Origin of the sequence: Pseudoalteromonas sp. HF66 (assembly GCF_011806445.1) — a bacterium.
In the GTDB taxonomy this organism is placed as follows: Bacteria; Pseudomonadota; Gammaproteobacteria; order Enterobacterales; family Alteromonadaceae; genus Pseudoalteromonas; species Pseudoalteromonas apostichopi.
Genome location: NZ_JAATOU010000011.1, coordinates 57672 through 115342, shown reverse-complemented (window position 1 = coordinate 115342; position 57671 = coordinate 57672). Strand labels below are relative to the sequence as shown.

At 38.9% G+C, this 57671-nt stretch carries 51 protein-coding genes, 3 pseudogenes and 1 riboswitch; of the genes and pseudogenes, 19 read left to right on the top strand and 35 right to left on the bottom strand.

Translation table 11 applies throughout. The annotated features are described in order from the left end of the window. Positions 1 to 71 precede the first annotated feature (71 nt). Complete coding sequence (locus HCZ11_RS12500) at positions 72 to 362, top strand: hypothetical protein (protein ID WP_167658561.1); 291 nt, start codon at positions 72 to 74, stop codon at positions 360 to 362. Between the two features lie 77 nt (positions 363 to 439). Then, positions 440 to 1333 (top strand): HNH endonuclease, encoded by an 894-nt coding sequence (locus tag HCZ11_RS12495; RefSeq protein ID WP_167658560.1) that lies wholly within the window; start codon positions 440 to 442, stop codon positions 1331 to 1333. A 310-nt stretch (positions 1334 to 1643) separates the two neighbouring features. Here HCZ11_RS12495 and HCZ11_RS12490 read toward each other — a convergent pair whose 3' ends face one another. From HCZ11_RS12490 to HCZ11_RS12450, 9 genes are all read right to left on the bottom strand, one after another. Then, positions 1644 to 4037 carry an ABC transporter permease gene (locus HCZ11_RS12490; protein WP_167658559.1) on the bottom strand — a complete coding sequence of 798 codons (2394 nt, stop codon included), beginning with the start codon at positions 4035 to 4037 and terminating at the stop codon, positions 1644 to 1646. Between the two features lie 11 nt (positions 4038 to 4048). After that, positions 4049 to 4738 carry an ABC transporter ATP-binding protein gene (locus tag HCZ11_RS12485; protein ID WP_167658558.1) on the bottom strand — a complete coding sequence of 230 codons (690 nt, stop codon included), beginning with the start codon at positions 4736 to 4738 and terminating at the stop codon, positions 4049 to 4051. Between the two features lie 8 nt (positions 4739 to 4746). Next, positions 4747 to 6015: an efflux RND transporter periplasmic adaptor subunit gene (locus HCZ11_RS12480; RefSeq protein ID WP_167658557.1), complete on the bottom strand. Its 1269-nt coding sequence runs from the start codon at positions 6013 to 6015 to the stop codon at positions 4747 to 4749. Positions 6016 to 6107: 92 nt separating this feature from the next. Further along, entirely contained in the window at positions 6108 to 6275 is a 168-nt protein-coding gene (locus tag HCZ11_RS12475; RefSeq protein WP_167658556.1) for a hypothetical protein, read from the bottom strand. Positions 6276 to 6288: 13 nt separating this feature from the next. Then, positions 6289 to 6462, bottom strand: a complete 174-nt coding sequence (locus HCZ11_RS12470; protein WP_167658555.1) for a hypothetical protein — start codon at positions 6460 to 6462, stop codon at positions 6289 to 6291. A gap of 109 nt (positions 6463 to 6571) precedes the next feature. Next, a complete protein-coding gene (locus HCZ11_RS12465; RefSeq protein ID WP_167658554.1) occupies positions 6572 to 6727 on the bottom strand; it encodes a hypothetical protein in 156 nt (51 codons plus the stop codon). A 196-nt stretch (positions 6728 to 6923) separates the two neighbouring features. Beyond that, complete coding sequence (locus HCZ11_RS19795; RefSeq protein WP_167658553.1) at positions 6924 to 9125, bottom strand: peptidase domain-containing ABC transporter; 2202 nt, start codon at positions 9123 to 9125, stop codon at positions 6924 to 6926. Continuing rightward, positions 9122 to 9538: a hypothetical protein gene (locus HCZ11_RS12455; RefSeq protein WP_167658552.1), complete on the bottom strand. Its 417-nt coding sequence runs from the start codon at positions 9536 to 9538 to the stop codon at positions 9122 to 9124. The genes HCZ11_RS19795 and HCZ11_RS12455 overlap by 4 nt, the downstream gene beginning before the upstream one ends. A gap of 1 nt (position 9539) precedes the next feature. Further along, a complete protein-coding gene (locus tag HCZ11_RS12450) occupies positions 9540 to 12626 on the bottom strand; it encodes a type 2 lanthipeptide synthetase LanM family protein (protein WP_167658551.1) in 3087 nt (1028 codons plus the stop codon). A gap of 122 nt (positions 12627 to 12748) precedes the next feature. On the opposite strand from HCZ11_RS12450, the gene HCZ11_RS12445 reads away from it, so the two are divergent. Next, positions 12749 to 13693: a hypothetical protein gene (locus HCZ11_RS12445; RefSeq protein ID WP_167658550.1), complete on the top strand. Its 945-nt coding sequence runs from the start codon at positions 12749 to 12751 to the stop codon at positions 13691 to 13693. Positions 13694 to 13756: 63 nt separating this feature from the next. Here HCZ11_RS12445 and HCZ11_RS19555 read toward each other — a convergent pair whose 3' ends face one another. The 5 genes and pseudogenes from HCZ11_RS19555 to HCZ11_RS19665 all read right to left on the bottom strand — a co-directional run. Beyond that, on the bottom strand, positions 13757 to 14041 hold the full coding sequence (locus tag HCZ11_RS19555; protein WP_217702835.1) for a hypothetical protein: 285 nt from the start codon (positions 14039 to 14041) through the stop codon (positions 13757 to 13759). A gap of 53 nt (positions 14042 to 14094) precedes the next feature. Continuing rightward, positions 14095 to 14298 (bottom strand): transposase, encoded by a 204-nt coding sequence (locus tag HCZ11_RS19790; protein WP_217702834.1) that lies wholly within the window; start codon positions 14296 to 14298, stop codon positions 14095 to 14097. A 339-nt stretch (positions 14299 to 14637) separates the two neighbouring features. After that, entirely contained in the window at positions 14638 to 14826 is a 189-nt protein-coding gene (locus HCZ11_RS19545; RefSeq protein ID WP_217702833.1) for a hypothetical protein, read from the bottom strand. Between the two features lie 48 nt (positions 14827 to 14874). After that, a complete protein-coding gene (locus HCZ11_RS19785) occupies positions 14875 to 15075 on the bottom strand; it encodes a transposase domain-containing protein (RefSeq protein WP_368484051.1) in 201 nt (66 codons plus the stop codon). Positions 15076 to 15530: 455 nt separating this feature from the next. After that, a pseudogene (locus tag HCZ11_RS19665) lies at positions 15531 to 15910 on the bottom strand (ATP-binding protein); the annotation flags it as partial. A 276-nt stretch (positions 15911 to 16186) separates the two neighbouring features. Between HCZ11_RS19665 and HCZ11_RS12435 the strand changes: the two are divergent. After that, a pseudogene (locus HCZ11_RS12435) lies at positions 16187 to 16534 on the top strand (ATP-binding protein); the annotation flags it as partial. A 1-nt stretch (position 16535) separates the two neighbouring features. Then, complete coding sequence (locus tag HCZ11_RS12430) at positions 16536 to 17723, top strand: VWA domain-containing protein (RefSeq protein WP_167658549.1); 1188 nt, start codon at positions 16536 to 16538, stop codon at positions 17721 to 17723. 36 nt (positions 17724 to 17759) lie between these two features. Here the strand turns inward: HCZ11_RS12430 and HCZ11_RS12425 are convergent, their stop codons facing one another. The 3 genes from HCZ11_RS12425 to HCZ11_RS12415 all read right to left on the bottom strand — a co-directional run bounded on the left by HCZ11_RS12425 (position 17760) and on the right by HCZ11_RS12415 (position 20323). Beyond that, entirely contained in the window at positions 17760 to 19007 is a 1248-nt protein-coding gene (locus tag HCZ11_RS12425; RefSeq protein ID WP_167658548.1) for an NRAMP family divalent metal transporter, read from the bottom strand. Positions 19008 to 19472: 465 nt separating this feature from the next. Beyond that, positions 19473 to 19829: a ribosome-associated translation inhibitor RaiA gene (raiA, locus tag HCZ11_RS12420; RefSeq protein ID WP_130050692.1), complete on the bottom strand. Its 357-nt coding sequence runs from the start codon at positions 19827 to 19829 to the stop codon at positions 19473 to 19475. Positions 19830 to 20011: 182 nt separating this feature from the next. Beyond that, positions 20012 to 20323 carry a pyrimidine/purine nucleoside phosphorylase gene (locus HCZ11_RS12415; protein ID WP_130050691.1) on the bottom strand — a complete coding sequence of 104 codons (312 nt, stop codon included), beginning with the start codon at positions 20321 to 20323 and terminating at the stop codon, positions 20012 to 20014. 282 nt (positions 20324 to 20605) lie between these two features. Between HCZ11_RS12415 and HCZ11_RS12410 the strand changes: the two genes are divergently transcribed. Next, positions 20606 to 20830, top strand: a complete 225-nt coding sequence (locus HCZ11_RS12410) for a type II toxin-antitoxin system ParD family antitoxin (protein ID WP_368484050.1) — start codon at positions 20606 to 20608, stop codon at positions 20828 to 20830. Between the two features lie 23 nt (positions 20831 to 20853). Next, positions 20854 to 21126, top strand: a pseudogene (locus tag HCZ11_RS12405) (type II toxin-antitoxin system RelE/ParE family toxin); the annotation flags it as partial. A gap of 230 nt (positions 21127 to 21356) precedes the next feature. On the opposite strand, the gene tkt reads toward HCZ11_RS12405, so the two are convergent. Continuing rightward, positions 21357 to 23348 carry a transketolase gene (gene tkt / locus HCZ11_RS12400; RefSeq protein ID WP_130050689.1) on the bottom strand — a complete coding sequence of 664 codons (1992 nt, stop codon included), beginning with the start codon at positions 23346 to 23348 and terminating at the stop codon, positions 21357 to 21359. 266 nt (positions 23349 to 23614) lie between these two features. On the opposite strand from tkt, the gene metK reads away from it, so the two are divergent. Further along, positions 23615 to 24766 carry a methionine adenosyltransferase gene (gene metK / locus HCZ11_RS12395; protein WP_130050688.1) on the top strand — a complete coding sequence of 384 codons (1152 nt, stop codon included), beginning with the start codon at positions 23615 to 23617 and terminating at the stop codon, positions 24764 to 24766. Between the two features lie 60 nt (positions 24767 to 24826). On the opposite strand, the gene HCZ11_RS12390 is transcribed toward metK, so the two are convergent. The 4 genes from HCZ11_RS12390 to HCZ11_RS12375 all read right to left on the bottom strand — a co-directional run bounded on the left by HCZ11_RS12390 (position 24827) and on the right by HCZ11_RS12375 (position 29498). Next, positions 24827 to 25231, bottom strand: a complete 405-nt coding sequence (locus HCZ11_RS12390; protein WP_130050687.1) for a diacylglycerol kinase — start codon at positions 25229 to 25231, stop codon at positions 24827 to 24829. A gap of 7 nt (positions 25232 to 25238) precedes the next feature. Continuing rightward, a complete protein-coding gene (locus HCZ11_RS12385) occupies positions 25239 to 27221 on the bottom strand; it encodes an LTA synthase family protein (protein ID WP_167658546.1) in 1983 nt (660 codons plus the stop codon). Positions 27222 to 27319: 98 nt separating this feature from the next. Then, on the bottom strand, positions 27320 to 27973 hold the full coding sequence (locus HCZ11_RS12380) for an START domain-containing protein (protein ID WP_130050685.1): 654 nt from the start codon (positions 27971 to 27973) through the stop codon (positions 27320 to 27322). A gap of 4 nt (positions 27974 to 27977) precedes the next feature. Next, complete coding sequence (locus HCZ11_RS12375) at positions 27978 to 29498, bottom strand: CYTH and CHAD domain-containing protein (protein WP_167658545.1); 1521 nt, start codon at positions 29496 to 29498, stop codon at positions 27978 to 27980. A gap of 213 nt (positions 29499 to 29711) precedes the next feature. Here HCZ11_RS12375 and HCZ11_RS12370 point away from each other — a divergent pair, with 213 nt between their 5' ends. Further along, complete coding sequence (locus HCZ11_RS12370) at positions 29712 to 30311, top strand: TIGR04211 family SH3 domain-containing protein (protein WP_130050683.1); 600 nt, start codon at positions 29712 to 29714, stop codon at positions 30309 to 30311. 44 nt (positions 30312 to 30355) lie between these two features. On the opposite strand, the gene HCZ11_RS12365 is transcribed toward HCZ11_RS12370, so the two are convergent. After that, entirely contained in the window at positions 30356 to 30838 is a 483-nt protein-coding gene (locus HCZ11_RS12365; protein WP_130050682.1) for a winged helix-turn-helix transcriptional regulator, read from the bottom strand. Positions 30839 to 31005: 167 nt separating this feature from the next. Between HCZ11_RS12365 and putA the strand changes: the two genes are divergently transcribed. Both putA and HCZ11_RS12355 read left to right on the top strand, forming a co-directional pair. After that, positions 31006 to 34809, top strand: a complete 3804-nt coding sequence (gene putA, locus HCZ11_RS12360; protein ID WP_167658544.1) for a bifunctional proline dehydrogenase/L-glutamate gamma-semialdehyde dehydrogenase PutA — start codon at positions 31006 to 31008, stop codon at positions 34807 to 34809. A 162-nt stretch (positions 34810 to 34971) separates the two neighbouring features. After that, a complete protein-coding gene (locus tag HCZ11_RS12355; protein ID WP_130050680.1) occupies positions 34972 to 36180 on the top strand; it encodes an HD-GYP domain-containing protein in 1209 nt (402 codons plus the stop codon). 16 nt (positions 36181 to 36196) lie between these two features. Here the strand turns inward: HCZ11_RS12355 and HCZ11_RS12350 are convergent, their stop codons facing one another. Together HCZ11_RS12350 and HCZ11_RS12345 are read right to left on the bottom strand one after the other, a co-directional pair. Continuing rightward, positions 36197 to 37252 carry a general secretion pathway protein GspB gene (locus tag HCZ11_RS12350; protein WP_167658543.1) on the bottom strand — a complete coding sequence of 352 codons (1056 nt, stop codon included), beginning with the start codon at positions 37250 to 37252 and terminating at the stop codon, positions 36197 to 36199. A 13-nt stretch (positions 37253 to 37265) separates the two neighbouring features. Then, a complete protein-coding gene (locus HCZ11_RS12345; protein WP_130050678.1) occupies positions 37266 to 38186 on the bottom strand; it encodes an ExeA family protein in 921 nt (306 codons plus the stop codon). A gap of 125 nt (positions 38187 to 38311) precedes the next feature. Here HCZ11_RS12345 and HCZ11_RS12340 point away from each other — a divergent pair, with 125 nt between their 5' ends. Beyond that, positions 38312 to 39421, top strand: coding sequence for a tRNA nucleotidyltransferase (locus HCZ11_RS12340; protein ID WP_167658542.1), 1110 nt, complete (start codon positions 38312 to 38314; stop codon positions 39419 to 39421). On the opposite strand, the gene HCZ11_RS12335 is transcribed toward HCZ11_RS12340, so the two are convergent. The 4 genes from HCZ11_RS12335 to HCZ11_RS12320 all read right to left on the bottom strand — a co-directional run bounded on the left by HCZ11_RS12335 (position 39409) and on the right by HCZ11_RS12320 (position 42765). Further along, positions 39409 to 39930 (bottom strand): DUF1566 domain-containing protein, encoded by a 522-nt coding sequence (locus HCZ11_RS12335; RefSeq protein ID WP_130050676.1) that lies wholly within the window; start codon positions 39928 to 39930, stop codon positions 39409 to 39411. The genes HCZ11_RS12340 and HCZ11_RS12335 overlap by 13 nt on opposite strands. Position 39931: 1 nt before the next feature. Further along, positions 39932 to 41608 carry a DUF1566 domain-containing protein gene (locus HCZ11_RS12330; RefSeq protein ID WP_167658541.1) on the bottom strand — a complete coding sequence of 559 codons (1677 nt, stop codon included), beginning with the start codon at positions 41606 to 41608 and terminating at the stop codon, positions 39932 to 39934. Between the two features lie 83 nt (positions 41609 to 41691). Beyond that, positions 41692 to 42024, bottom strand: coding sequence for a hypothetical protein (locus HCZ11_RS12325; RefSeq protein ID WP_167658540.1), 333 nt, complete (start codon positions 42022 to 42024; stop codon positions 41692 to 41694). Between the two features lie 33 nt (positions 42025 to 42057). After that, positions 42058 to 42765, bottom strand: coding sequence for a DUF2982 domain-containing protein (locus HCZ11_RS12320; RefSeq protein ID WP_130050673.1), 708 nt, complete (start codon positions 42763 to 42765; stop codon positions 42058 to 42060). Positions 42766 to 43006: 241 nt separating this feature from the next. On the opposite strand from HCZ11_RS12320, the gene HCZ11_RS12315 reads away from it, so the two are divergent. From HCZ11_RS12315 to msrA, 3 genes are all read left to right on the top strand, one after another. Next, entirely contained in the window at positions 43007 to 44059 is a 1053-nt protein-coding gene (locus HCZ11_RS12315; RefSeq protein ID WP_130052251.1) for an efflux RND transporter periplasmic adaptor subunit, read from the top strand. Between the two features lie 3 nt (positions 44060 to 44062). Continuing rightward, entirely contained in the window at positions 44063 to 47161 is a 3099-nt protein-coding gene (locus tag HCZ11_RS12310) for an efflux RND transporter permease subunit (RefSeq protein WP_130050672.1), read from the top strand. Positions 47162 to 47245: 84 nt separating this feature from the next. Then, positions 47246 to 47779: a peptide-methionine (S)-S-oxide reductase MsrA gene (gene msrA / locus HCZ11_RS12305; protein WP_130050671.1), complete on the top strand. Its 534-nt coding sequence runs from the start codon at positions 47246 to 47248 to the stop codon at positions 47777 to 47779. A 147-nt stretch (positions 47780 to 47926) separates the two neighbouring features. Here msrA and HCZ11_RS12300 read toward each other — a convergent pair whose 3' ends face one another. The 3 genes from HCZ11_RS12300 to HCZ11_RS12290 all read right to left on the bottom strand — a co-directional run bounded on the left by HCZ11_RS12300 (position 47927) and on the right by HCZ11_RS12290 (position 51009). Next, a complete protein-coding gene (locus HCZ11_RS12300) occupies positions 47927 to 49780 on the bottom strand; it encodes a TonB-dependent receptor (protein WP_167658539.1) in 1854 nt (617 codons plus the stop codon). 33 nt (positions 49781 to 49813) lie between these two features. Further along, positions 49814 to 49968, bottom strand: a riboswitch (cobalamin riboswitch). A 175-nt stretch (positions 49969 to 50143) separates the two neighbouring features. After that, the gene (locus HCZ11_RS12295; protein ID WP_130050669.1) at positions 50144 to 50383 is read right to left on the bottom strand and encodes a hypothetical protein; all 240 of its coding nucleotides are present in this window, start codon (positions 50381 to 50383) and stop codon (positions 50144 to 50146) included. Positions 50384 to 50526: 143 nt separating this feature from the next. Continuing rightward, a complete protein-coding gene (locus HCZ11_RS12290; RefSeq protein ID WP_063703177.1) occupies positions 50527 to 51009 on the bottom strand; it encodes a YajQ family cyclic di-GMP-binding protein in 483 nt (160 codons plus the stop codon). A 157-nt stretch (positions 51010 to 51166) separates the two neighbouring features. Here HCZ11_RS12290 and HCZ11_RS12285 point away from each other — a divergent pair, with 157 nt between their 5' ends. Together HCZ11_RS12285 and HCZ11_RS12280 are read left to right on the top strand one after the other, a co-directional pair. Beyond that, positions 51167 to 51517 (top strand): VanZ family protein, encoded by a 351-nt coding sequence (locus HCZ11_RS12285; protein WP_130050668.1) that lies wholly within the window; start codon positions 51167 to 51169, stop codon positions 51515 to 51517. Continuing rightward, entirely contained in the window at positions 51510 to 52403 is an 894-nt protein-coding gene (locus tag HCZ11_RS12280) for a ketopantoate reductase family protein (protein WP_167658538.1), read from the top strand. The genes HCZ11_RS12285 and HCZ11_RS12280 overlap by 8 nt, the downstream gene beginning before the upstream one ends. Before the next feature lie 93 nt (positions 52404 to 52496). Here the strand turns inward: HCZ11_RS12280 and thiI are convergent, their stop codons facing one another. Continuing rightward, entirely contained in the window at positions 52497 to 53954 is a 1458-nt protein-coding gene (thiI, locus tag HCZ11_RS12275) for a tRNA uracil 4-sulfurtransferase ThiI (protein WP_130050666.1), read from the bottom strand. 108 nt (positions 53955 to 54062) lie between these two features. Continuing rightward, entirely contained in the window at positions 54063 to 54716 is a 654-nt protein-coding gene (locus HCZ11_RS12270) for a TetR/AcrR family transcriptional regulator (RefSeq protein ID WP_130050665.1), read from the bottom strand. 217 nt (positions 54717 to 54933) lie between these two features. Here HCZ11_RS12270 and coaD point away from each other — a divergent pair, with 217 nt between their 5' ends. Both coaD and HCZ11_RS12260 read left to right on the top strand, forming a co-directional pair. Continuing rightward, positions 54934 to 55416 carry a pantetheine-phosphate adenylyltransferase gene (gene coaD, locus HCZ11_RS12265; protein ID WP_130050664.1) on the top strand — a complete coding sequence of 161 codons (483 nt, stop codon included), beginning with the start codon at positions 54934 to 54936 and terminating at the stop codon, positions 55414 to 55416. Beyond that, complete coding sequence (locus HCZ11_RS12260) at positions 55413 to 56789, top strand: capsule assembly Wzi family protein (RefSeq protein ID WP_167658537.1); 1377 nt, start codon at positions 55413 to 55415, stop codon at positions 56787 to 56789. The genes coaD and HCZ11_RS12260 overlap by 4 nt, the downstream gene beginning before the upstream one ends. Positions 56790 to 56799: 10 nt before the next feature. On the opposite strand, the gene HCZ11_RS12255 is transcribed toward HCZ11_RS12260, so the two are convergent. Continuing rightward, a complete protein-coding gene (locus HCZ11_RS12255) occupies positions 56800 to 57333 on the bottom strand; it encodes a hypothetical protein (RefSeq protein ID WP_167658536.1) in 534 nt (177 codons plus the stop codon). Positions 57334 to 57671: the final 338 nt, after the last annotated feature.

Genomic DNA, 57671 nt, shown 5'->3' with positions numbered 1-57671 from the left:
AGAATAGAGCCTGGTGAAGGTGAAAATCAATTGATGCACGCAGATGTTCTCAATGCAGGTATAAATGAAATATGCGAATTATAACTGTTCTTGCCAGTGAGTATGATGTTCTAGTGGCCATGTTTAATGATGGCGAACATATAAAAGGCTTATACCATGCAAGCACTAATGGCTACGAAAAGCTCCAGTTAACCAGAATCCTATCAGACATTGATGGAATCAGAAACTCAGTAATTCGAAAGTTCATTAACGAAACTTACCATATTGAGAATGAGTTTATTTTTCAGTTAAACCCTACTCAGTTTGACTTAATTCCCGAATATGTCGTGAAAGAATGTGACAAAATAATTGCTGATGTATAGGGTAAATTATATAAGAAGTATGGATTGGCACCTATGAATACCCCACAATAGTTAACCAAATAATGAATGAGAAAACGATGTCTCGAAAAAAATTTATGGAATCTCACGGAGCCACGAATCGAAACGATCGCTATGGATGGGCTTTTGTAAATCATGCCGATAAGGTAGTTATTTTCGGTGCCTGGGATGTTCATACCGAACCTGACAGGGCGTTAATAATGTCTACTGACTGGGAGCGAAATGAATCAGGGCGAAAGCAAAAAGCTTATGGAGAAGCTATAGAGTACATTAGACTCGTTGAAAATGAGGGTTATGCGTTAAAGACATTCCCTATGATATTGGGAGAGGAATATGACAAAAAAACAGGAACAACAAGGGCAAAGATAAAAGATTACATTGCAGTTGTCTCAGATATGTCCCTTGAGGTTTTAAATGGAGATTATTACGCTGTTGGTAATCATGATGTTCAAATTTCTAGAAAAGCGCCTTCGAACGTTGCTCAAGACGTAACCAACATATTCGACACAATAGTTGAGAAGACTGAGCGGGAAAGTATGATTTTAGCTCGCATCGGTCAAGGTAAGTTTAGGCAAAATGTTATAGACGCTTGGGGTAACGGTGAAAGTTGTGCTCTGACCCTTACGAATATTCGTGAAATGCTGATCGCATCGCATATAGTTCCTTGGTCGAAATGCAACAGTAATGAACAGCGGCTTGATGGTGCAAACGGGATATTGTTATGTGCCCATATTGATAAACTTTTTGACGCGCACTTACTAACTTTTGTTAAACAAGGCTCAAAATTCATTTTGAAACTAACGTCTAAGATTGACCCATCCACATTAAAAGGCCTGGGAATAGAGGCTGACTACGAGTTATGTACCGACAGGTTAAGTAATTTACACCGGGAGCGATTTGAAAATTATATGGCTAAGCATTACAGTCAATTTTTGATTAAATCTGACTGTTAGCTCCATCATTTTCATTTTTAAGTGGTGCTTATTCTTATTAAACTATAACTAATTATTAATAGGTGAAAGCAGTTGTATAAAGGAAAGTTAAAGATCGACTGAGTATTTTTTCTATGAGTTTACACATTGATTAAAATTATAAAAAGTAAATTTCAATTCCACTGGTTAATTCTGGTCTTGTCATATATATTTGAATGATAAGCTAGCATTATTTAATGTTTGGTATGAACTGATTGCAGAGGCAGCTTTTCATGAAGAAAAGGTCAGTGAATCTAGCTGACCTATTATAGTTGAGTTTCTTATTAAAAAGTTAGTCCCTTTTAATTGAATCTAGCGGTTTTTGAGCCGAGTACTTATATGTAATTAAGCCTATAATCATAAAAAATAGTAAAACTATTGCTACGGTAGGGGTTAACATTGTGAATATACTAAATTTCACTTGAGAACTATAGTTCGATAACCAAAGGTTACCTAAGAAATAAGAAATCGGCCACGCAAGAAATAAGGCTAAAATAGTTGGTAAAATAAACTTTTTGGCCTCAAGCATCACAATTGATATAGGTTCTGCACCAAGAACTTTTCTCATGGCTACATCCGACTTTGCTCTCTCGCAAGAAAAAAATGTTAAGCCTATAAGCCCTAAAGAAGAAACGACTATCATAAAGATACTTAAAATCATCAATATTTGAAGTTGTTTATATTCTGCATCCAGAGCATTTAAGAGCATTGAGTCTAGAGTTTTGAGATTAACATTTTTAAAATAAAAACTATCTCTAAACACTTCTTGAATTGATGAGTACCCATTAGATAGAGAGTTAGCATCTTTGAATTTTAGTATCATAAACTCTTTATTCAGATCAAAAGCACCTAATGCAAGAAACATTGGTTTAGAGGATTCATTTATACCTGTAAAATTAATATCTTTGAAAACACCCACAACTTTAGCTTTCGTTTCTCCCCATTCCCAAGATTGACCGATAGCATCTGTTGGGTTCTTCCAGCCCGCTATCAGTGCGGCTGATTTACTAATTAGTACCCCACCTTCAAAGCGCTCTAATTCACTATTAAAATGATGGTAATCACCCTGGAATTTATCAGAAAAAGTCCGACCTGAAATTATTTTCAAATCAAGTACTTTTGAAAAATCATAGTGGACGCCAACCATCCCTATCTCATGAATATATTCAGAGCGATGTGAAAGGTAGACACTAGGCAACATATTAAATTCCATTGAAGGAACCTGCTCACCAAAACTTAAACTTTCTACACCGTCTACAGATAGAACTCTATTTCTGAAGGATTCATAGCTAGTATTTAAATTATTTAGTTTGAGCTCAGGAAATACAATTATGTTATTCTTATCGAAGCCTATATCTATATTTTTTAAAAATGACATTTGAGATGAGAATAGTAATGCAATAATAGAAGTCCCGATACATACTGTACTTTGAATTACAACTAGAGATTTCCTAAAATTAGCGGAAGCTTTGCTCTTGGTTAGTTCACCTTTAATAATGCTAGTTATCGAAAAATTTGATAGAGCATAAGCTGGGTATGCACCAGTAATAAGGCCGACAATTATAGTAAATGATAAAACCTTTAAAACATCAAAAAAAGTAAAGCTTTGATACAAATACTTATCAAAATAATTTGTTGAAATTGGAATTATAAAATATACAAATAATAATGAAAATATAATTGAAATAAATATATAAACAACTGACTCTGTAATTATTTCAAAAAAAATCCTTCCATTTGATGCACCAAGAACTCTTCGAATACCTATTTCTCTTAACCGATAAGTTGATAGCGCAGTATATAAATTTACGAAGTTAAAGCACGATAAGATAAGTAATGACAACCCTAATATTATTGCCAATTTTACAGCTAATATAGACCCCCCTTTCTTAATTTCTACTTGATAATCAGAATTAAGATGAATATCGGTGATTGGCTGAAGTTTTAATGAAACTTGAGTTCCTGTACTTGACTGGTATCTTTCAGTAGATTTGCTTTCTAAACTTTTTATTGAGTTGCTACTTTTAACTTTTAAGTATGTGTAAAAGAAATTGGCGTTATACCTTTCAAAAAGAGAAGGTAACAGCTCTCTTAACTTATTCATTGAAAAAATAACTTCAAAGTCTGTATGAGTGTTAGATGGGGGGGATTTAAAAACTCCAGAAATGACCATTAATTCACTATTGTTAAGAAATATTTTTTTTCCAACAGCATTGCTATGACCAAATATTCTTAATGCTATTTTATCAGATATAAAAACACTATTTGAATTATTTAGTGCCGTGAAACTTTCACCATAAAGTATCTCAAAATCAAAGAATTTGGCAATATTCTCTTCAGCAGCTACGGTATTTATATCTGACAGCTTTTCATTATCAACATAAATTGACCAATAGCTACTTGAAATAGAGAATGACGTAGCATCTGTAATTAATTTATTAAATTCATTCTTAAAAATTTCATTTAGTTTATATGGTGTAACTGCCACACCTTCTCCACCGAAGTCTCTAACTACACGATATGAATCAGAATAAGAAGGTTGATATTTATCAAAGCTATATTCATATTCAACAAAGAGCCAAATAATTAAACATGAAATTAGACTTATAATTAGCCCTAGAATGTTCAATGAGTAAGCTAACTTATGTTTTCTAGCTTTTCCCAAAATGTATAAAATATAGTTCACTAAATACCTCCTTAGATAGCTTGATCAACCATATAGTTACTACTAACTAATTTACCATCATTTATTCTAATTACACGAGAAGTAGATTTAGCATGTTTTTCTGAGTGAGTTACCATAACAATTGTTGCTCCTTCATTATTTAACTCTTTAAGAACCTCCATTACCTCTCTACTATTTACTGAATCCAAATTACCAGTAGGCTCATCAGCAAAAATAATTTTCGGATTGGTTATACAAGCCCTTGCAATCGCTACCCGTTGTTGTTGTCCACCTGATAGTTGATGAGGGTAGTGATTGGCTCTGTGGGAGATATCCATTCTTATTAGTGCGGAATTTACTAACTTTGTTCTTTCATCTTTAGGGACTGAGTTATACTTTAAAGGAAGCTCAATATTTTCAAATACAGTTAGATCATCTATTAAATTAAAGCTTTGGAAAATAAAACCTAGCTTCTCTCTTCTAAACTGAGCAAGTTTTTTGTCAGAGAATGTCGAAACGCATTCTCCATCAAAAAAATAACTTCCCGAGCTAAGTGTGTCTAACATACCTAAAACATTTAGTAAAGTAGACTTTCCACTACCTGAAGAACCTAATACTGATATAAACTCACCTTTATTTATAGTTATTGAAATATCACTAAGGGCAGATGTTTCTATTTCACCTGCAATGAATTTTTTATATGCGCCTTTAATAACTATCATAATCTAATCTACCTATTTATTGTTATAGTCTCATAATCGACTAATTGAGAATAACTAGATATAACTACTAAATCACCAGCAGAAATCCCGCTTTTTATTTCAAGAAAATCATTATTCTTGACACCTGTAATTACATCTACTTTTTTAGCTATATCTTGCTCATTTTCATTTATTACAAACAGCCACTTACCTCCAGTATATTTTTCATAAGCACCTCTTGGTATTGCTAATGAAGTTTTAGGCTGTGAGAAACTAAGTGTAACTGGCAGGGATTGCCCTTTGTAAAGGTTTTCAAATAAAGAGTTATCTTCAAAAGTAAACTCAACTTTAACCTGATTATTTTCAATTTTAGGGTAAATTTTTGATAGTATTAATTTATATTCCTTACCTAAAAACTCTGTCTTAGCATTTAAGCCAAGCTTTAGATCGCCAAAATAGTACTCATCAACATTTGACTCTAACTTATATGCAGTTAGATCATCTAAATGAGCAACTCTCTCATTAGAACTTAGTGATTCCCCAACTTTTAATTCAAATGTAGTTAAAATTCCAGTAACTGGAGCTCTAATCACTAGCTCATCTAAGCTCTGTATTGTTAAATTTAAGTTATTATTTAATCGTTCTGTACTTTTCTCTAATTGCTCTAGTTGAACTAACCTTAACTTTTTAGTTTCATCAATTCGAAGACGATTAAGATTTAACTTTTTCTTATAATATTCTAGCTCATCAGATGTTTTTAAATAGTCATCTTCAGAAATCAACTTATTGGATAGTAGCTTTTTTTTATTTTTAATATCTCTTTCAAGCATTTTTATTCTGTAAGAATATTCCACATCAAAATTTTGTAAGTTAAGAGAGTCTTGCGCCATTGCAAGTTTAGTATTTTGTAAGTTATTTAATTGCTCTGTAATTTGCGCCTCTCTGGTAATAACTCCTAATTGTAAACTACTGTTTTTTAATTCTACTATTTTATCTCCTTTATTAACTAACTGACCCTCTTCAACAAACTTCGTTTTAACAACTCCTCCAGTACTAGCATCAATATAATAACGTTTTTTGGGCGTCACTTCTGCCCTAAGTAAAATTGCACTATCAACACTTTTATTAGTTACTGTGTATAGTTCAAGATCTTCGATGTTAATTGAGTAAGTACCCGTGCTAGGTGATAATGCAAAAACAACTATTGGAAGGCCAAGGAAAACTATAAAATAAAACAAAGTCAGTTTTATTTTTTTTTTATATTTCTCTTTTGAAGTTAATTTTACGACTCGATCCATCATAACTCCTAAGTATAAAAACAATATGAAAAATGCACTACCCAATCAAGAAAACCATCAAGTAGTGCATAAACTATTTAAATTAAGTAATATTACTTAGGAAGTTTTGAATCGGTTATCTCGCAAGTAAGATAACAGCTTCTAGCACAAGTTTTTTGGCAATTATCACCATGTGCACCAATTACACTATCAAATAACTTATCGTCTAACTTAACAGGTAAATCATTTTTACTCTTAATTTTGAATTTATTTTTTTTCATTTTGAAACTCCTTTTATGGAATTAATTTACTTTCAGTTACTTCGCATGTGAGATAGCAGCTTCTAGCGCAAGTCTTTTGACAGTTGTCGCCATGGCCACCTACTACAGTTTCAAAAAGCTCAGCTTTAAGATTGACAGCTTCACTTTTTGAACTTTGTTTTAGTTTTTTAAATTTATTTGTTTTCATATTCATTATCCATATTAAGTAAAAGAATGATGAAATATAACTTCGAAATGAATTTTATATAATTAACAACATCCTTTTGTTTTAAATATATTTGCAAATATTAAATTTTTTATGGTATTTTGTTTTCACCAGTAATATTACAAGTTACTTTACAACTTACCTTACAAGACATCCCACAATGAGAACCAACAACATTCTCAAATAACGCTTCATTAAGCTTAACTGGTTTACTTGCTGATGATTGCTTCTTAAATTTGTTATTCATAACATTTCCTTTATGTTTATATTTATGATTGTCAAAATATTGACCGTAAAATTTAGCAACTTAAAACCCTAAGGTTAAATATCATATTACTAAAATCTTTCCCCTATTTTAATTTTTAACGTTTATAAACTAGATTGTAAGCGGGGCTAGTTCTAATCAAAACGATAAAAATCATATAACAGCTTTATTCACCTCCTTAATTCATTGTTAAATTTTGGTTCGAAATCATTTTCCTATAGATATTACACTTTTCTAAAAGCTCAGAATGCTTCCCAATATTTACTAGCTCACCATTGTTTAAAACCAATATTTTATCGCAATTAACAACCGTACTCATTCTATGGGCTATAATAAGCTGAGCGTTATTTAAACATTCTAAATTTTTAGAAATATTTTTTTCTGACTCGCTATCCAAGCTACTAGTTGCTTCATCTAAAAAAAGTATATCTGGATTATTAACTAGAGCTCTTGCAATACATAAACGCTGTTTTTGCCCTCCAGAAAGCAAATCACCTCCCTCTCCAACTATTGACTCATATTTCATAGGCATTTTTTCTATATCGCTATGAATACAAGCAATCTTTGCAGCTTTTATAATATCTTGCTCATTCATGTCTAGTTTGCTTATAGATATATTGTCTTTAACACTCATATTAAATAAAAAACTCTTTTGCGGAACAATTCCAAAACATTTTCTAATATCCTCTTTAGCGTAAGTAGATATATCAGACCCGTTGACTAAAATACTTCCACTTTGAGGTTTTATGAATCCTAGAAGTAGATTCATCAAAGTTGTTTTTCCAGATCCGCTTGCTCCAACAATGGCAACTTTTTCTCCCTTACTTATAGAAAAGGAAATATCCTTTAAAACTAATTCACCATCTCTAAAATAAGAATGGGATATATTTTTTACTTCCATGCAGCTAAATTTACTGAGCTGCATTTCACCATTAGTTAACTCAGACTCAGTTTTGTGTAACCAAATCTCCCCAAGCCTTTCTCCATGCACTCTTGCAAATTGAATTTGTCTGATCAAATTTGTCATGTTTAACAATGGTGTTAAAAACAACATAGCAATTGAGTTTATTGCTAATAAAACTCCCAGACTTAACTCTCCGTTAAAATACAGGTGGACACTATATAACAATACAATTGTAGGTGATGCTAACCTCAATGTACCTGTAATACTGCTAACAAAACCTTCCGCTAGATTTCTATTTTTTGCAGAGACTAAATAAGAATTAAAAAGTGATAAAAATTTTTCTTCTCCTTTTTTCTCTGTTGCTGTACTTTTTACTGTCATTATTCCATTTATTAATTCTACCAAGTAAGACTGGTATTTAGCTTGAACTTTAACTTCACTTGATATTTTTTCTTTTATAGAATTTGATAATAAAGTAAATGTTGCTATTTGCAGAATTGCCAACCCTAGAACAACTACTAGAAATTTAGGACTAATAAAGTAAAGCATTGAAGCATAAGTTATCGCAAGAGCTGAATCTATAATTGAAGTGACAGTACTTGTAGACATAACATCTCTAATTACTGTATTGCTGTTAAGCCTACTTTGAATATCACCCGAAGATCTATGTAGGAAATAATCTATAGGTAGATCTAAAAGCCTTCTTATGAACTCTGTTACTAAATGGTTATCAACTTTCTGTTGAACACTAACAATCAGGCCAGCCCTAAAATAAGAAATAGAAAAAATACTTATAATAAAAAACAAAATTGACCACATTAAACTAGGGATAACACTATCAAGCTTTGCGTTTATGACATGGTCAACCGAATACTGCAAAAGTAATGGTGTGGTAATAGCAGCGGCCTGTAATAGAATGGCAAAAAATGCTACAGATAAAATTGTTAAAATATTTTCTTTCCTAAAAAAAACTGATTTTAGGATGGTCTTAAAGCCAACGTTACTGTAGTTATTTTCCTTAGTAAAATTTTCAGTAGGCTTTAATGTGATACATACACCAGTGAAAGCTTTATCAAATTCATCAAAATCAACCTCTCTGCGGCCTAAGGCTGGATCAACTATAACAGCTTTATCATTCTTTATTTTTTCTAAAACCACAAAGTGATTAAAGTTCCAGTGAATAATCATTGGGAATTCTAAAGAAAAAATTTGTTCAATTTCGGCGTTATATACTTCACATACCAAATTATAATCAGAAGCAGCTTTGACTATTGATTTAACACTAACTCCACTTCCATATGATTCACATACCTTTGACACTTCTGTAACCGAAGTGTTAAATCCATAGTAGCGAAGTATCATTGCAAGAGAAGCATGTCCACAATCAGAATCTTTCATCTGCTGAACATACGGTACTTTCTTGAAGTTACTTATATTAAAAGGAGTTATATTTCTTAAAATACTTTGAATAATCACAGAATGGCTCCTAAGTTATTATAGCTATATAACTTAATTCCTCTTGAACTTTCACAACTCCCCAACTTTTCTGGTAAGGGGTAATAGTATTCAACTTCATTATTTTTTTTAAAGTTTCTATTATCTCTCAAATTAAGATAAAGTCTTTCATTTCCATTTTTAATATATACAACACTGCCTTCAACACTCCCCTCCACATTAAATGACAGAAATTTACTTTCACAATGAAAATCAACTTCAACAGGGTATTTTAACTCTTTCAACAAAACAAAAAAACCAAACGACATAGAAGAAAAAAATAAAATAGCTAACTTTATATAAGGAAATCTTTTTTCCGTTATAGTATTAGCTCCAGCATCTCCTTTCAAATAAAATTCATACGCTTTCTTTCTGTATAATTTATTATCAAGCACGTTAATTACCTCTTGGCACTTCAAAAGTTAATAATGAGGGTAAATTATTATTTTCGTAGAGTCTTAATATTTGATAAGCGATTCCAGAGAAGCCTGTATATAGAGAAACTGAGTGAAATTGCCCGAAAGTACCACATCTTGGATAATTTTCTTTCAAGTGTTCAAAAATTAATTTTTTTATTTCATCAAAATCGATTTTTGATAAACAATTTTCCTGATTTAGAATTTTTAATAACTCAACGTTCCCTAAAGTACCATGGCATAAAGAGTCATTATCATACGGTATTGATTCTAGAATTATCTGCTGAGATGAATCTAAAAATTCTTTATATTCCAAACTACCTGTAATTCTATAGAGTTCAAAATAAAATAAAGATATACCAGGAGCTCCATGACACCATATGTTTTGTCCTTCTATTGATTTGCCTAGTACTACATCGTCATATGACTCAAACCAATTAAATGAATCTTTCGAGTAACATTTCTTTATATATTTCTCGCCATCTATAACAGCTGCTAAGTATTTATTTTCATCCGTAACCTCATACAATTTAAGTAAACTATAGAGAATTCCAGCAACTCCGTGTGCGAAGCCTGTAGTTGCATATTTTGCGTCTGGTGAATTATTTTTCCATTGCAAAAAACCATCTTTCACTTCACTATGAAGAAGTAAATGATCCCCACAATTTTTTGCGAATTGAAGAACTTCTTTATCTTTTGTTGTAGAGTACAATGAAAGGAGTGACAGAATAGCACCTGATGAACCAAAGAAGAGGTCATAGTTACGGTCCCGAAAAGTTAACGCATTCAACTTTTCAGCAAGACTTTTTGCAATATCTAAAAAATATGAATCTTCCCAAAGTGTTCCAACATGAGATAGCATATAGATAATTCCTCCAAGCCCTTCACAAGCGCCGGTGAAATAAGATGACCTTACATCTATGGTATTCAATATATGGTTGACAATATCTTTTGATTTCTCTGTAAAGGAATGAACATTGAAAAAGATACCAGCATAAGCCATAGCAAGAGCAATACCTGAATAACCTGAATACAAATCATTTTTAAGTGGGGACATTCTTGTTGAGAGATCTAAACTTGTTACTGGTTCAACAATTAAAGCCTCTTCCATATTACTTAGAACTCTTCCATGAATAGCATGAAATAACTTTAAAGCTAAACATGGTGCTGATTTTGACTCTTCAATATTTACGTTTACTTCTTGCTTTAAAGGAAAGCTTAAGGCGTACTTAATGACATCTATTTCTTTGTACATATCTTGTCTATTGAAGTTTAAAAAGTCTCTAAGAAGCCCTTTTAACGCTTTATCTTTCAAGATATTTTTAAATTCATCCCCATTGTGTGGTTTTAGATCTTGAGATGATACAGAATTAGAAAAATATGGGACATCTCCATGCGAGCACTCTGTAATTTCACGAAGAGCAATATCCCGATAATTCGGAAACTCATTTATTGCTTTTAAAAGTTTGAATGAATATTCATCCTGATACTTGAAATGGCTAAGTGCGTATGGTGAGTTCAATGCATCTATTAATTGAGTATAAGTATTTGTGTACCTTAGAACTACACGAACTTCACAAGTGTCAAAGATAGATTCTAATAATTTTGAAGATAAAAGTTCTCTTTTATGTGTCAGTAAAAGATTATAACACTCTTTAAACCCATTAATTATTGAGTCCTTATATTTTCTAAGTACCTCAGTACCAATGTTTTCATTGGGCAGGTGGGTGCGCACCGTCTTCTCGACTAAATTTGAGCTGAACCCTTTATTTTTATCACTATAAAACAGTGACTTATCATCTTCCGTAAAAAATACAGGCTGAAGGGATGAGTGTCCGTGAAAAGCATCAAAAAACTTAACGAAGTCTATTAAAGCTGTGTAATATGAAGACTTATGTAAATAACTAAGCCCCATAATACTATTATCTGAACTATTATTATTATATTCTAGTGGCTGAATTATTGTTTCAAGGTCAACTAAAACAGGGAACTCACCACAAGCAATAAGATTTTCATGATGGAAATCTGTTGCTCTTAGCAAATGCCCTAAGGCTAGTTGATAACCGTAATTGAAATAATATTTCCTAAGCTCTAAGTCTTCATTTAACTCAACATGCTCAATGTATTCCATCCAACCGTATTGACCACGTTCAATTACACTACATGTCTTAAAGTCAAAACTAGAATCAATTTTTCTAATCCATTTTAATAATTCCTGATAAGCAAACTCGGCACTTACATTCCGAGGTTTATAAACAATTTTTTCTTTTTTATTAAACTCAACAATTGTAACGGATGATGAGCCGTTATGACTATCTCCCTCACCAAACTTTAAACCAGTTATTTCAAGTTCATCAATACAGTTATCTAATAGTTCTTTAATATCTCTATTATCGTCAACAGCCCTACATATTAAGTTGCAATAAAACTTTGAAAAACTCTCAACTTTTTTTATTGCTTTAATCAAAAGAACTGGATACTTTTCAAAAAAGTATTCTTTATATTCAGAATCGCATAATAGTTTTAAATAAGAAGAAAGCTCACTATCTATCCAGTCTACATCTATCGCTTGATTTGCTTCAAACTTTATAGTTTCAAAAGCAATATCTTTTAGAGAAGAGTTAACCCCGAGCAGAAAGCTATTTTCTAAGTAGACATCCGAAATGAAACCTTTGTTACAATAAAGCTTTAACTGTTGTTTTATATTTCCTAAAGTGATTGAAATTATGTCATAAAATAAAAATATAGAATAACTAGTTTCTATTGGAATTTGATGCTTATTAATAAATTCTTCACATACAGTTTGATAGGTATAATTGAAATTAAAAAATTCAAGTAATTCAGCCCTAGAGCTTAAGTTTATTGATTCTATAAACTCATCAGAGTACATGTATTTAAGTTGTGTTGATGTGATTCCTAATAACTCTGAATATTCAGATAAGCTAGATTTATTTGATAAGAATTTAGGTAAGCTTATAGGTGCATTCTTAGGAATGTCGTTCTTTTTTATTAATTCTAATCTCTCTTCAAAACTCAATGAAGATGAAATAATTCCCTTATAATTCATAATATTCTACTACAGTTCCTTTATGAGTGACAACTTATTACAAATTTATCTTTAATGCAATAACTTGATTAATTTTTTTTTACCCATACTTAACAAACTAACATTAGATTAAGAGGTTCAGGATGAAAAACGTGGTTGCTCTATTTTTTTTATGTTTCTCTTTAGGGGCCTGTGCTGTAGATATACTTCCCTCAAGATTTATAGATAATTTAATTTATTTAACACCTGAATTAGAAACAGGTGAAGAAATTATTTTTTTTACTGATACAGGTGGTGGTTTTAATGCTATTTCTGAGGATTTAGTTAACAAGTACAAATGGAGTACTAGCATTATCAATGACTCAAATGGTGAATACCTTATGGTTGAAATGCCAAGGTACACATTAGGTAGGGGGATACCTATCGGTGGTGTTAATAACTTTATGCAAGGGAAGTTATTCGTAGTTCCAAAAGAAGAGATTAGTAGCGATAATTACTATAGTGGTTTTTTAGGGGCTAGATGGCATGCAGAAAAAATCATTTATATTAGCTATGATAAGAAAGAAATTGCAGTGCTCCCACACTTAAAGAGTGTTAACATTAATGGTTATGAAGAGATCAAGTTGGGCTTTTTAAAGGATAGTAAAGGTAACTATATTACAGCATTTCCGAGCATAGATATAAAAATTTCAAATCAAACAATTTCAATGCTATTAGACACCGGGGCTACAGCTTACCTCAGCAGTGATGCTAAGAAAGGTTTAAGTAATGATTCGAACAAAGTTGCCACTTCTTTTTTAGCTGCATCAGTTTTCGACAAGCTAAAGCAAGAGAACCCTGATTGGAGCTATATAAAAAATGGCGATAAGCTAGCAAATGAAGATATGTTAGAGGTTCCTCAAATACAGATCGGTACTAAGTTATTTGGTCCAGTTTGGTTTACACGAAGAAAAGAACAAAATTTTACGGAGTTTTTATCCCCAATGATGAATACCACGGTTTATGGTGCATTAGGAGGCTCAGCTTTAAAGTATTTAAATATTGTCATCGACTACCCCGGTGAAAAATTATTCATCAGTCAAAATTGAAGTAGTATTGTAAATAACAGTTTTAATTCATTGATTTTACAACATATGACAAAAGGTTTTTAATTAGTATGTTTCATAAAAACTCCCGTTTTCTACATACTCTGTGATACTAGGTGTTTCCAATAATCGAAAAGGGACAATTGGCCAATGCCAGTCAGTTAAGCTGACTGGCATTTCTTTTTTATGTGGGTACTTCGATGGTTTAGGCTTTATAGCTCTTGGATATCGGTTATTTTTCTTAGGTGGCAGTTTAAACAGTCTCAGCGTACCTATCAGGTGCTCCCAGTGAGTTGGAATATTACTGGGACTCATAATTGATATTGAAGTGAAGTATTGAGTAACTGCCATCGAGCTGCTTGAGAAACTGAGTTGGTTAGGCCATATCCCTTCGACTTTTGCAGCTAGGTTATCAACCTTCGAATTAAATTGTATGCGAGGAGGATCCCCCACATCTCCTGTCTAACCATATCTGGGCGCTTACTACGAAGATAGTATGTGCTATCTAGCATTGTTTGCTTTATTTCTCGATACCCTAACTCTATTTCACAGCGATGGCTGTATAAATCAACTATTTCGCTACTTGGGAAGCGAAGTCTATCAACCATCGAGGTTAATATTCGATAATTTTACCCTTTATGGCTTTACTAACCAGTCTTGCATTAACAACTTCGAGGACATCGGAAAAGTTCTATTGCGCATGCTTAGTGGTTTTGAGCTCAATTATCAGGTCATTGTTACCAACCTTAGAAACTACTTCATATTGTAAGTCAGGCCTTGCCGGTATATGCCGGTGCCTTTCTTCTCTGATATTGTGCAATCGATTTAACAAGCCCAGTAAATAGTATCCTTTATCAAACATGGTTAACTAGTGGTTAGGTGTACACTCAATCAATCATTCAGCGATTTTCATTTCATTCGCCTTATAGTTATCATACTCACTACTATCAATTGGTGGCTGGTAAATTCCATATGCCAACCATGCGATTTTGTGAGAATCCTGTATCACCATATTGATTGCTAGCCGATGAGAATGCTTCACGATTTTCATCTGAATAGGCCGCACGCCAAACAACGCCATCAACCGCTAGTAAATTTAACCCAGCCCACGTGTCAAACTCTTCTATATGGTGCATATTATCAGCAGCTTTATGAAAAACTTGTTTAACACTCTCATCACCTAATCACTGATGAGCTTGAACCATAGCACTCGGGGCGACTAACTGATTTTTATCGGGCAGCATAATATTTAGTTTATTCGCAATATTCCTGACAGACTTTTTACGAAATAATGCCATGCCAATAACAGACCAACTCATTGCTTCTAGAGGTAACCTACGCTCTCTAACTGTGGCTACTCCTGCTTGTTGAAAGCCTGGTTCAATAAGGTGAGAAGATAAAATCTATGATAATTTTTCAAACGTATGGTAATGAGCGCTTTCTTCGAAAGCAGAATGAAGTGCTTGTTCTATATTAACAAAAAATCCGTAGTTAGCTGCCTAACTCAAGATTGTGTATGATAATTCTGTTCGGTCCACTGATCAACTTCTTAACTGCTCAGCATTAGCCAATTGGCTCTTGTTATTTAATATCTACAAATAGTAACTGTAATTATAAGGATCGATTGATGGAGCCTATTCAAATGTTAACCCCTACATTAACACATATTCAACTATAAATCGCAAAGCATAAATTTTAATACCATTTTATAAAATGGTTTGAGTTATGTGTTTACCTCTGAATAGCTAGACCCAATGAAAATGTTATGAGTTATCTTGGCTGTTTTTAATCACTTAATCCGACTTCCATTTATAATTCGTAAACATAAAAACAAATCTTATTCAAGCAATAGATCGTTTGGGAAATCGATATAGGCTTTATCAATTTCATCAACTAATAAACCAGGTTGTTTATTTGATTCGAATGCTTCCCTTTAACAAGGTAATGTAATTATTGACCTTTAATTGCCAAGTTGGCTGTCTCTTAGGCGAGAAACCGCATCATACTCATAAAGACCTTGTAGTGCCTTTGTAGCTGGCTTTATATGCCATTGAATCAACTCTGTGTCCAATGAACTAGCTAACTCCTCTGTAAGCCTTGTTTTTTTTACAGTTTACGGTTAACCTTCATTAATAGTGGTCTCTCTAGTGTCATTGCAGCATAAACCACAAGTTGAAGATCTTCAGTTGCTAAGTAGATTTCAGCCCCTTTAAATTTCATTTTTCAATAACCGTAACCCCTACAAGATTTGATGACTATACACTCCTATGTATACAATAAAATGCATTGTGAACATGTAAAATATACAATCAGAAACATATAGGGTTGAAAAGTTAAGACTTAAAAACAGTTTTTTTGACTTTAAATTTAAAAAATAAGACTTAATGGAAATTTTCTAATATTAGCCATTTTGATTCACCTGAAACCCACGTATTTATTGCACTTAATCAGTTTCAGTCTTACTTTTTGTCTTTACTACCACCCAATTTTAAATTCTTGCCAGATGCCTTTTTACGTCGTTGTTTTTTCCATTACATTGATTTTCCAAGTAGCGAAGAAATGGCACAGATTATCGATGTACACCACCCTCACGTTAAACAAGATTTAGTTCGCCAAGCACTTGAGGTGTTCTTTAATCTACGTGAAGTAAACGGCATTAAGAAAAAGCCATCAACCAGCGAATTGCTTGATTGGTTAAAGCTACTGATGGCTGAAGATATAGACGCTAAAACACTGCATGATAAAAGCCAAAAAGGTGGCTTAATGCCGATGTTTGGGGCGTTATTAAAGAACGAGCAAGACATTAGCTTAATCGAAAAACTTGCTTTTATGAGCCGCCGTTAAGATGTTAATTGCGTTTTTCTTTAAGCTTCGCGAATACCGCTTACCAGTTAGTTTGCGAGAGCTACTTGATTTGATCAATGCGCTCAAGCAAGGGGTTATTTTTGCAGACGTTGACGCGTTTTATTACTTAGCGCGTACCATCATGGTTAAAGATGAAACCCATTTTGACCGTTTTGATAAAGCCTTTGCTGATTACTTTAGTGGAGTCGCTGACCTTGATCTTCTCGAAAGCTTAAAACAACAACATGCCTTGCCTGATGATTGGCTGCGTAAAGAGTTTGAAAAGTATTTAAGCGACGAAGAAAAAGCGCAATTACAAGCCATAGGCGGCCTTGATAAACTCATGGAAACCCTCAAGCAACGCCTTGAAGAGCAAAAAAAGCGCCATGCTGGGGGTAATAAGTGGGTGGGTACTGGTGGCACTTCGCCATTTGGCGCCTATGGTTATAACCCAGAAGGTGTGCGAATAGGTCAAGACGGTAATCGACATCGCCGTGCAGTGAAAGTATGGGATAAACGCAGCTACCGGAACCTTGATAGCGACCGTGAAATAGGTTCTCGCACCATTAAACTTGCTCTTAAAAAACTGCGTAAATTTGCCCGCACTGGTGCCAGCGATACACTCGATCTAACCGAAACTATCCGCGCAACGGCAAAGCAAGGCGGTATGCTAGATGTAAAAATGGCTCCAGAGCGCCACAATGCAGTAAAAGTATTGATGCTGTTTGATATCGGCGGTTCAATGGATGATTACATTCATACCTGTGAAGAGTTATTTAGCGCTGCACACAGCGAGTTTAAACACCTTGAGTTTTACTATTTTCACAACTGTTTATATGAACATGTTTGGCAAGACAACGAACGTCGCCACTCAAATGTGATTGATACCATGACCTTGATTAACAAGTTCACCAGCGACTACAAGGTGATCTTTGTTGGCGATGCCACTATGGGGCCCTACGAAATAGCCTACCCCGGTGGCAGCGTAGAACATTGGAATGAAGAGCCTGGCAGTGCCTGGCTAAATCGCATAACTAATCACTTTGATAAAGTCGCTTGGCTCAACCCACAACCTGTTGAACACTGGCGCTATTATCAATCGATTGATTTTATAAAGCAGCTAATGGACAACCGCATGTACCCACTCACGCTAGACGGGATTAGTAATGCCATTAGGGAGTTGAGTTAGAGCCGTCAGCTGACGGCTGAAAGCTGATAGCTCCCTTTACATTACCTTCCAAACCAAAAACACCAGTGCAAAGCCAACTAAATAAAGCAAACCCAGCCAGCTTAGGGTACGTAATAAGGGTGAGTGATGAATGCTAGGTTCTGAGCGCACTAAACTAAAGTTCAGCCATGCAAATACGGGAGTCGTTACAAAAGCGAGGGTCATTGCAAAAGTAAGCATTGGCCCAAGGGCTGATTTAAAAAATAAAATCACTGCCATGCCAGCAAATGCTTGCAGTAATAACCACATATTTAAACTATGTTTAGATTGTTTAATCGATAGCAGTTTATGCGACTCATTTAATGTTCTGGCGTAGCCGTCAAGCACTGTTAGCGTAGTACCAAACATACATAAAAAAGCGATACCCGAAACCAGCGGCCTTGCCCACTCGCCCATAGTGAGGGCATACATATCAATTAGCTGCTTAGCAAAGGCCACGCCACCTAATTGCACAGCTTGTGCTTGGCCATATTGCACTAATACACCTAGTGAGAAAAACACGAGCGCCAGTGCTGCGGTAAGCCAGTAACCCAAATTAAAATCAAACAAGCCTTGTTGTTTTGTCACCGCTTGTTGCTGCTGCTTTTCTTTTAGCCACAGTGAGCTAATTGCTGATATTTCGATAGGTGCAGGCATCCAGCCCATCAAAGCAACCATAAAGCCAAGCATGGCAAGTTCATAAGGCGACGGGCCCACATAGTCAACAGACGCCGCTGTTCCATTATTCATAACGCCATTATTAATCGCTACTATCAACGCAGCTACTGTTGTAACCGTTAGCAGCCCCATAATTAGCTTAGAAACATTATCGAGCGCTTTAAAGTGCCCCAATAACAAAATAAGCAAACATACAGCCAAAATCAGCCAGCATAATAAGGTTACAGAAATAGTAATAGGTAATGCGTAGTGCAGCAGGCTAGCCGTTAATAATAAAACCCCTGCAGTGTTCACCACAGCGGCAACAATATTAAGCGCAATAAAACTATAGAAATACCCAGGCCCTTTTTGCATATAGCCCTCAACTAAACTTTGCTTAGTCGCGAGTGTGTACTCCATGCCAAATCGAAAGAATGGGTACTTCAATACGTTTACTACAATGATTAGCCAAAATAGCTGCCAGCCGAATAACGACCCTGCTTGTGTTGAGGCTACTAGATGTGAGCCACCAATGGCGGCTGTAGCCATTAAAATACCCGGCCCTAGAGCATTTAATTTAGATTGCCAATTTGATACTGCTGATTGCATACGCTTTGTGTATTTTATTCTTAGTTACAAGCAACTTACAGCGTTTTAGGTGAGATTGGAAGCAGAGCAAGTTAGCAAGTTAGCAAGTTAGCAAGTTAGCAAGTTAGCAAGTTAGCAAGTTAGCAAGTTAGCAAGTTAGCAACACTAGACTACCTATCACTTGTGTCAAGTAACTCGCTACTCGTTGGTTTTTTTAATCTGACTTCTAACGACTGATATCTAATATCTCCATTTTTGTTCGGCGTTAAAACGCCTCCTACGTCTCGTATCTCGCAAACTTTACTCTTTCCCCTAGCAACTCGCTAATTTTTGGAACTTCAATCTGACGGCTGACGGCTGACGGCTGACGGCTGACGGCTGACGGCTGACGGCTGAATAATAAAACTAAAAAAGCCAAGCGTTTCGCAACGGTTGGCTTTTTTAGGTTAAGTTTTAAGGCTAGTCACTTGGACTGGCGAATTATAATTAGCTCAGATTCATTTCCTGAATGATTTCGTGGGCAATTTCCGGTGTAGTACTGACCGGCTTTTCGTGTAGTTTGGCTTTCATTTGCCCTTTACGATGCTTCAGAGATGCATCTAGTTTTTTTGCGGCACTTGCAATTGCTGGGTACATCACATCATCCTCAGCTTTTACTGATAAACTTGCACCTTCATAGGTTGTGCTGATCTCAGCTTGATGTTTGTGATGTTCTTTTGAAAGAATAATATCAAGAGATATTAGTGATGGAAAATGGCTTGCAATTTTCGAGAACTTCTCGTTGATGTGCTCTCTTACAGAGTCAGTAACGTCAACATGATGACCAGAAATATTAATCTTCATAGGGTATCCTTTTTTATTGTTACCTCACAGTTAGTATTGGGGGCGAATTGAATTAACACAAGCGAAAATTGCAGATAATTAGTAATTGATTGTAACCACTGATGATTTAGATCATGCGTTGCGGATAAAGTATGCAAAAGCCCGCACCACACGGGCTGTTCAGAGAGGTTAACATCTGCTCATTAAGTGTACGAGCAACAATAATCTGCGAAATCAGTTACCTTGACACGGAAGGTAACGTTCGCGTCTACATTAAATGAATCTCCCGCCTTCATGGTTTGCCACTGTGTTTCGCCAGGCAGTAATACTTGCCACTCTCCCGCTAGCAGCTCCATGTGCTCTTTTTGATTTGTGCCAAACTCAAATTCTCCTGGCTGCATAAAGCCCAATGTTTTAGTGCTGCCATCGGCAAATAGCACAACACGGCTCGAAACTTTTCCATCAAAATAGACATTCGCTTTTTTTACAACACTTACACTGTCAAACTGAGTCATACTTACTCCTGAGATGTTTTGTTATTAACGTATAAACATTGCCAGTTGTCGGTTTAGTATTCAAGTAGGGCTGGGTGAGAAATAATCAAGCCGGATTAGCTGTAAGATCGTACAATTGTTGTAGGACAGGCTTTAGCGCGAGTATCTGAATGGATCGTTATAATGGAACCTCAAAGAATATGGCTTTAACGCTTTGTAACGCGCCTTGCATCCAAGCTCAAACCGATACCATATTTAGGTATCTATTGGTATTAAGGGCTATATCATGGCTAAAACACTAGCATTACTTTGGGTGACCATTTTGACAGTTTTATTGCTAATCAACTCCAAAGCGGCCGCTATGGCTCAGTAAGTGAAGTCATACGCGCCGCTTTACGTTTACTTGAAAGCCAAAAAACGAAAATGAACACTTTACGCCAATTACTTATTGAAGGTGAAAATAGTGGAGTTGCGGATTATGACCTTGATTCGTTTATCAATGAATTAGATAAAAATGAAATAAAATGAGGCCATTTTAGTTAACTAACAAGGCAAAATCTGATTTAAAAGATGCAGCCTTGTTTACATCTCGACGCAGGGGTCGTAAACAGCGAAATATTTATCTAAAACAGTTTGATGACATATTCTGGCTATTAGCCGAAAACCCTGAAATTGATAAAGACTGTGACGAAATTCGCGATAGCTACAGAAAATTTCCACAAGGAAGCCACGTAATCTTTTATCGTCAAATCGGCAGTCAAAATATTGAGATTATCCGTATTCTCCACAAAAGTATGGATGTGAATCCAATTTTTGGCGCATAGCCTTCATTTAAAAGGCGAAAGTAGCAAACTCAAATCTGACTTCTGGTATTTAACTTAGAAACATGACTTTTCCCGCCAAATAAATTTCACGCCTACGGTGAGGAATTTTTAAAGCTGACGGCTGAAAGCTGAGCTAAAACCGTTAGGTTTCACTTTGCTCTAGCTAACCGCAATAAAAAACCCGCGCTGTGGTTATACAGGGCGGGCTTTTAAATTTTAGCGGCTAAAGCTTAGAACAAAGCGTTTGCTTTGTTTACGATGTTTTCAACAGTGAAACCAAAGTGCTTGAATAGTTCGCCTGCCGGTGCTGACTCACCGAATGTTGTCATACCTACTACTGCGCCATTTAGGCCTACGTATTTGTACCAGTAGTCTGCGATGCCCGCTTCGATTGCTACGCGGCGTGTTACGCTTGCTGGTAGTACGCTTTCTTTATATGCAGCGTCTTGCTCATCAAATAGATCAGTTGAAGGCATAGATACCACGCGTACTTTTTTACCTTGTGAACGAAGTTCTGCAGCGGCATCTTGTGCAAGCTGTACTTCAGAGCCCGTTGCGATAAGGATAAGTTCTGGCTCACCGTCACAGCTAAGTACGTAACCACCTTTTTTCACATCAGCTAACTGCTGTGCAGTTCGCGTTTGTTGCTCAAGGCCTTGACGAGTGAAAATCAGTGACGTTGGGCCATCTTTACGTTCAATAGCTTGTTGCCACGCAATTGCAGACTCAACTTGGTCACATGGGCGCCAGTTCACTAAGTTTGGCGTTAAACGCATGCTAGCAATTTGCTCTACTGGTTGGTGCGTTGGACCATCTTCACCTAAACCAATTGAATCGTGCGTGTATACGAAGATGCTCGGCTGCTTCATTAATGCCGCCATACGTACTGCGTTACGAGCGTATTCCATGAACATTAAGAAAGTAGCACCGTAAGGAATAAAGCCTTTGTGCAGTGCAATACCATTCATGATCGCTGACATACCAAATTCACGTACACCGTAGAAAATATAGTTACCGCTTGCATCGTTTGCTTCTAAGCCTTTTGAACCATCCCAAAGTGTTAAGTTTGAACCAGCAAGGTCAGCAGAGCCACCCATGAATTCTGGTAATAATGGACCAAACGCGTTTAATGCATTTTGTGATGCTTTACGAGTTGCTGGGTTTGCTGGGTTTGCTTGTAACTCTTCGATGTAAGCTTGTGACTTTTCAGCCCAATCAGCTGGTAACTCACCATTTGTACGGCGTTTAAACTCAGCAGCAAGTTCAGGGTATGCGCTTGCGTAAGCGGCAAATTTTTCGTCCCAGCTTGCTTCTAGTTGCTTACCTTTTTCTTTGCCATCCCACTCGCTGTAAATATCAGCAGGGATCTCAAATGCATCGCCAGTCCAACCTAGGAACTCACGAGATGCTTTAATTTCGTCTTCGCCTAGTGGTGCACCGTGACAGTCATGGCTACCTGATTTGTTAGGTGAACCGTAACCAATCACTGTTTTACAACAAATGAGTGATGGCTTATCAGTAATGCTGCGAGCTTCTTCGATTGCGGCGCGAATTGCATCTGGGTTATGACCATCTACATCGCTTACTACGTGCCAGCCGTATGCTTTGAAGCGTGCTGGTGTGTCATCGCTGAACCAACCTTCTACTTCACCATCAATTGAGATGCCATTGTCATCCCAAAACGCAACTAGTTTACCTAGGCCTAATGTACCCGCCAATGAACAGGCTTCGTGAGAAATACCTTCCATTAAGCAGCCATCGCCCATGAATGCGTACGTGAAGTGATCAACAATATCGTGGCCTTCACGGTTAAACTGTGCAGCTAGCGCTTTTTCGGCGATTGCCATGCCCACTGCATTTGTGATCCCTTGACCTAATGGGCCCGTAGTAGTCTCAATACCAGGAGCGTAACCATACTCTGGGTGACCTGGTGTTTTTGAGTGCATTTGACGGAAGTTTTTAATTTCTTCTAGTGGTAAGTCATAGCCACTTAAGTGCAGTAGAGAATAGATCAGCATTGAACCGTGACCATTCGAAAGAATAAATCGATCGCGGTCTGCCCACTCTGGATTCGTAGGGTTGTGCTTTAGATAATCGCGCCATAGTACTTCCGCGATATCTGCCATGCCCATAGGGGCGCCAGGGTGGCCAGATTTGGCCTGTTGTACTGCGTCCATTGATAAGACGCGAATAGCATTTGCAAGTTCTTTGCGTGATGGCATGAATTCTCCTACCTTTATGTATTTGCGCTGGTTGTTTATGAAGCCCCATTCTTACTTATTGTAAGGGTACAGTGCAATTAAAAATCCGCATTAAATGCACCAATTATGGGCGTTTATTAAGAACAATACGTTATTAGTAATTTTAAATGGACGTCTAGGCGTAAAATTACTATGCAAACATATTTGTTTTCGATAAAATACGCCCCTTAATTTTTTAGCGCTATTACCGACGTTTGTGAAGCGCAATATTTGTGAGCAGAAATACAATGGCAAAACATTTATTTACTTCTGAATCTGTTTCTGAAGGTCATCCGGATAAAATCGCGGACCAAATCTCTGACGCGGTTCTAGATGCTATCTTAGAGCAAGATTCTCATGCCCGTGTTGCATGTGAGACTTACGTTAAAACTGGTATGGTGATGGTTGGTGGTGAAATCACAACTAGCGCTTGGGTTGATATCGAAGAAATCACACGTAAAACAGTACGTGAAATCGGTTACACGCACTCTGACATGGGTTTCGATGCTGACTCTTGTGCAATCCTAAACACTATCGGTAAGCAATCTCCAGACATCAACCAAGGTGTTGACCGTGCTCGTCCTGAAGAGCAAGGTGCTGGTGACCAAGGTCTAATGTTCGGTTATGCATGTAACGAAACTGACGTTTTAATGCCTGCACCAATCACTTATTCACACCGTCTAGTTCAGCGTCAAGCTGAAGTTCGTAAAAGCGGTGAGCTTAACTGGTTACGCCCAGATGCAAAATCTCAAGTAACGTTTGCATACGAAAATGGCAAGCCTGTTGGCATTGATGCAGTTGTTCTTTCAACTCAACACTGTGATTCAATCTCACAAAACGACTTAGTTGAAGCGGTAATGGAAACTATCATTAAACCGGTTCTTCCTGCTGAGCTTATCTCAAGCGCAACTAAGTTCTTCATCAACCCAACTGGCCGTTTCGTAATCGGTGGCCCAATGGGTGACTGTGGTCTTACAGGTCGTAAAATCATCGTTGATACATACGGTGGTATGGCTCGTCACGGTGGTGGTGCATTCTCTGGTAAAGATCCATCAAAAGTTGACCGCAGCGCTGCATACGCTGCACGTTACGTTGCTAAAAACGTGGTTGCTGCTGGCCTTGCTGATAAATGTGAGCTACAAGTTTCTTACGCTATCGGTGTTGCAGAGCCAACATCAATCAGTATCGAGACATTTGGTACAGGTAAATTAGAAGAAGCGCGTCTAATCGAATTAGTACGTGAGCACTTCGATCTTCGCCCTTACGGCTTAATCCATATGCTTGATCTTGAGCGTCCTATCTATCAACCGACTGCGGCTTACGGTCACTTCGGTCGTGAAGAGTTCCCTTGGGAGCGCACAGACAAAGCAGACGCACTTCGCGCAGCAGCTGGTCTGTAATAGGTTAGATAAAATAAAAAAGCGCTTCGGCGCTTTTTTTTTATTTCTGGCTTATCTGATTTAAAGATAACTTATAATTTTTTCGTAAACTGCCACACCCCAGACTAAGGCTAGAATTAGCAACGCCAATGTCACTGCCGCTGAAGCCATATCTTTAGCACGCCCTGATAATACATGATACTCAATCCCTACTCGGTCAGTCAGTGCTTCTATTGACGAGTTAAGTAACTCGACGATTAATAGTAATAAGTAAGGAATAAACAGCACTAACCAATGATTCAACGACTGTGCAAGCACGACTGATAAAGGTAATAAACACACCCCTAGGTAGATTTCAGAGCGAAATGCGGACTCTTCTTTAAATGCCGCTTTAAATCCTTTAACTGAACATTTAGTTGCTTTAAAAATGCGTCCAATACCAATACCATTTGGCTTATTAACCAAGGGAATTTTTGGTTCTTTCATGCTTTTCCTACTGCTCGCCTTTTAGCAACAAGTGCCACGCTATGCCCATATATTGGTTATATGCGTTGAATGTTGCGTTATCTATTTTTGCAAAAGGTGTGCTTTGTTTGTTGTAACGCACATCATATCGCTGCTTTTCGTTGATCAAATGATATTCATAAATCCCCGAAAAGTCACCTCGCCATAATTGTTGTCCTTTGCGAGCTGTCTGAAAGCCAAAAATTGTCCGGTCTGTTGTTGGTGATAATAGTGATTTACCAACGCTATAGAATGCACTATTTGGCTTTGCCACCAAATTCAAAATAGTAGGAGCAATATCCATATGGCTGGCCAGCTGCGGTTCTGCCTTTAGTTGCTGTATAGCTTGACCATAAAAAACAATGGGTACATGAGTGAGTTCATATAAATTAGGCTGGTCATGAATGTAACGACGGCTGTAATGATCGCCAGTAATAACAAAAAGTGCATCAGGGTATTGCGACTCCATCTTATCAACAAACTCTCCAAGCATATGGTCCGCATACCAAAGGTGGCCAAGTGTATAGGGCGACAAAAGTTCTGAGTTTAACTCTCGTAATGCTGAAGGGTAATCATCAATAGACTCCAAGGGGTAGCCATACTGTTTTAAATTTAAATTAAAAGGTCCGTGATAACTGGTTGTCATTACAACATTAAAGGTATTTTCTTTCGCTTTATTAGCAACCAGTTCGAATAGTTGTTGATCATCTATACCCCACACACCTGCTGAACCTTTACCTCCCATGTCTGCTGCTGAATATAATCTATCAACACCTTGTGATTTTGCGTATGTCCCAATATTCTGCCAAGACAATAACCCCCCATAAAAAAACTGGCTGCGATAGCCTTGCTGTTCCAATTGCTCGAATAACGACATTGGACTAGCTGGTTTTTGTGGGCCAATCTTGCTCATATTAACGCCTGCATAAGGAATGCCGGATAAGATGCTTGAAAGCGAGTTCATTGTGCTACTCGCTGCAGGCAATGCATCTGGGAAATACAAACCTTTTTCAGCCAGTTTTTGTAACTGTGTTGTAAGACCTAGCCCAAAATACTTTTCTTGCAATGGCCACGAATCATAACTTTCCATTATGATAAGAAATATTCTCGATGGCTGCGTAGTAAGTACGCCAGTTGTAGTATGCTTTAAATTAATTAGCGGTTCGCTAATAGATTGATCATTAGCTAAATAAGGATTCTTGGAGTTAGCGCCATGACTCTGAAGTTCATTATAATCTCTGATTGCGTATATAAAGCTTCTCAACGGATTTATGACTAAGTTATTGGCGAAAGGATCTGGTGTCACTGCAGACCATTTGCGCATTGCAGGGCGAGATTCAAAAGACCCTCTTACAGCACAAATTGTTAAAACAACCATGATTATAACAAGCACTGTGCGCTTGACTTTACAATCCGTAAACAAATTACTCAGTACATGAAGCTGATGCCGATTAATCCAATTGCAAATGTTAAATGAAAAATACAATAAAACACATAATGTAATGACACTACCCCATGGTTTATATTGCATAGCGACTGTCTTGAGAATTGCGGCCTGATCGTCATGCAGCCCTTCAAACATGAAGTAATTAAACTGACTACCATACTCAGCTATGTAGGTCACACTAACAACACATAGTAACACGCTTAAACTAAGATATATCTGAGCACTGTAATGACGAACACTAGCAACCCAATGCGATTTTCGAATTGGTTGTAAGAAACAGTTAAAAATAAATGGAATTGCTAAGCAAACACCAGCAGCAGCAGAATCAAAGGCAAAGCCTGCTTTTAATGTCGTTGCAAATGTATCGAGTGTTAAAGGACTACTAAGATGGTCATAAAAATAGAATAAGAAAAACACTCTAAATGCCATAAATAAAGTGACACCAGCTAGCCATAACATTGCCAACCGAGTATTTTCCTCAACAAAGGCATACCACCGACTTGTAGCAAACGGCTTAAGTTCCATAAATACAATATCCCTGTAATAACAACGAAACAGAGTGTACTTAAAAAAGGAACGAATTCAATCAATCTATTGTAATTATATGTAATATTTTTGTATTACTACTCAAAATGAGGGCATGAACCGATACGGCTGGGTGATTTGATACGAGAAAATTGATTATTAGCTAATTGTTCTCGGAGTGCTTCTAGAGTTTTATAGACGCTTTTTAACGACACTTTATTACTTAACCAGCGGGGAATTGAGCCACTTGGATCTGCATAGGCTTGATGGCGTACCAACAAATTGCTTTGTTGCTCTTCTAAACGCCAATAAGCGGTAAGGTCTTTAATACGCACAATGCCTGCAACTTCGGCTTTTGCATACGGTTGGCTTTTGATTTGTAACTCTGTTTTGTGTTCATCCAAAGCATGATAACAAGAGTAACTCACTAAATCTCGGTCTGACACCGGCCAAGGCGAATTAAAATGGGTGTAAACAAGCGTTTCCGAGGGGCTTAAGCGCTCCATTAAGGTCACGCTTTTTACATTTTCAAGCCAATTTGGTGCATTGTCGGTATCACTTAACAACGCCATAAAGTCACTTGCTTTGGCATTTTTAACCAGCACAGAGGCATTAATTTCTACAATGCCAGTGTCGTGTTTTTTATAGCTAACTTTAATATCGTCTTGCTGTTTGTAAGTTTTCCATTCGATAGGATTAGCAAATGCCGATAAACTCAACCATGCTAACCCAATCCATAGGCCAAAGCGCATTGATTTACAGCCAGTAAGGGTCTGTATTAAATGAAGCGTGGCGACTTTGCTCCATTGCACTCACTAAAAATTCAGACTTTTGATCAAGCCATGATTGAATTTTTGTCAGCTCTAAGTCGTCTTGTCCTGCACATAATTGCTTTAAGTACTCAAGGGTACTTAACTCATAAATACCATGCGAGATATCGACCCACGGCATACGAAACTCATTTCGATCCTCTCTATCGAACAAAGCCCCTAAGCAGTTGCCGCTAAGTAATGAGTTTTCAAGACGCGTGCGCAGTGCCAAATAATCTTTATCTGTAAACACTTGCTGCTCAGGAATGAGCTCGTGCATGTCGTGCCAATCTTTAGCAAATAAACGCTTAGCAATATCGGCAACCGGTTTTTCCGCAGCCTGAAACTCAGCTTGCCCCCATGATTTGCGCCATTGCTTTTCAATTAACCACGTCGTTAGCTGTAATAGCAAGCGGTTGTATCGGGTGCTATGGAATAGTGTTTCAATATCGTCAATGCTTGGCTGTAGTTCTTTTAAGTCATTAATAACCTGTGTGAGCTCTGGCGCACTGTTGATCTTTTTGTAGTATGCATGGCGCTTTGAGGTGTACGTTTTTAGCTGAATTGCATTTTCAACCCAAGCTAATTCACTTAATAACCACTTTAACTCAGTGCGCAATGATTCAGTGTCGTCTTTGCTAACAATGTCGTCAAAAAGCCAAAATGTATGACGAATTAAACGAATACCGTCGGTCACACGCTTAAGCGTTTTTAAACTCGGTTTAATGAAGTAACACGCTTCATGTTTTTGTACAAAACGAATCGCGTAGTTGATACTTTCGATTAATGCTTGCTCTTGCGTAGCATCACGTTTTAACGGCACAAAGCCGATTGATTTACTTGCTTTTAATGGCTTGTCATCGGCAAGCCCATAACCACGTGCAGCTTTAGAATAAAGACCTAAGCGAACATGACTCTCACTAACTAATTTATCCGCTAATGCAAACAGTTCATTGCGGCTACCTTCGATAAGTTCGATTTCAAGTTCAGAAATTGGCTCAACCTGACCCGATGCAGCAACTTCACCTTTATCTAACACCACTTCAATTTTTGCACCATTTTCGGTTTCGAGTAACCATGTACGGCGAATGAAATTTGTACTAAAAATTGGGTATAGATTCTCAGCAATGGCAGACACTTGCATTCCATGCGGCCAAATAGCGGCATCAAAAGCAAGTAAATCAGGGCGATTACCTGTGAGTGGCAAGTTGTATTCAGGGCGCTGATGAAGACCACCAACCACTTCGCCGGCAAGTTTGATGGTTTGCTCACAATCACTATCGCAACAACGAGTACGTAGGCCAATATCTAAAGCACGTAATTCTCGGCTTGGCGTATCGTAATAAGCATTTTGTAAGCTTCGCGACGGTTTATTAGTAACGGTTTTTGCAAATTGGGTAATTAATGCGGGGATCAGTGGAACAACGGCATCTGACACCAAAAACTTCAGTTCTATCTCAGTATCCATTCGTTTTGCGGAGTACATTTAAAATAAATAAGTGCTCAAAATAAACAAAGCAGCTACTTAATGCAAATTTTTTCCTGATTTTTGCGACCAAGTCTAATCACGGATTACAATATCAGCCTTGCTATTGATAGTTGAAATCCCTACTATCTCTATACTTAAAGAAATTATAAATTTAGCCACTTCTAGGCAAGATCACATTAACAAGGTAGATTGATGTTAAAACAGTGTATTTTTGGGTTGCTCCTTGCGGCCACCTCTTTTATTAGTTACGCAGAAGAAGCGCCAAGCAGCGACAGCCAAAACACCGCCTATATAGTCGATAACCTGTACACCTTTATGCACTCTGGTCCAAGCAAAAACTACCGTATACTGGGCTCAGTCGATGCAGGTACACAAGTTATGTTGTTATCGGATGAAGATAATGGTTACTTTAAAATTCGTGATGATAAAGATCGTGAAGGCTGGGTAGAAGCAAAATTCGTAACCGAAAATGCAGGTATCCAACAACAATTTCAAGCCCTAAATAATGATATGACGTTAATGCAAGAGCAACTTCGTCAAGCAGAGATTGAGCTGCCGCAATTACAAGAACAAAATAGAGCACTGACAGATCAAAACCTAGCACTTAGCAAGCAAATCGAAACCCTTAAGAACACCATCGAGTCTGAGCGTAATGCAAAACAAACCGCAAGTGCTAAAGAGAAACGCCAGCTATTAACTTATGGCGGTGCCATTGCATTTATTGGTTTACTGTTAGGCATTATCCTAACTGTAGTGTTATCTCGCCGTAAACGCTATGACGGCTGGGCATAACCGGTAAAACTGCAAAAAAGCACCTATTGGTGCTTTTTTTGTATCTATATATCGAATCTAAGTCCGGTATCTTGTTTAATTTTTTCGATAACCATATAAGTATGATGTGTACCAACCCCCGGAATATCAACTAAATCTCCAAGCACTTGGCGGTATTCATCCATATCTGAGACTCGCACTTTTAATAAATAGTCATAGCCACCAGCAACCATGTCACATTCAACGACTTGAGGAATATTTAAAATATACTCGCGAAACACTTTAAAAACAGATGTATTAGATGTCACCAAGGATACTTGCACGTGTGCTAACAAGCTCTGGTTAAGTTTACCTTCGCTAAGCTTTGCGTAGTAGCCTTCGATGTAGCCTTCTTGCTCTAAACGTTTTACACGGTCTAGACACGGGCTTGGGCTCAGGTTTACCTGTTTTGCGAGGTTTACGTTCGATATTCTGCCATTTTTTTGCAGAGCGTCTAAAATTGCTAAATCGATGCGATCTAACATGCGTAATCTATTCGGACTGGTCATAACAGAATTTTATGCGGCTAAGTTAACGGTATGCCCTGTAAATTATCGTAAATCGAAAAATTTAACCAGCATATTCTGCTGGATTTTAATTAGAATGCACGAATTATATCAATGGTAAGAAATGCAATTAGTTCATTTTTTAGACTCCACACACCAGAGGGTTACATATGCTATTTAATGGCGATTTGACAACTGAATGTCCAATTAGACAAAAGATCCGTGATTTCTACCGTATTGACGAAAATGCGGTTATTGATCACATTTTGCCTTTGGCTGAAGTAGGCGTGAAAGCGCGTAGCCGAGCGTGGGAACGTGCTCGTCAAATGGTTTTAAATATCCGTCGCGATCAGGATGGTCAAAGCGGTGTAGATGCACTATTAAATGAGTTTTCACTTTCAAGTGAAGAAGGCGTTGTTTTAATGTGTCTTGCAGAAGCACTATTACGCGTTCCAGATAAAGCGACGCAAGAGTCACTAATTCGTGACAAACTTGCTAAAGGTGACTGGAGCTCTCATTTAGGTAGCAGCGATTCTTTATTTGTAAACGCCTCATCTTGGGGTCTGTTAGTAACCGGTAAAATGGTTAATTACAGCGACAAATCGAAAGAGCAACAGTTCGGTGTGCTTAAGAAAACAATAGGTCGTCTAGGTGAGCCTGTTATTCGTAAATCTGTGAACTTCGCGATGAAGATCATGGGTAAGCAATTCGTTATGGGTCGTACTATTGACGAAGCAATTGAACGTGCAGCGGATAAAGAGCAAAAAGGCTACGTATATTCATACGATATGCTAGGTGAAGGCGCGCGCACCATGAAAGATGCTGAGCGTTACTTCCAAAGCTATATGACTGCTATCCACGCAATTGGTAAAGCGGCAAATGGCCGTGGTCCAATCAAAAGCCCGGGTATCTCAGTTAAGATATCTGCAATTCACCCGCGCTATGAATTCACTCATCGCGAGCGTGTTATCACTGAAATCGTACCTAAGTTAAAAGAGCTTGCGCTTGCAGCGAAAAGCTACGATATCGGCTTTACTGTTGATGCTGAAGAAGCTGACCGTTTAGATATCTCACTAGATGTGATTGAAGCAGTATTTAGCGATGACGATTTAGGTAACTGGAACGGCTTTGGTTTAGCAGTTCAAGCATATCAAAAACGCGCTATTTTTGTGGTTGAGTGGGTTGCAGAACTTGCTCGTCGCGTTGGTCGTAAATTAATGGTTCGCCTTGTAAAAGGCGCATACTGGGATACCGAAATCAAAACGACTCAGCAAGATGGTTTAGATCACTACCCTGTATTCACACGTAAAGCGACCACTGACGTTTCTTACAAAGCGTGTGCTATCAAACTACTTGAAGCTCGTGATGTTCTGTATCCGCAATTTGCTACACACAACGCATATACTGCAGCAACAATTTTAGAAGTCGCGAAAGGCGACAACGAAGGTTTTGAGTTCCAACGCTTGCACGGTATGGGCGAGTCATTATTTGATCAAATCGTTGAGAAAGAAAAAATTCAATGTCGTGTTTACGCACCAGTTGGTCAGCACGAAGACTTACTTGCGTACTTAGTACGTCGTTTATTAGAAAACGGTGCTAATTCATCATTCGTAAATGCGATAGTTGATACCACTAAGCCTGTTGAATCACTATTACCTGATCCTGTCGAAACGCTGCAAGGTTTACGTAATAAATACAATACGCAAATTAAAATGCCAATTGATTTATATGGTGAAGAACGTGCTAACTCAAAAGGCATGGACTTGACTGACATCAATGTAATCACACCATTTAAAGAAAACCTTGATACGTGGTTTGAAGAGCATCGTATTGAATTAAGCGATGTGCCTGAAGGTTCTATCCCTGTGAAGAACCCTGCAAACCATAAAGAAATCATTGGTCATGTGAAATTACAATCATCAGAAGAGATGACTGCACTTTTAGAAAATGCAGAGAAAGCATTTGAATCATGGTCACAGACACCTGTTAAAGAGCGCGCAAACTTACTACGCCGCGTTGCTGATATCCTAGAGCGTCACCACGATGAACTTGTCGCTATTTGTATTAAAGAAGCAGGTAAAATTACCCAAGATGGTATCGATGAAGTTCGTGAAGCAGTGGATTTCTGCCGCTACTACGCAGCACGCGCTGAGGAACTATCAGAAGATGAACGCTTTGAAGCGCGTGGTGTGATCTTATGTATCAGCCCATGGAACTTCCCGCTTGCTATCTTCTTAGGTCAAGTTGCCGCAGCAATCGTAACTGGTAACACAGTTATTGCTAAACCTGCTGAGCAAACCAGCCTAATTGCTCTTCGTACCATTGAACTTATGCTATCTGTAGGTTTACCAGAGCATGTTGTACAACCTGTTATTGCTCGTGGTAGCGAAGTAGGTAAAACTATCGTTCCTGATGAGCGAATTCAAGCTGTTATGTTCACAGGTTCTACAGAAACAGGGACTCTCATTTCGCAAACACTTGCTGCGCGTAACGATATTCAAGTACCGCTTATCGCTGAAACCGGTGGTCAAAACTGTATGATCGTTGACTCAACAGCTCTACCAGAACAAGTTGTTGATGATGTGATCAGTTCAGGTTTCCAAAGTGCTGGTCAACGCTGTTCTGCACTACGTGTATTATTCTTACAAGAAGATGTTGCTGATGGCATCATTGAGATGCTTAAAGGCGCTTTAAAAGAGCTTCACGTTGGCGACCCTTCATTACTTTCAACGGATATCGGTCCTGTTATCGACGAAAAAGCACTTAAAAACTTAACTGACCACGTTGAGTACTTAAAAGGTAATGCAACACTTCACTATGAATGTGCAATTCCTGATAACAGCGAAAACGGTGCTTATTTCTTTGCACCTCGTTTATACGAGATCAAAGATTTATCGGTGCTTAAACGCGAAGTTTTTGGCCCGTGTGTACATATCATCCGCTTCAAAGGCACAGAGCTTGATAATGTGATTGATCAAATCAATGGCACTGGCTTTGGCTTAACCATGGGTGTGCACTCACGTATCGAAGAGCGCTGCGAGTACTTAGCGAAAATGTCACGTGCAGGTAACGTTTACATCAACCGTAATATGATCGGTGCGATTGTTGGCGTACAACCTTTCGGTGGCCGTGGTTTATCTGGTACAGGCCCTAAAGCCGGTGGCCCTAACTACTTACAACGTCTTGTGAAAGAAAAAGCATCACCAGATAACGTACAAATGACAAATCTAACACCTGATGAGTTAGATACTCACCACTACTCAGGTGCTGCTGAGCAAGTTGCTAAGCTGATGGATAACTCATTACGTGATGAAAAAATCTGGCGTGCAACACCACTTAACGACCGAGTTTCTGCTGTTCGTCAATTACTTGCAAAAGTAGCGACTGTTGAAATCATTGATGAACTTGCTGATGACTTAGCGTTAACCTTAGCTGATGCACGTGCACAGCTTAACCGTCTTGAAAAACACATGCGTAAACACACTGTGTTGCCTGGGCCAACGGGTGAGTCTAATACGCTGCACTTAGAGCCTCGTGGTTGTGTAGTTTGTTATGCCGACAAGAGCACATCGTTTAACTTCTGGGCAATTTCAATTATCACAGCATTAGCTGCTGGTAACACAGTAATCACGGTTGCTTCTGAGTTATTCTTTGATGAAGCAGTTGCATTTAGAGATAAGTTTATTTCAACAGGTATTGCTGAGGGTGTATTCCAAGTTGCTAAACCTAATCAGTTACAAGCAATTTTAGCACATCCTCACCTTGCTGGTGCTGTTGTAGCTGCACGCTCATCACGTTTAGGCTACTTCAGCCAGCAGCTAGCACAGCGTAAAGGTGCGATTCTGCCAGTGATCAGCTCAGAGTACTACGACACGCTAATCAAGCGTTTATTAACTGAGAAAACAATTAGTGTTGATACAACCGCATCTGGTGGTAACACATCACTAATGACATTGGTTGAAGACGACGAGTAATCGTATTGATTAAAGGAAATTAACCCCTCCTGAGCTAAATAAAAGCCCTCGCAATTGCGAGGGCTTTTTGATTTTTAAAGATACCTTTTCATTATTCTTGTTTACCGAGATACAGATTTTCTGCTAGTTTTATAGTATTGAACTCGATTAGAAGTAAAGGCCTTGAAAACACTCCCTATCAATCAACTTAAGCCGGGCATGTTTGTCCAAAGTGTAACGAAACAGACTGGCAAGATCCGTATTAAAAACCAAGGTTGGGTAAAAACACAGGGAAGCATAGACAAGCTGATCAAGGCTGGCATATTAGAAATAGCTATCGACCCAAACAAAACACTGACTTTAGACAGTGAGAATAAAGTGGTTGAGCAGCAAAATAATCCACAACCTGCTGACGACACCACTGCTTTTGATCCCTGGCACACCACTCATAGTGTGTCGGCAGAAATGAGTAAGGCAAATAGCTTATATAACGAAGCAAAGTCATTACAAAACAAAGCCTTTGACGATATACGTGATGGTAATAAAATTGATATAGCTCCTTTTAAAGACCTAGCAAACGGTTTTATTGATTCGGTTTTTCGTAATCAAGACGCCCTCGCCTGTATCACTCGTATGCGTGAGAAAGATGCTTATCTACTTGAGCATTCAATCAACGTATCAATTTTAATGAGTATTTTTGCCAAACATTTAGGGATAGAAAGATCGATAATCCAAGAAATTGCCACAGGTGCATTACTGCACGACATCGGCAAAATTAATATTCCGGATGAAATTCTCAATAAGCCAGGCAAGTTAACAGATGACGAATATAAAACCATTCAAGATCATGCTCGCTTTAGTAAAGAGATTTTAGAGCAAGCAGGCTTGAGCGGGATTGCTGTTGATATAGCTGGCTTCCACCATGAGCGCCTAGATGGCAGTGGCTACCCATTTGGTAAAAGCGCTGATGAAATAAGCTTGTACGTACGTATGGCTTCAATTGTTGATGTGTATGATGCATTAACCGCTGAGCGGGTCTATAAAGCTGGTATGGAGCCAATAAAGGCGTTTAAGATACTTAAAGATGGCTGCCCAGATAGCTTTGATGGAGACCTAGTAACCAAATTTATACAGTGTATCGGTATTCACCCTGTTGGCACCTTGGTAAAACTTGAAAGCCAAAAATTAGGAGTGGTAACACGTAGTAACCCTACCAGCCCATTAAAGCCCTCTGTAAAGGTTTTTTATAATGCCAAACATGCACACTATACCGAAGTACAAGATATCGATTTAGCAAACAGCCGCTGTCACGATAGCTTAGAAGCAGCTGTCAGACCGACTGACTTTAATATCGATCTGATCCGCTTCTTTAAGAACTCTATTTTACCTTAGCCCTTGGTAAGACTGGCTATTCAGGCCAGTCTTGTAATGCTTTTAATGTAAACTCATAACCATCGTAGCTTAATAAAGTTTGCTCTGGGGTGATTTCAACCACAGATAACACGCCGATGTTATCTCCTTCATATAACTCTCGGCCATTAAGCTTTATCCAACGCTTAGACGTTTCTGAAGCATAGATGTGTGCTTGGTATTTAATTGTTGGAATAAGGCTTTGTAATGCATCTGGCAAGAGTTCAATAGGCTCTGCATAGGACGTGTTTTTAGTACTTCGAGTAATATCGACACTACGTTTGCTGTCAACATCTTCAACAGCCTTAGCAAAAGCGTCTTTCAATGTATCTGGCACATCTCTTAACTCATCATTGGCTGATGATGTAGAAACAGGTTGAACTGGCTGACTACCGAGTGGTTTACCAAGCACCTTATATTTACTTAAATCGACACCGTTACTACTCATTTGTTGAGGATTAATTTGCTGCATTGGTTGCGAGAACTGTGGCTGTGATTGATACGCAGGCTGATTTTGGTATACCGGTTGCTGGTACTGAGGTTGTACTTGATAGCCTTGATTGGCGTACACAGGAGCTGAATTAACTGGCACTTGCACCCATTGATATTGCTGACCTTGCACCGGAACTTGCTGCATCATTTGTTGCTGTACCGCTGCTTGTTGCATTACTTGACCTTGCTGAATCGCAGCTGCTTGTCCTGCATTATTTGTAGCTTGCTGAGGTTGAATTTGTGCTACTTGCTCTTGTTTAGCAGGCTGTTCGTTTTCAGGGCTTGTCTTAATCTCAGTCGGGGTGCTTTTGGTCACTTCATTGTTGTTATTAACGACCTTTGGTTGCTCGGCAAATGGTTTAGTTTTCTGTAACCATTTACCAATCGAAAATCCAGCCATAAGCGTTAATATTGCCGCTAGTAATAGGCCAAATAAAAAAGCTAATCGACGATAACGTTTAAGTTCTTGCTGTTGTTTGAGCGCTAGTGCAGCTTGATCGTGATCAACCGCGGTTTGTTCGTGCTGACCTGACTGTTTAATTGCATCTAATAATAATGACATAAATGTAAACTCGTTATATTAGGTAGGATAAACCAATACCCATCCCTAATACGGCTAAAAATGAAACTGGGTAAAGCCAAACATAACTCGGCTCTTTATTTTCTACTGCAGCAACAGGAGTGCTGGTTGGCGGTAGTGCTTCGGCGGCAGAGCGCATCACAAGCTCACTGTCAATACTCAGCTTTTGTTGAGAAAACGCGCCGACTAGGCAACGCTCACACAGTAAATTGATTAACCTTGGAACGCCTTGAGTAACTTGATAAATCGCTTTTAATGCATCACCCGAGAATAAAGCTTGTTCTGTCCCCGCTTTAAACAAACGATGCTTAACATAGGCAAACACTTGCCCTTCAGTTAGTGGCAATAAGTGATAACGCGCAGTGATTCGCTGAGCAAGTTGTCTTAATTCAGTGCGTTTTAGTAGCTCTTGAAGCTCCGGTTGCCCTACTAACACAATTTGCAGCAGCTTCTTATGATCTGTTTCGATATTGGTTAACAGCCGCAACTGTTCTAACACATCTGGCGCGAGTAGTTGTGCTTCATCAATAATTAAGATGGTATGGCCGCCTGCTTGATTATTTGCCTCAAGGTGTTTTTTGATTACATCAGTGAGGGTCTTTAAGGTCGCATTAGTGCTGTCATAGTCGATATTCAATTCATCACAAATACTGGCAAGCAGTTCAAGCTGTGACAAAGCAGGGTTATGAATTTGTGCTACTTGAGTATTTTCAGGTAGCTGCTCTTGCAGGCTTCTCGTTAGTGTTGTTTTACCTGTACCGACTTCACCTGTTAATAAAACGAAGCCACCCGCTTCACCTAATCCGTAGGTAAGGTGTGCTAATGCCTCTTTATGACGCTCACTAAGAAATAAATACTCAGGATTTGGGGCAATTGAAAAGGGTTTTTCTGACAAGCCAAAATAGCTTAAATACACCGTGTTATTCCTTGCGTTTAAAATCACGGTCTATAATGGCAAAAAACCTCGCTACTTAAAACCTTGTTTACATTTTATTGGTTAAATAACGTAAAATAGCCAAAAGGCAAAATTAGAGGTGTTTTATGCAGGTTTATTTAGTCGGTGGCGCAGTCAGAGATGCCCTACTTGGTCGTGACATTAAAGAGCGTGACTATGTGGTGGTTGGCGCAACGCCTGAGCAACTTATTAGTCAAGGCTATCAACAAGTTGGTAAAGACTTCCCGGTATTTTTACATCCTCAAAGTAAAGAAGAATACGCGCTAGCTCGCACCGAGCGAAAACAAGGCCAAGGCTATAACGGCTTTATTTGTGATTTCGCGCCGGATGTGACACTAGAGCAAGACTTAATTCGCCGAGATCTCACTGTAAATGCTATTGCACAAGCTGAAGATGGCAGCTTAATTGACCCTTTTTCTGGCCAACAAGACTTAGAAAATCGCTTACTTCGTCATGTTTCTGATGCCTTTAGTGAAGATCCATTGAGAATATTACGGGTAGCCCGTTTTGCAGCTCGTTATCATTACCTAGGTTTTACTATTGCTCCAGAAACCAAAGCTCTTTTAATTGATATGGTGCAGGCGGGTGAACTTAACACTCTCACCGCTGAACGAGTGTGGTTAGAGTGCGAAAAGTCTCTCAGTGACGGTGCATTTAGCGAGTTTCTAAATGTGCTTGCTAGTATTGGCGGTCTGCATGTCGTAAGCGCGGAGCTTGAAGAAAAGTGGTGCGATGAGCTTTACAACACGCTACAAGCACGCTTTGCCTATGCTAATAAACTGAAAATTAATGACATTGCAGTGTTATTCAGTCAAATCACCTTATCGCTTTCAAGTGACGAGATAAAGACCATTGCAACTAGCATACGCTTACCTAATGAAGTGCGTGATTTAGCGCTATTTAGTCAAATACATCAAACAACGTTAAGCGCAGAAAAACCGACTAGCGAGGCTATTTTTAGCAGCTTTAATCAACTTGATTTATGGCGTCGCCCAGAACGCTTTGAACAGGTATTAAAGGTTTTAGAGGTTAGTCATCAACAGTCAGTTGCCTGCTATGAGTCACTAATAAAAGCAGCAGCGCAAGCGCGTGCAGTTAATCCGCAGCAGTTTATTGCGCAAGGTATTAAAGGGGCAGAAATAAAAACCGCGCTTGAGCAAGCGCGGTTAGAGGTTATTAAAAATTACTTTTCGTAGCGCACCAAACGCAAATAAACATCAGATGTTTTTGCATGAAGGCTATTTATGCCTTTATCAAATTGATACACCCAAGCAAGATCAGTGCGACTGATCCCTGAAGTGCTACTCCAATAGTTTTGCAGCTTAGTTGATAAAAACGCCGTTTCGTTAATACTAGGCTGCACACAACTGTGCTCTAAAATGCTTGCTAACTCCTTAACATTTGGCACATGCCAATCGCTGTAATCAGCAAAGGTTGCATTTTCGGCCCCGCGCAGTGCCTCACCCCAGGTAAGTTGCTGGCTGGTCCCTTCACAGGTATCCGTTTCACTATTATAGCTTTGACCAAATGTACAACGTTGCCACATAAGGCCCGTTGCGCTGTCGCTGACTGTACCATCTTCGTTAATCACAAAACGGCTATCAGGGGTGGTCTCTGTGACGGCGTTATAACATACTTGCGCTGCGACATAACCCGATTGCAAAGCAATAACGGTAAGTGCGGTAATTAAAGGTAACTTTCGCATATTACTCTCCCGGCGTTCTGACTAAGCGCACAAAGGCGGTGTTATTTTTGGGGTACGCTAAATCATTAGCACTACTCATATCAATAATATAGGCCTGCGATAGACTTGTACCATCTGCCGCTGTTTGTGAGGTCCAATATGGCATAAACGAACTGCTACTAGTACTTAGCTGAGTATCACTAGGCTGATTAGGGAAAAAGTCTGTATTAAGTAACGTAGACTCACCTTGTTTGGCATAATCTAATAGCCCTAATAATTCAGTGTAAGTGGGCACACGCCAGTTTGTACCACCGCAAAAGTCGCGGCTATTTACATCATCAATATAAGTTTGCAAGCCACAGTTACTAGTACTTGGGCATGAAGAGCCCGCAGCCCCTTGCACACTGCCAGTTTGCACTCCAGTTGAACCATTTAGATACCAAGTATAATGATTTGATCCAGCACGCTCGGTGGTTGACGGTGGCAATGTTGAACTTGCTTCTTTCACTTCCCATATTAGCCCTGTCACGTTATCGCGTACGCAGCTAAAGCGAGTAGCATCATCAGGTAGTTCATCGGCAAATTCATTCATTTTCGTAAAATCAAACGCCAAGTCACCCTGACCAACTTTATCGAGTTGATTTGCGACGCTGTCACGACCTATATCAGCATCTTGGCTTGGAAAGTCTTCGCTGTCACAATTAATTTTTTGTGAGTTGTTGTAGCAATCACTCATGCCGGTATCATTAATTAAACCCAGAGGTTTTGGACTTATATCTATAATCACAATATCCGTGTCGCTACGTGATTTACTATCTGTCACGGTAACTTCAAAGCTCAGCTCTGAATCGGTATCAACATCAGGAGCGACGAAAGTTGTGATACATTGGTTCTGGTTTGCCAAAGTCACTGTTTCGCCTGTTAATTGCTGCCAAAAACATGATTTTGTTGCCGTCACGATTTCACTATTGCTAGCATCAAGCGTCACGGTATCAAACTCAATAACTTGTTGATCAACGCCCGCATCAGCAATAATTACTTCAACCGTTTTATTTAATGTAAACGACGCTTCAGTACTTGCTGAACCACCTTCATCGTCAGTTACAGTCAAGCGCCAAGTCATCGCTGTATTTGATTCAAGTAGTGGGTGAGTGAAACTAATGGTTTGCTTGTCGTAACTATCAGCCGTTAATTCAGGACCATCAAGTTGAGTCCATAAGTAGCTATCAACCGAACCATTTTCATCGATATCAGCAGACTCTTCGCCACTTAATGTAATCACATCATTGTATTGTGATGGTAACTCTTCTGGCGCGGTTTGAGTGATCACTGCAACAGGCAGTTGATTATTAGAGGTAATAAAAATACTAACTTGATCGGAAACAAGTTGCCCATCAGTTTGATAATTAACTTTTAAAACAAGTTCAGAGTCGAGTTTAATATCAGGAGCGGTAATGGTTTGTTCTGCGCCTTCAGCTGGAAAACCTTCTACTGCTGGGCCACTGACTCGCTCCCAGGTAAAAGTGCCATCTGCTGGAGAGCCTTTGGCAGAGACAGTAAATTCACTTTTTTCAATAATTTGCTGATCTGAGCCTGCATTAACTGTTGCTGCAACTGGATTCGAATCACTCGAACCACCACCGCCGCCACAGGCTGTTAATGTCGTTAATGCAACTAGGGTAAGAGGCACTAATCTCATGTTTACCACCTTAAAATGCAAAGTCGGTCATGGCCGACTGCCAAATAAGCTAATAATAAGCAATTAAAGTGCCAGACTCGGGTTTATAAATAACTTTCTTGATGGATACGAACGAAAAGCTTTGTACCTACTTTACTGTAATCGACTTTGTATTCTCTGCCATCGAGGGCTTGGATAAACAACAAACGTTTTTCTTCTGCAAATACATCAGGGCTTGCTACATACACCATCTCTAAGTAGCGCTCTTTGGCTTCACGACGGTTTTTTGGCAGGTCTTCTTTAAACGGCTCTAAACCATTTTGAGTAACTTTAATGCGTGGGTGATTCTCACCATTCACAACCACTAAGTCGAGTTTTTTATCTTTGTGTATTATTGTGTTTCGACCGCTTTTAATAAAAGAACGTTCTTGACTCATAGTCTTATCCTGCTACTTACTGCACCTAACTGCTTACTTTTTCTGTAAACGCGCCTCAATAAACTCATTAGGATTCAGTTTCCAACGATTTAAATCAGCACTAAATTGCCAAATATCAACATCAAGAACATTGGCTGGCAATAATAAATCGTATCCTGTTAATTGCCTTAAATGCTGCGTACGATTAGCAAACATGGCAATCAATCCTTTGTAAAGCTGACCACTAGGGGCAGTGTAGTCCGTCTCTTCTATTAACCATTCTGATGGGCAATCACCATTTTTGCAATATTTTTGAATGACTTGCATAAATAAATGACGTTGCTCTATCAGTAATCGTCCAGCAATTCTCGGGGAAATCTGAGTTAAAAATTCATCTATGTTATTGAGTTTAATACCAACTGCGTTTAACTCAAGGTATTCTAAGCCTTGTTCCACTTTTGGTATACCACTATGATGAAAATTAGCACGATTTAGCTGCCAATTCCCAATTTTATGATGATAAATAAGTAAATTCTGAGTAAATGTTAGGCTAAAGTATGGTTCTTGAGTTTTTAAAAAGCCAATAAAAATTGCGGCAATACAGGTTGTTGCTAAAAAAATCTCAACAATGCTAATTTCACCGGGCCTCAATAAGTTAACCAACATAATAATGATTAACCCAATACCGCCAACAATTAAAAACTCGCTGCCATGGCGAGATGCTTGAGCACGCACTTTGAGTGCAGGAAGTTTCTTATCCATATACTGAAAAGTAAAAAATAAACATCACAATTGTGACCAAAACTATCTTTCTAAGCGTTAAACAATAATTACACTTTGGTTCTTTACCCATACTAAAACCTCTCTTTTAGTCACAATAAAGGAACAAATTAGCCGAACTTTTAACTTTTACGCCAAATGCACAAATTTATGAGATACCTGACATACGGGGCACGTACTAATTTTGTACACTACACTCAACTAATTTTCTGGTAACACGATGATGTATTCTACACAATCTGGTAAAGCACTTTTTCCTTTTATTATTACCCTTTTACTTGGGTTATGTATTTATTTGTATTTACCTTCAAGCCAAGGGGAGCAAAGCAACTTTGGCAACCGTGCAACACAAGTAACAGCGCACACTGTTACAGCCGAGGAAAATGCAGTACTCATTGAAGCAATTGGTAGCGCTCGTGCTAACCAAGCGATTTATATTCGCAGCGCGCAAAACGATTATGTTACCGATATCTTTTTCAATGATGGCGACTTAGTGAGTAAAGGTCAAAAACTAGTTCAATTGCAATCTCAAGAAGAAGAATTAGCAGTAAAAGAGCTAAGTATTAATTTACGCGAAGAACGCCGCCAACTTGAGCGCCTCACTGAGTTATCTCGCTCACAAGCGACTGCTAAATCATTACTTGAAGAGCAATTATCGCGGGTTGACGCAACCGAAGCACAACTTGAAAGTGCTAAAACAAAGCTGGCAGAAATGACCATCAAAGCGCCATTTTCTGGCTTGCTAGGCAAGCGCGAAATTTCAATTGGTACTTATGTTAGCAATACAACAAACATTACCACACTTGATGATATCAGCATTATTAAGGTCGACTTTAAGGTGCCAGAAAAATACCTAGCTCAGTTGCAGCTTGGTATGAAAGTGATGACGCAAAATGATGCCTACCCAGAAAAAACCTTTAACGGTAAAGTGACCCACATTAGTTCTCGTATTGATTCTATAACACGTAGCGTTGAAGTAACTGCAAGCTTTATTAATAAAAGTGGTTTATTGCGACCAGGCATGTTGCTGAACACGGCGTTAGAGTTAAGTTCAAACCAAGCGCTAATGGTGCCAGAGAAAGCCGTAATCCCTCAGCAAGACAAACACTATGTGTTCCAAATTGAAGATGGCGTTGCTAACAAAGTAGAAGTACATGTGGCAGGTCGTCACAATGGCTGGGTAGCCATTGATAAAGGCCTTGAAAGTGGTCAGCAAGTTGTGACTGAAGGCATTATTAAGATCCGTACTGGCAGCAAAGTAAGTATCAAGGGCTAAACCATGAAAATTACTGATACTAGCGTTAAACGCCCGGTCTTTGCGATCGTAATCAACCTGTTATTACTTACCTTTGGTTTGGTGGCATTTTCTATGCTCCCACTGCGAGAATACCCGGATATTGAAACACCGATTGTCAGCGTTAGCACTGATTACACTGGTGCCAGCGCAGAGATTATTGAAACCAAAATCACCCAAGTACTCGAAAACCGCATTTCGGGTATCGAAGGCATCAAAAGTATTAATTCATCGAGCCGTAATGGTCGCTCAAATATCACCATTGAGTTTAATATCAGCCGTGATATCGATGCTGCATCAAACGATGTACGCGAACGTGTAGCCCGTGCCCTAGATAGCTTACCTGAGCAAGTTCGCCCGCCAGAGGTATCTAAATCAAACAGCGATGAAAGCCCAATTGCATGGTTCGTACTAAACAGTACTACCATGGATTCATTACAGTTATCTGATTATGCACAACGCTTTATTGTTGACCGATTAGCCGTTGTTGACGGTGTCTCAAACGTGCGTGTTGGTGGTGAACGTAAATACGCAATGAAAATCTGGTTAAACCGTAAAGCGATGGCTGCACGCGGTATAACCAGTAGCGATATCGAAAACACGTTACGAACTGAAAACGTTGAATTACCCGCTGGAGAAATCGAGTCTATCGACCGTGATTTTACAGTACGTACCGCCCGTAGTTATAAAGATCAGCGAGACTTTAGAAACTTGGTTATTAAACGTGGTGAAGATGGCTATTTAGTACGTTTAGGTGAAGTGGCTGATGTTCACTTAGAAGCCGCTGACGACGAAAGTCTGTTTCGCGGTAATGGCAGAAATATGATTGGCTTAGGCATTGTAAAGCAGGCCAAAGCCAATACTCTTACCGTCGTTGATAATGCCCGCGCAGAACTTGAAAAAATCAAGCGTAACCTGCCAGAAGGCACAACCATTCAAGACAGCTATGACTCATCTATCTTTATCAAAGAATCAATTGATGAAGTATATAGAACGCTTGGAATTTCAATGGCACTGGTTGTATTGGTTATCTACCTATTCTTAGGTAATATTCGTGCAACACTCGTACCTGCAGTCACGGTACCAGTAGCGCTAGTTGGTAGCTTTATGTTCTTGCTTGCTATGGGTTACTCAATCAACTTACTGACTCTATTAGCTCTCGTTCTTGCGATAGGTTTAGTCGTAGATGACGCAATTGTAATGCTTGAAAATATTCACCGCCGAATAGAGTTAGGTGAACCGCCTCTTCTTGCTGCGTTTCGTGGTGCCCGTGAAGTTGGCTTTGCGATTATCGCCACTACGCTCGTACTAATTGCGGTCTTCGTACCACTGGTGTTTATGGATGGCCGTATCGGCGCACTATTCACCGAATTTGCTATGGCAGTAAGCGCCGCAGTGTTCTTCTCTAGTATTACAGCCTTAACCCTTTCTCCGGCACTTTGCTCAAAAGTACTGAAGCCATCAGAAAAAGAAAGTAAGTTTAGCCAGTGGATGGATAGAACATTTAACAAAATTGAAAACGCCTATCGTAATTCACTTACTTCAAATATGAGTCGTAAGTGGAGCTTACTACTAATGATGATTTTGGCTGGTGTTGCCAGCTTTATGCTATTTCAAAAAGTGCCATCAGAGCTGACGCCAAAAGAAGACCGTGGAACATTCTTTATCATGATGAGCGGCCCAGAAGGCGCTAGTTATGAGAATAATGCGGCTAACATGGCAAAAATTGAAGAGCGTTTGATGCCTTACTCTGAATCTGGTGAATTAAGTCGCGTGCTTATTCGAGTCCCGGGTTGGGGTGGTCAAGGTGGCGTGGCTATCATAGGAATGGCTGATTGGGATAAACGCAAGCGCTCAACTTGGGAAGTAATGGATGAAATTAGCGGTAAGATGACGGAAGTGACCGATGTACGGGCTTTTGCGATTATGCGCCGAGGTATCGGTGGCGGTGGTTCATCACGCCCAATTGAGTTTGTATTGCAAGGTAACGATTACGATCAACTAGCTGATTGGCGAGACCGTATTATCCAGCGTGCAGAGAAAAACCCTGGTTTGGTGAGAATCGACCATGATTACAAAGAAACCTTCCCGCAGTTTTTAATCAACATTGATAAAAACAAAGCTGCAGATTTAGGTGTTTCTGTATCTGATGTAGGTCGCACGCTAGAAACCATGTTAGGCCAACGTCGCGTAACGACCTTTATCGACCGCGGTGAAGAATACGATGTAATTTTAAAAGGGACCAAAGAAGATTTTGCTAACCCGACTGATATTTCAAATATCTACTTAAAATCACGCAGTGGCGAATTGGTTCCGCTAGATAGCTTAATTAGTTTAAAAGAAGAAGCCACAGCGTCTCGTTTGAACCGCTATAACCGTATGCGCGCAATTACGTTAAGTGCGAATTTAGCAGATGGCTATACCTTAGAAGAAGCGCTGAACTTCTTAAATCAAGTTGCGGCTGAAGAAAATGACATAGACGGTGCAATTGACTACAAAGGTGAATCGCAACTATTCTATGAAGGCGCATCAGCAATGACCTATGTGTTCATTCTTGCACTAACTGTAACTTTCTTAGTACTTGCAGCCCAGTTTGAAAGCTTCATTCACCCGTTTGTGATCATGCTTACCGTTCCGCTTGGTTTAGTCGGCGCATTATTTGGCTTATGGTACACAGATCTCACTCTGAATATTTACAGCCAAATTGGTATCGTAATGCTAATTGGTTTGAGTGCGAAAAATGGTATTTTGATTGTTGAGTTTGCTAACCAACTACGCGATAAAGGCGTTGAATTTGACGAAGCGATTACTCAAGCAGCTACGCAGCGTTTACGCCCCATTATCATGACCTCACTGACCACTGTAATGAGCTCGGTACCGCTAGTACTTGCAAGTGGCCCAGGTGCAGAAAGCCGTATGGTAATTGGTGTGGTGGTATTTACTGGTGTTATTGTTGCAACCTTACTTACCTTATTCGTAGTACCTGCAGCATACAGTGCGCTAGCCAGAAATACCCAGTCGCCTGAGTACTTACAAAGCAAGTTAGAACAACAGGCAAAAGATAAGCCGTTAGAAGAAATTTAAACGAGTTTAAGATGTTACAAAACGCCGTATTTACGGCGTTTTGTTTTTTCAGCTATAGTCAGCAAAAAGGTAAGGAAGTTAAATATGGATAACAACATACAAATAGCTACTTTTGGCGGCGGCTGCTTTTGGTGTATTGATGCAGCATTTAGACGTGTGAAAGGAGTACTTAATGTCAGCTCTGGCTATGCTGGCGGCGAGATTGAAAACCCAAGTTATCAGCAAATTTGTACTGGCTTAACAGGTCATGCCGAGGTTGTTCAGCTTGATTTCGACAGCAGTGTTGTGAGCTATAACACCCTACTTGAAATGTTCTTCACTTTACATGATGCCACACAGTTAAACCGTCAAGGTAATGATGTCGGCACGCAGTATCGCAGTGTGATTTATTATCATGATGAACAACAAAAAACTGAGTCACAAGCCATGATTGATGCTTTACAAAAGCAAATTCGTGAACCCATTGTGACTGAACTCAGCCCTCTATCAAACTTTTATCCTGCAGAGCAGTACCACCAAGACTATTACAATGAAAACCCGAATCAAGGTTATTGCAGCATACTTATTGCCCCAAAGCTTGCTAAGTTCGAGCAATATTTCGCTGATAAACTAAAATGAAAAAAGCCCGCTAAGTAGGTAGCGAGCTTTTAGACGCAGAACTAATAATGAAGCTGAGCTTGTTTTTACTTATACAAATGACATGAATGGGCAAATTAATGTCAATTACTCGCTTTAAGCAAACAGCTCAGTTGACCTTAAAGGCTATTAGAACTGATAACGGGCACCTACAAACAGGCGACGCTCAGCCGTGTTGTAGTAATAAAATTCGTCATTGATAAAGTCACCATCTAAATCAGTGCCATAGGCATCAACGGCGTTGTACTCTTTATCGAATAGGTTTTCTATTCGTAGTGACACAGTTAAGTTGTCAGTCGCTTGGTAGTGACCGACTAAGTTCCATAACGTATAAGAAGGTAAGTGCGTTAACTTCCCATCACGATCACCGCGGTATTGCATATCGATACCGGCATCAAAATCACCCCATGCTTTGTGCAATGACCAATTCACACTGTGATTTGACACATAGGTGAGTGACTGACCTGTTTGTGTATCTTCCGCTGAAAGGTAGGTAAAGTTAAAGCTATGATCAAAGCCAAATACTTGGTTTTTAAAACTAAACTCAACACCTTCGTGGCGAGCTTCGTTTATATTGGTTGGGATCCATTGCCCTGATGCATTTGGTGCCCAAGCGATTTTATTGTCGATTTCGCTGCGGAAAATCGCAATATCAAGACTAATATCATTCACATTGAGTGATAAACCAAGCTCTTGGTTATCTGATGTTTCAGGGTTTAACTCTGGATTACCTGAGCCTGGGTAATATAGATCATTAAATGTTGGAGATTTAAAACCAGTACTTTGACTAACACGGAATGTGGCGATGTCATTTAAGTGATAGCCTACAGCTGCAGTGTATGTTGTTTCATCACCAAACTGCTGATCATCATCTTGGCGAACTGTCAGGTTAGCGAGTACTTGTTCGTCATCATAATATGCGCCAACAAACACAGCGAATACTTCACGGCTGTCTTTTAAGTATGTACCTGAGTTAGTGTTCACTTCATCTTTATACCAATTCAAACCGCCACTAAGAGACAGTGCTTGATTGAAAAAGTATTGGCCATTGTAATCGATTTGCTCACGCTCAGTTTCAAACTTATCAACCACCGTTGCACCAGTGTAATCAATACGTGAGTCATCTGAACTATCACTTGATATGGCAATATCGATGGCATGGCTGTGTTTTTCGAAGGCTTTTTTCCAACCTAATGAAGCTTGGTAATTTTCGAACTCGCCTTTTTCTACGGTACTGTTTGCTGGGCTATAAGCACTGTCGTATTTGGCTTCGCCTTCTGAGTACTGTGCTTGAGCTAAAAATTCACCTAATTGCTCATTTTGATAACCTAGATTAAAGCCAAGGTTTTTGTTTTCGTAGCCGTCTTCATCTGGCGCTAGACCTTGAAGAACATCAAAACCATCTGTTTTTTCATAACCAGCATTAACAGCAACATCAACACCCGCAAACTGACCACCCGTCGCTACTTGGTACGCTTGATAAGAGTCTGAGCCAAAAGTCACGTCTAAGGTCGTGTTTTGTGCTTTACGCGTAATGATATTAATCACACCTGCTAGCGCATCAGAGCCATATACAGCAGCACGTGAGCCTTTAATTACTTCAACACGCTCAATACTGTTTAAAGGAATATTGCTAATACTTTTATAACCAAGTGTTGCAGAGCCTGTACGTACACCATCAATTAAAATAAGCGTATGACGAGAGCTTGCACCACGTAAAGAAACACCTGAGCTTTGCCCAAAACCACCATTAGCATTAATTTGAAAGCCAGCTTGAGTCGCCAGTAAGCTTGGTAAGTCACGCACATAGCTTGCTTCAATATCAGCACGGCCAATAACAGTGACACTGGCTAATACATCATTAATTGATTGTTCGAATTTATTGGCAGTAACTGTGATGTGCTCTATTGATTGCTCGTCAGCAGATACAGAAAAAGATAACGCAGCAGCAACCGCTACGCATAACGCAGATTTATTTAGCATGATATCCCCTAGCCTGTGCCCACCGCACACGCGAATAGTAAGTTAATTCAAGGCCGGTCTCCGGACTCTGTACATGCATGGCATATACATTACCGTTGCGGGGGCAGTGTTGGCATTGTTTTCTCCCTGAAAACGCACCGACTTCCCGATTATCTTGCGACTATTTCACCCTTTGAAATATAACGTATCTGAAGATACAGCAAGCACCTCGAAAATAGGCCGTTATTGTGATGATTTTGGGGAAGAAAGTCAATGGACGGCTATACTTCTAAAGCAAAGCTTTAAGCCTAAAGCTTCAAACTGTAAGTGGAGTCAGATCAAAAAAGCCAATCAGCATGGTGATTGGCTTTTATAAAACAATGATTACCAGAAGTACTCGTGAGGTTTTGAATTTCCTAACGGAAAAACAATTCCTTCTGGGTCAGCACCATTCAGCACAAGCTTGCAAAGAGCTTTATTTAAGCGTCTTCTTGGCTTGGTCATCGTCATTTTCACCCACCAACTTGGTGTTTGTTGGTAAAAATAAGTACTGTGTGGGCCTGTGTATTTTCTGTTTATTTTACCGTGTTTATTACGGTCAATTGTTTTGTTCTTTACTGACATAAATATCCTCTAGCTGAAAATAGCTAGAAGATATCTTTTTCTCTGTAACCTAATATTCGTCTCAAAATACGCTCCTTGTAAAGTTCAGAAACTTGCAGGTTTATAGCTTAAAACCTACAGCTCAAAGCTATAAACACAGAGTATTAATCGCGGAAGTTTTTGAACTGGAATGGTTGACCTAAATCAGCAGTACGAACAACTTGCATTGCTTCTTGTAAATCATCACGTTTTTTACCTGTTACACGTAATTCTTCACCTTGAATAGCGGCTTGTACTTTGATTTTTGAGTCCTTGATTAATTTAACGATTTTCTTCGCTACGTCTTTTTCAATACCTTGCTTAAGCGCAACGTCACGCATTACGTATTTACCACTACGCGACTCATCTCTTAATTCTAAGCTAGATACATCTAAGCCACGCTTTGAAATTTTCGCAGCAAGAATGTCAAAAAGTTGCATAACTTGTTGTGGTGCTTCTGCTTTTAACTTGATTACTTTATCACTTAGTTCGATTGATGCATCAACACCACGAAAATCAAAACGCGTCTCTAGTTCACGCTTTGCATTATCTACTGCATTCTGCGCTTCGTTCATTTCTACTTCAGAAACAATATCAAATGAAGGCATGGGGTTCTCCTAACATAGTCTTTTTTAAATTCATTTATGGTTGGCAATTATAACGCTTATTTGTCGATTCTTTCTATTTTTATCCGATTTGTTCAGGTGCGATGCAAAAATTGTTTGATATACTGACCATTCAATTTCGGCATTTTTAGGGTTTATTGTGACAAGGCGTGTTTACCAAGTTATCTTTTTAGCCAGCATTATTGGCTTTACAATTTTATTTGCCAAAGAAATTAAAGGGGTGAGCAACCTCTTTCCACACGTAGATAAAGTGGCGCATTTTGGTATTTTCTTTGTACTGGCTATGGTGATGGACAAAGCCTTTAAATTGCCTCTTTTGGTGCAAATTTTACTATTAGCCGGATATGGTGCGGCCATAGAGTTTATGCAAGATATGCTGCCTTACCGTCAAGCTTCGGTTGGGGATTTTGTCGCTGATTTTATCGGTGCTGTAAGCTATTTTATTATAAAACTTGGTTTTCATGTAGGTAGTAAGCAACGTAATGGCTAACATATTAATTGTTGGCGACGGTGCGATTGGCTTGTTATTTAGCCATTTTTTATCTGCACAACATGACATTACATTACTGACCCGTAAGCCAACCCTGACCACGCGCTTTTATCAAGCCAGTAATGGTAAATCACATCCAATTAAAGCTCGCCTTATTCACCACAAAGAGCTTAGTCAATTCGCCCCCTTTGACTTAGTATTAATCACAGTTAAAGCATTTCAGGTGCAAGCTGCCTTTGGGCAAGTAAAACCTTACCTTAGTAAAAAATGCCAAATCGTTATTTCTCATAATGGTATGGGTAATGTTGATGAAGTTAATGCCCTGTTGTTAGACTCTCAAGGGTTAGCGTTTTTAACAACGCGTTTAGCTGGCTTTAAAACAACGCCTTATAGTGTGAGCCATACTGGTAATGGCGAAAGCGTGCTGGGTGCTTGCAATATCGCTGCTAGTGGAAAGCTCAATGAGCTAAAGCAGCAGTTTAGCTATTTACCACACTTTTCTGTTAGTGATGATATCCACTCATTGCGTTGGCAAAAGCTGTTAGTGAATATTGCCATAAACCCGTTAACAGCGATTCATAACATTAAAAATGGCCAATTACGTGCACCGCAATTTAGTACTCGTATCATTAACTTGCTCAATGAAGCATGCCTTGTTGCCAATAAACAAGGTGTTGACGTAAAGCTTAGCGAGGCACTGGACCAAGCCTATTCAGTGATGACGGCAACCGCTGAAAACTTTTCTTCTATGCAGCAAGACATCAGCCATAATCGAGAGTCTGAAATTGATGCAATTTGTGGTTATGTGTGTGAACAAGGCGCTAAATTAGGCGTAAAAACACCTTATAATCAAGCAATGCTTAGCATGATAAAAATAAAAAGTTAGCTAAGGGAAAGAGTAAAGTTACTAGCTTTCGTTTCTCGCAATTATTTTCGGCATTAAAAAAGCGCGAACATGTCGCGCTTTTATCACTATCCCTTACGGGCGATACACTTTTACGTTGCTGTAGCCTTCTTCGTGAAGGATCAGCGCTTGTAGCTGGCTCATCACACCTTTAGCACAATATAAGTAATATTCTTTATCTTTTGGTAAGTCACCAAATTTAGTCGCTAAGCGGAAGAAAGGTAAATGAACAACTTCAATACCTTCAAGCTCTAATGGATTTGCATCTTCTTCTTCAGGTGAGCGAATATCAACAACAACTGCCCCCTCTGGTAAGTCAGATACAGACTCAGCTTCTTTCACTTCTTCTTTTGCTTCGGTGTCGATATCGCGAATATCCATCACACGGGCATTCTCAACAACCGTATTTAGCACGTCGAAGTCAAACTTAGCTTCTTCAGCAAGAATCGTTTTGATTTTTGCTTTAACTGTTGGCTTCTTAGAAATAACACCACAGTACTCAGGCATGCTTTCTGCCATTTCAGCCGTACCAATTTGACGTGCAATATTAATAATATCTTGTTTATCGTGTTGGATTAACGGACGAATAATTAAGGTTTCAGTTACACGGTCAATAACACTTAAATTAGCAAGCGTTTGGCTCGATACCTGACCAATGCTTTCACCAGTTACCAGTGCTTGTACACCTAGCTTTTCTGCAACTTGGCTACCTGCACGCATCATCATACGTTTAAGAACAACACCCATTTGGCTGTTTTCAACGTTTTCTAAAATTTCAGCGACTACAGGTTCAAAATCAACCGTAACGAACTTCACTTTATGAGTAGAGCTAAACTGCTTCCAGATGTAGTAACTCGCTTGCTTAACACCGATTTCGTGAGCCGCACCACCTAGGTTAAAGAACAAGAAGTGAGTACGTGCACCTTTACGGATCATTTGATAGCTTGCAACACCTGAGTCAAAGCCACCCGACATTAGCGATAGTACATCTTCTTGTGTTGGTAGCGGGAAGCCTGCCATACCGTAGTGAGTTTGAGTAACGATATAAGCTTTATCATCACGCACTTCTAAACGAACTGTCACCTCTGGGTGAGATAATTTAACGCGTGCACCTTCAACATGCTGGTTTAAGCCACCACCTACGTAGCGCTCTACATCGCTTGAGGTGAAATCATGCTTACCTGAACGTTTACAACGCACACAGAATGTTTTGCCTGCAATGGTATGACCGATTAGTTCAAGTGCTTTTTGGTAAATATCGTCGATTGAGTCGAAGTCTGTTTCTGTTACTTCAATAAACTGTACGATACCTGGAATGCGTTTTAAGCCATCGATAATATCTAAGCGAACTTGCTCAGAGTCTAGCAAACTGACAACAGAGATATTATCCCAGTTGTTTCTTACCTGAACTTTTTCGTCAACGCGACGCAAAACGATCTTAATATTATTTTCTAATAACTTGGTAAAACGTTTACGAACAGATTTACTCTTGATCGCGATTTCAGGGTGTAGTTTGACGATAAATTTAAGCATAGTTCACTCTTAGACTGTGGATTTCACACGCCCCAAGGTTAAGCAACCTCAAGGGCGCGCGATTATAACAAAAATTATAGCGTCTAGGAAATAAACTGCTTTGCGGGATTATTGTTCGCTTTGCTCTGTTTCAGCAAGGGCTAAATACTTAGCTCTTAATTGGTTAACTTGCTCTAGATGTTGCTCTGTGCAATGAGCTTTTAATAGCAGTAATACTTTTAAAATACCGTTATAAATATCAGCTCTGGCAAGTTCACCACTTAAGCGGCGAGCTTTGATATAAGGCGTCCAAAAGCTCACAGTCATTTTAAGCATATGCGCAAGCTCTGTAACATCTTCGTCTGCAATGCAAATAACACCGCCTTCACGTAATGCAAAAAGTACATCTTTAACTTGCTCTAAAAGCTCAGTTTGAAACGCAATGTAGCCTTTTTTCAGCTCTTCATCACGAGATAAAATATCGCCTAAGTTGTCGTAGAAAAACTGAAAGCGCCACATTTGTTCAAACAACGAATCAAGATAACCCGCTAGGTTTTCAAGCGCATCGTCATCAGGAGTCAGTGGCTTGAAATGAGTGTGTAGATGGTCGCTGTACAAAGCAAATATGTGACGAATAATATCTTCTTTATTTTTAAAGTGATAATACAAGTTTCCTGGGCTTATCCCCATATGCGAGGCGATATGGTTGGTTGTTATGGCACGCTCACCGTGGCGATTAAATAACTCAATGCTGGTGTGTATGATTTTGTCCTTTGTGCTCATAGCCTATTTACTCTGTTTTTTATGATTATTACGTTCCCCAGCCAAGCAGTATAAACAAATGCGTGGCAATTAAATACTACCTTGAAAAATAATAACCTCAATCGGTTTACTACCTTATATAGGTGAAGGTTCCTAATCCGATACGCGTATTTTCTAAGCTGCATAGTCGAGAAAACACTGTTAATATAGCAGGCAAATTTATAAATCGCTGATAGTTATGAACGTTACTGCAATCTATCCGGGTACCTTCGACCCCCTTACAAATGGCCATACCGACTTAATTCATCGAGCTGCAAAAATGTTCGAAAAAGTTATTGTTGCTATTGCACATAACCCTAGTAAGCAGCCGTGCTTTACACTCGATGAGCGTGTTGAGCTTGCCAATAAAATCTTAGCGCACCTTGATAATGTAAGTGTGATTGGCTTTTCTGGCTTATTAGCTGATTTAGCTCGCGAGCATAAAGCCGAAGTACTTATTCGAGGTATTCGTGCAGTGTCTGACTTTGATTATGAATTTCAGTTAGCAAATATGAATCGTCGACTAAATCCAGATCTAGAAAGTGTATTTTTGACACCTGCAGAAAAAAATTCATTTATTTCATCTACTCTAGTCAAAGAAGTAGCACGCCACAATGGTGATGTAAGCGAGTTTGTTGACCCTATCGTAGCCAAAGCACTACAGGAAAAAATTCACGGATGAAATTAAAAAAGTTAATTAGCTTAACTGCATTACTAATGTGCTCTGCGCCAAGTCTTGCAGAACCATGGATAGAAAGCGACGACCCTTTACTTCGTGCTTCAATCGAAATGCTATTTAACCAAGGTGTCATAAAACAACCTATTAATAGTTACCCCTTAATGTGGCAAGGTATTGCACGTGATCTAAACATTGCAGATACCAGTCAACTTGATGAGCAGAGCTTATTTGCTTATCAGCATGTTAAGCATGCCCTTGATAATGCAAAACAAAAGTCGAGCTCAGGCATTCGCCTGAATTACAACAGCGAACCACTCACCCAGCAAGGGTTTGGTAAACGCCACCAGCAAGAAAGTGGCATAAATAGCTATGGTTCTATCACAGGGAAGCGCGTAAGTGCTAAGGTCAGTGTTAATTACGCCGATGATGCACTTGATAAACAACATGTGACCTATCAAGATAGCTATTTAGCAGTTTTACTAGGTAATTGGTCAATCAGTGCTGAACAAGTAAGTCATTGGTGGGGGCCAAGTAACGATAACGCCCTACTGCTATCAAATAATGCCGCGCCAATGAAAGGCCTGCGCTTTACGAGAGCGAATACGCAATATGTAGGCCCAAGTTGGTTATCGTTTGTAGGTAACTGGCAATTAACGGGAATTTACGCCAAACAAAAGCCATTTCTTAATAATTCCGAAGACGGTGACTTTTGGGCGTTAAGGTTTGCAAGTACACCATTAACAGGGCTTGAAGTTGCTATTAATAGTGCTGGCTCTGATTATTTAACTAGCTTAGAAATTGACCCTGTTACACTCGAAAGCAGTGAATCAACACACCGATTAACCAGTTTAGATGTTAAGTATTCTACAACTCTAATGACGCAGCCTGTGGCATTTTATGCTGAAGTAATGGGTCGAAATGAAAGTGGCTTAGCACCGAGCGAGCCATTCTATACGCTGGGTGTTGAAAGCTACTTTGGTTCAACAGAGGATTTACTAAAGAGTTATTTTGAATACTCAAATACAGAGCAAACTTGTGAGCAAATTAGCGATTGCGTATATGGCTCTGGCAGCTATACACAACGCTCACGTTTACTTGGCAGCTCAACACCACTGCAAAGTAAATCTGCTATCCTTGGTGCCTATTACCACACTTTAAATGGCTATGGTGGCCATGCAAAGTTACGTTGGATTGAAAGCGAAACCACACACGCTGAGGTCGCATCTGAGATGAGTCAGTTACAGTTAGAGCTCGGTTATCAACAATCTATGTTTAATGGTTTGTGGAAAGTGACAGGGCTTATTTCAAAAGATGAAATAGGTGATGAGTCAGAAACAAACACAGCCCTTAGAACCAGTTGGGAATACCGTTTCTAACGAATTGAGGTCAAGCTGCTCCAGCTTGGCCTTGAACTTTCCGATAAAGCTTAACAAAACCCAGAAAATCTTTATTACTGAAAAGTGCAATGAGCATCATAATGTCCATCAGGTTCACTGTGATACTATAGACATTCCAAAACCACCAGCTTCCTGTATAGGCATAGTTAATATCAAAATACATGCCTAAAAACAGTGATGAGTTAACTAAAAGCCCAATGTATACATAAAGCTTTGCAGGAGCCTGAGTAAGATTTCGCTTTCGAGTAATTAACCACACAACTAATAGTATTGTTAAATCAGATAGCGCCCAAATCACATAGGCAAAACTTGAATCTAAAATATTATAGCCAAGCGCTATATTGAGTAATGGGTCACTCATCATGTAAGAAATAAACAGTGCAAGTGAGATCCACATCACTGTTTTGTCACCATTTGGCGCAGATGATTTCTTTACCATGTTATAAAGAAAGGACATCAAGAAACCCCACATGATAAATGCTGCGAGGTACACTCCAAAATTGTCTTGGATTAGTTTAAGCATTTAACTCTCGCTGAGTGGTACATTTAATCCCAAAAAATTTTAACAATGCTACTAATTTAAAGAAGTCTTTATTAGTTAACAAGGCAGCCAGCATTGTTAAATCCATCACATTTACTGTGACCGTATATACATCCCACAACCACCACCTTTCTTCATTTCCGTAGACACTAACATCTAGGTATAAGCAAAAAAACAAGCAGCTATTCGTAAGCAAACCAATAATCACATACAACTTGGCTGGAAACTTTTCTATTGAACTGTTTCTAGTTATAAGAAGAATGATACCCAAGCATGCCAAATCTAGAAGGCACCAAATAATAAAAATAGAAGCATATCTC

Bases quoted from the DNA above. Each gene is read 5' to 3' on its own strand.
- HCZ11_RS12390 (WP_130050687.1), bottom strand. From the start codon at position 25,231: ATGAAAGAACCAAAAATTCCCTTGGTTAATAAGCCAAATGGTATTGGT.
- HCZ11_RS12310 (WP_130050672.1), top strand. From the start codon at position 44,063: ATGAAAATTACTGATACTAGCGTTAAACGCCCGGTCTTTGCGATCGTA.
- HCZ11_RS12480 (WP_167658557.1), bottom strand. From the start codon at position 6,015: ATGGATCGAGTCGTAAAATTAACTTCAAAAGAGAAATATAAAAAAAAA.
- coaD (WP_130050664.1), top strand. From the start codon at position 54,934: ATGAACGTTACTGCAATCTATCCGGGTACCTTCGACCCCCTTACAAAT.
- metK (WP_130050688.1), top strand. From the start codon at position 23,615: ATGGCAAAACATTTATTTACTTCTGAATCTGTTTCTGAAGGTCATCCG.
- HCZ11_RS12470 (WP_167658555.1), bottom strand. From the start codon at position 6,462: ATGAAAACAAATAAATTTAAAAAACTAAAACAAAGTTCAAAAAGTGAA.
- HCZ11_RS12425 (WP_167658548.1), bottom strand. From the start codon at position 19,007: ATGCAATCAGCAGTATCAAATTGGCAATCTAAATTAAATGCTCTAGGG.
- HCZ11_RS19555 (WP_217702835.1), bottom strand. From the start codon at position 14,041: ATGGCAGTTACTCAATACTTCACTTCAATATCAATTATGAGTCCCAGT.
- HCZ11_RS12255 (WP_167658536.1), bottom strand. From the start codon at position 57,333: ATGCTTAAACTAATCCAAGACAATTTTGGAGTGTACCTCGCAGCATTT.
- HCZ11_RS12280 (WP_167658538.1), top strand. From the start codon at position 51,510: ATGGCTAACATATTAATTGTTGGCGACGGTGCGATTGGCTTGTTATTT.
- HCZ11_RS12415 (WP_130050691.1), bottom strand. From the start codon at position 20,323: ATGACTCAGTTTGACAGTGTAAGTGTTGTAAAAAAAGCGAATGTCTAT.
- HCZ11_RS12450 (WP_167658551.1), bottom strand. From the start codon at position 12,626: ATGAATTATAAGGGAATTATTTCATCTTCATTGAGTTTTGAAGAGAGA.
- HCZ11_RS12270 (WP_130050665.1), bottom strand. From the start codon at position 54,716: ATGAGCACAAAGGACAAAATCATACACACCAGCATTGAGTTATTTAAT.
- HCZ11_RS12380 (WP_130050685.1), bottom strand. From the start codon at position 27,973: ATGCGCTTTGGCCTATGGATTGGGTTAGCATGGTTGAGTTTATCGGCA.
- HCZ11_RS12495 (WP_167658560.1), top strand. From the start codon at position 440: ATGTCTCGAAAAAAATTTATGGAATCTCACGGAGCCACGAATCGAAAC.
- HCZ11_RS12340 (WP_167658542.1), top strand. From the start codon at position 38,312: ATGCAGGTTTATTTAGTCGGTGGCGCAGTCAGAGATGCCCTACTTGGT.
- HCZ11_RS12430 (WP_167658549.1), top strand. From the start codon at position 16,536: ATGTTAATTGCGTTTTTCTTTAAGCTTCGCGAATACCGCTTACCAGTT.
- thiI (WP_130050666.1), bottom strand. From the start codon at position 53,954: ATGCTTAAATTTATCGTCAAACTACACCCTGAAATCGCGATCAAGAGT.
- putA (WP_167658544.1), top strand. From the start codon at position 31,006: ATGCTATTTAATGGCGATTTGACAACTGAATGTCCAATTAGACAAAAG.
- HCZ11_RS12465 (WP_167658554.1), bottom strand. From the start codon at position 6,727: ATGAATAACAAATTTAAGAAGCAATCATCAGCAAGTAAACCAGTTAAG.
- HCZ11_RS12330 (WP_167658541.1), bottom strand. From the start codon at position 41,608: ATGAGATTAGTGCCTCTTACCCTAGTTGCATTAACGACATTAACAGCC.
- HCZ11_RS12260 (WP_167658537.1), top strand. From the start codon at position 55,413: ATGAAATTAAAAAAGTTAATTAGCTTAACTGCATTACTAATGTGCTCT.
- HCZ11_RS12445 (WP_167658550.1), top strand. From the start codon at position 12,749: ATGAAAAACGTGGTTGCTCTATTTTTTTTATGTTTCTCTTTAGGGGCC.
- tkt (WP_130050689.1), bottom strand. From the start codon at position 23,348: ATGCCATCACGCAAAGAACTTGCAAATGCTATTCGCGTCTTATCAATG.
- HCZ11_RS12365 (WP_130050682.1), bottom strand. From the start codon at position 30,838: ATGACCAGTCCGAATAGATTACGCATGTTAGATCGCATCGATTTAGCA.
- HCZ11_RS12385 (WP_167658546.1), bottom strand. From the start codon at position 27,221: ATGGAACTTAAGCCGTTTGCTACAAGTCGGTGGTATGCCTTTGTTGAG.
- HCZ11_RS12475 (WP_167658556.1), bottom strand. From the start codon at position 6,275: ATGAAAAAAAATAAATTCAAAATTAAGAGTAAAAATGATTTACCTGTT.
- HCZ11_RS12375 (WP_167658545.1), bottom strand. From the start codon at position 29,498: ATGGATACTGAGATAGAACTGAAGTTTTTGGTGTCAGATGCCGTTGTT.
- HCZ11_RS19545 (WP_217702833.1), bottom strand. From the start codon at position 14,826: ATGCACCATATAGAAGAGTTTGACACGTGGGCTGGGTTAAATTTACTA.
- HCZ11_RS12370 (WP_130050683.1), top strand. From the start codon at position 29,712: ATGTTAAAACAGTGTATTTTTGGGTTGCTCCTTGCGGCCACCTCTTTT.
- HCZ11_RS12295 (WP_130050669.1), bottom strand. From the start codon at position 50,383: ATGTCAGTAAAGAACAAAACAATTGACCGTAATAAACACGGTAAAATA.
- HCZ11_RS12350 (WP_167658543.1), bottom strand. From the start codon at position 37,252: ATGTCATTATTATTAGATGCAATTAAACAGTCAGGTCAGCACGAACAA.
- HCZ11_RS12500 (WP_167658561.1), top strand. From the start codon at position 72: ATGCGAATTATAACTGTTCTTGCCAGTGAGTATGATGTTCTAGTGGCC.
- HCZ11_RS12325 (WP_167658540.1), bottom strand. From the start codon at position 42,024: ATGAGTCAAGAACGTTCTTTTATTAAAAGCGGTCGAAACACAATAATA.
- HCZ11_RS12315 (WP_130052251.1), top strand. From the start codon at position 43,007: ATGTATTCTACACAATCTGGTAAAGCACTTTTTCCTTTTATTATTACC.
- HCZ11_RS12320 (WP_130050673.1), bottom strand. From the start codon at position 42,765: ATGGATAAGAAACTTCCTGCACTCAAAGTGCGTGCTCAAGCATCTCGC.
- HCZ11_RS12335 (WP_130050676.1), bottom strand. From the start codon at position 39,930: ATGCGAAAGTTACCTTTAATTACCGCACTTACCGTTATTGCTTTGCAA.
- raiA (WP_130050692.1), bottom strand. From the start codon at position 19,829: ATGAAGATTAATATTTCTGGTCATCATGTTGACGTTACTGACTCTGTA.
- HCZ11_RS19790 (WP_217702834.1), bottom strand. From the start codon at position 14,298: ATGGTTGATAGACTTCGCTTCCCAAGTAGCGAAATAGTTGATTTATAC.
- msrA (WP_130050671.1), top strand. From the start codon at position 47,246: ATGGATAACAACATACAAATAGCTACTTTTGGCGGCGGCTGCTTTTGG.
- HCZ11_RS12485 (WP_167658558.1), bottom strand. From the start codon at position 4,738: ATGATAGTTATTAAAGGCGCATATAAAAAATTCATTGCAGGTGAAATA.
- HCZ11_RS12300 (WP_167658539.1), bottom strand. From the start codon at position 49,780: ATGCTAAATAAATCTGCGTTATGCGTAGCGGTTGCTGCTGCGTTATCT.
- HCZ11_RS12290 (WP_063703177.1), bottom strand. From the start codon at position 51,009: ATGCCTTCATTTGATATTGTTTCTGAAGTAGAAATGAACGAAGCGCAG.